At 53.2% G+C, this 57,671-nt stretch carries 53 protein-coding genes, 2 tRNA genes and 1 pseudogene (1 of these 56 running past the window's edge); 33 read left to right on the forward strand and 23 right to left on the reverse strand.

Features of this window, described 5'->3' with window-relative positions; all coding sequences use genetic code 11:
- From HJG40_RS05345 to HJG40_RS05370, 6 genes and pseudogenes are all read left to right on the forward strand, one after another.
- Positions 1-251: pseudogene (locus HJG40_RS05345) on the forward strand (efflux transporter outer membrane subunit); the annotation flags it as partial.
- Positions 248-1,420 carry an HlyD family secretion protein gene (locus tag HJG40_RS05350; protein ID WP_215863229.1) on the forward strand — a complete coding sequence of 391 codons (1,173 nt, stop codon included), beginning with the start codon at positions 248-250 and terminating at the stop codon, positions 1,418-1,420. The pseudogene HJG40_RS05345 and the gene HJG40_RS05350, both read left to right, overlap by 4 nt.
- A 120-nt stretch (positions 1,421-1,540) precedes the next feature.
- Positions 1,541-2,002 (forward strand): globin domain-containing protein, encoded by a 462-nt coding sequence (locus HJG40_RS05355; protein ID WP_010642122.1) that lies wholly within the window; start codon positions 1,541-1,543, stop codon positions 2,000-2,002.
- Positions 2,003-2,061: 59 nt separating this feature from the next.
- Positions 2,062-3,045: an FAD-binding oxidoreductase gene (locus HJG40_RS05360; RefSeq protein WP_215863230.1), complete on the forward strand. Its 984-nt coding sequence runs from the start codon at positions 2,062-2,064 to the stop codon at positions 3,043-3,045.
- Positions 3,046-3,111: 66 nt separating this feature from the next.
- Positions 3,112-4,038 carry a DNA-3-methyladenine glycosylase family protein gene (locus HJG40_RS05365; protein WP_215863231.1) on the forward strand — a complete coding sequence of 309 codons (927 nt, stop codon included), beginning with the start codon at positions 3,112-3,114 and terminating at the stop codon, positions 4,036-4,038.
- Positions 4,035-4,418 (forward strand): DUF488 domain-containing protein, encoded by a 384-nt coding sequence (locus tag HJG40_RS05370; protein WP_215863232.1) that lies wholly within the window; start codon positions 4,035-4,037, stop codon positions 4,416-4,418. The genes HJG40_RS05365 and HJG40_RS05370 overlap by 4 nt, the downstream gene beginning before the upstream one ends.
- A gap of 33 nt (positions 4,419-4,451) precedes the next feature.
- On the opposite strand, the gene HJG40_RS05375 is transcribed toward HJG40_RS05370, so the two are convergent.
- Positions 4,452-5,147, reverse strand: a complete 696-nt coding sequence (locus HJG40_RS05375) for a Crp/Fnr family transcriptional regulator (protein WP_215863233.1) — start codon at positions 5,145-5,147, stop codon at positions 4,452-4,454.
- 215 nt (positions 5,148-5,362) lie between these two features.
- Between HJG40_RS05375 and HJG40_RS05380 the strand changes: the two genes are divergently transcribed.
- From HJG40_RS05380 to HJG40_RS05440, 13 genes are all read left to right on the forward strand, one after another.
- Positions 5,363-6,523, forward strand: a complete 1,161-nt coding sequence (locus HJG40_RS05380; protein ID WP_215863234.1) for a CmpA/NrtA family ABC transporter substrate-binding protein — start codon at positions 5,363-5,365, stop codon at positions 6,521-6,523.
- A 264-nt stretch (positions 6,524-6,787) separates the two neighbouring features.
- Positions 6,788-8,194: an MFS transporter gene (locus HJG40_RS05385; protein WP_215863235.1), complete on the forward strand. Its 1,407-nt coding sequence runs from the start codon at positions 6,788-6,790 to the stop codon at positions 8,192-8,194.
- A gap of 120 nt (positions 8,195-8,314) precedes the next feature.
- A complete protein-coding gene (locus tag HJG40_RS05390; protein WP_215863236.1) occupies positions 8,315-9,559 on the forward strand; it encodes an alginate export family protein in 1,245 nt (414 codons plus the stop codon).
- A 240-nt stretch (positions 9,560-9,799) separates the two neighbouring features.
- Entirely contained in the window at positions 9,800-12,244 is a 2,445-nt protein-coding gene (nirB, locus tag HJG40_RS05395) for a nitrite reductase large subunit NirB (RefSeq protein WP_215863237.1), read from the forward strand.
- Positions 12,245-12,254: 10 nt separating this feature from the next.
- Positions 12,255-12,575 (forward strand): nitrite reductase small subunit NirD, encoded by a 321-nt coding sequence (gene nirD, locus HJG40_RS05400; protein WP_215851654.1) that lies wholly within the window; start codon positions 12,255-12,257, stop codon positions 12,573-12,575.
- Complete coding sequence (locus HJG40_RS05405) at positions 12,572-15,358, forward strand: nitrate reductase (protein ID WP_215863238.1); 2,787 nt, start codon at positions 12,572-12,574, stop codon at positions 15,356-15,358. The genes nirD and HJG40_RS05405 overlap by 4 nt, the downstream gene beginning before the upstream one ends.
- Positions 15,355-16,383 carry a DNA-binding protein YbiB gene (ybiB, locus tag HJG40_RS05410; RefSeq protein WP_215863239.1) on the forward strand — a complete coding sequence of 343 codons (1,029 nt, stop codon included), beginning with the start codon at positions 15,355-15,357 and terminating at the stop codon, positions 16,381-16,383. Before HJG40_RS05405 ends, ybiB begins: the two co-directional genes overlap by 4 nt.
- Positions 16,384-16,397: 14 nt before the next feature.
- Complete coding sequence (gene cobA / locus HJG40_RS05415; protein ID WP_215863240.1) at positions 16,398-17,186, forward strand: uroporphyrinogen-III C-methyltransferase; 789 nt, start codon at positions 16,398-16,400, stop codon at positions 17,184-17,186.
- 10 nt (positions 17,187-17,196) lie between these two features.
- Positions 17,197-17,553: a sirohydrochlorin chelatase gene (locus HJG40_RS05420; RefSeq protein WP_215863241.1), complete on the forward strand. Its 357-nt coding sequence runs from the start codon at positions 17,197-17,199 to the stop codon at positions 17,551-17,553.
- A 4-nt stretch (positions 17,554-17,557) separates the two neighbouring features.
- A complete protein-coding gene (locus HJG40_RS05425) occupies positions 17,558-18,136 on the forward strand; it encodes an ANTAR domain-containing response regulator (RefSeq protein WP_215863242.1) in 579 nt (192 codons plus the stop codon).
- A gap of 142 nt (positions 18,137-18,278) precedes the next feature.
- Complete coding sequence (locus HJG40_RS05430; protein WP_215863243.1) at positions 18,279-19,343, forward strand: DMT family transporter; 1,065 nt, start codon at positions 18,279-18,281, stop codon at positions 19,341-19,343.
- A gap of 195 nt (positions 19,344-19,538) precedes the next feature.
- Entirely contained in the window at positions 19,539-20,042 is a 504-nt protein-coding gene (locus tag HJG40_RS05435; RefSeq protein WP_368355877.1) for a Crp/Fnr family transcriptional regulator, read from the forward strand.
- 157 nt (positions 20,043-20,199) lie between these two features.
- Positions 20,200-20,406, forward strand: a complete 207-nt coding sequence (locus HJG40_RS05440) for a YgaP family membrane protein (RefSeq protein WP_215863244.1) — start codon at positions 20,200-20,202, stop codon at positions 20,404-20,406.
- Positions 20,407-20,422: 16 nt separating this feature from the next.
- Here the strand turns inward: HJG40_RS05440 and HJG40_RS05445 are convergent, their stop codons facing one another.
- From HJG40_RS05445 to HJG40_RS05480, 8 genes are all read right to left on the reverse strand, one after another.
- Positions 20,423-23,467, reverse strand: a complete 3,045-nt coding sequence (locus HJG40_RS05445) for an efflux RND transporter permease subunit (RefSeq protein ID WP_215863245.1) — start codon at positions 23,465-23,467, stop codon at positions 20,423-20,425.
- Complete coding sequence (locus HJG40_RS05450) at positions 23,467-24,504, reverse strand: efflux RND transporter periplasmic adaptor subunit (protein WP_215863246.1); 1,038 nt, start codon at positions 24,502-24,504, stop codon at positions 23,467-23,469. The genes HJG40_RS05445 and HJG40_RS05450 overlap by 1 nt, the downstream gene beginning before the upstream one ends.
- A complete protein-coding gene (locus HJG40_RS05455) occupies positions 24,501-25,850 on the reverse strand; it encodes a TolC family protein (protein WP_215863247.1) in 1,350 nt (449 codons plus the stop codon). Before HJG40_RS05455 ends, HJG40_RS05450 begins: the two co-directional genes overlap by 4 nt.
- 92 nt (positions 25,851-25,942) lie before the next feature.
- On the reverse strand, positions 25,943-27,250 hold the full coding sequence (locus tag HJG40_RS05460; RefSeq protein ID WP_215863248.1) for a sensor histidine kinase: 1,308 nt from the start codon (positions 27,248-27,250) through the stop codon (positions 25,943-25,945).
- A complete protein-coding gene (locus HJG40_RS05465; RefSeq protein WP_215863249.1) occupies positions 27,247-27,909 on the reverse strand; it encodes a response regulator transcription factor in 663 nt (220 codons plus the stop codon). Before HJG40_RS05465 ends, HJG40_RS05460 begins: the two co-directional genes overlap by 4 nt.
- Positions 27,910-27,987: 78 nt before the next feature.
- Positions 27,988-28,299, reverse strand: coding sequence for a PepSY domain-containing protein (locus HJG40_RS05470; RefSeq protein ID WP_215863250.1), 312 nt, complete (start codon positions 28,297-28,299; stop codon positions 27,988-27,990).
- Positions 28,300-28,390: 91 nt separating this feature from the next.
- On the reverse strand, positions 28,391-28,972 hold the full coding sequence (locus HJG40_RS05475; protein ID WP_215863251.1) for a cytochrome b/b6 domain-containing protein: 582 nt from the start codon (positions 28,970-28,972) through the stop codon (positions 28,391-28,393).
- Positions 28,973-29,226: 254 nt separating this feature from the next.
- A complete protein-coding gene (locus HJG40_RS05480) occupies positions 29,227-31,569 on the reverse strand; it encodes a TonB-dependent receptor (protein ID WP_215863252.1) in 2,343 nt (780 codons plus the stop codon).
- A gap of 308 nt (positions 31,570-31,877) precedes the next feature.
- Here HJG40_RS05480 and HJG40_RS05485 point away from each other — a divergent pair, with 308 nt between their 5' ends.
- Entirely contained in the window at positions 31,878-32,702 is an 825-nt protein-coding gene (locus tag HJG40_RS05485) for a winged helix-turn-helix domain-containing protein (protein WP_215863253.1), read from the forward strand.
- A 65-nt stretch (positions 32,703-32,767) separates the two neighbouring features.
- Here the strand turns inward: HJG40_RS05485 and HJG40_RS05490 are convergent, their stop codons facing one another.
- Positions 32,768-33,709 (reverse strand): hypothetical protein, encoded by a 942-nt coding sequence (locus HJG40_RS05490; RefSeq protein WP_226857218.1) that lies wholly within the window; start codon positions 33,707-33,709, stop codon positions 32,768-32,770.
- Between the two features lie 191 nt (positions 33,710-33,900).
- Here HJG40_RS05490 and HJG40_RS05495 point away from each other — a divergent pair, with 191 nt between their 5' ends.
- The 5 genes from HJG40_RS05495 to HJG40_RS05515 all read left to right on the forward strand — a co-directional run bounded on the left by HJG40_RS05495 (position 33,901) and on the right by HJG40_RS05515 (position 41,525).
- On the forward strand, positions 33,901-34,575 hold the full coding sequence (locus HJG40_RS05495; protein ID WP_215863255.1) for a heavy metal response regulator transcription factor: 675 nt from the start codon (positions 33,901-33,903) through the stop codon (positions 34,573-34,575).
- Positions 34,553-35,995 carry a heavy metal sensor histidine kinase gene (locus HJG40_RS05500; RefSeq protein WP_215863256.1) on the forward strand — a complete coding sequence of 481 codons (1,443 nt, stop codon included), beginning with the start codon at positions 34,553-34,555 and terminating at the stop codon, positions 35,993-35,995. Before HJG40_RS05495 ends, HJG40_RS05500 begins: the two co-directional genes overlap by 23 nt.
- Positions 35,996-36,094: 99 nt before the next feature.
- A complete protein-coding gene (locus HJG40_RS05505; RefSeq protein ID WP_215863257.1) occupies positions 36,095-37,414 on the forward strand; it encodes a TolC family protein in 1,320 nt (439 codons plus the stop codon).
- 23 nt (positions 37,415-37,437) lie between these two features.
- Positions 37,438-38,454: an efflux RND transporter periplasmic adaptor subunit gene (locus HJG40_RS05510; protein ID WP_215863258.1), complete on the forward strand. Its 1,017-nt coding sequence runs from the start codon at positions 37,438-37,440 to the stop codon at positions 38,452-38,454.
- On the forward strand, positions 38,451-41,525 hold the full coding sequence (locus HJG40_RS05515; protein ID WP_215863259.1) for an efflux RND transporter permease subunit: 3,075 nt from the start codon (positions 38,451-38,453) through the stop codon (positions 41,523-41,525). The genes HJG40_RS05510 and HJG40_RS05515 overlap by 4 nt, the downstream gene beginning before the upstream one ends.
- Here HJG40_RS05515 and HJG40_RS05520 read toward each other — a convergent pair.
- Both HJG40_RS05520 and HJG40_RS05525 read right to left on the reverse strand, forming a co-directional pair.
- Complete coding sequence (locus HJG40_RS05520; RefSeq protein ID WP_215863260.1) at positions 41,509-42,162, reverse strand: YidH family protein; 654 nt, start codon at positions 42,160-42,162, stop codon at positions 41,509-41,511. The two genes, HJG40_RS05515 and HJG40_RS05520, sit on opposite strands and share 17 nt — an antisense overlap.
- A gap of 45 nt (positions 42,163-42,207) precedes the next feature.
- A complete protein-coding gene (locus HJG40_RS05525) occupies positions 42,208-43,836 on the reverse strand; it encodes an APC family permease (RefSeq protein WP_215863261.1) in 1,629 nt (542 codons plus the stop codon).
- 465 nt (positions 43,837-44,301) lie between these two features.
- On the opposite strand from HJG40_RS05525, the gene HJG40_RS05530 reads away from it, so the two are divergent.
- The 5 genes from HJG40_RS05530 to HJG40_RS05550 are packed head-to-tail and all read left to right on the forward strand — an operon-like array spanning position 44,302 to position 49,386.
- Positions 44,302-45,555 (forward strand): type II secretion system F family protein, encoded by a 1,254-nt coding sequence (locus HJG40_RS05530; protein WP_215863262.1) that lies wholly within the window; start codon positions 44,302-44,304, stop codon positions 45,553-45,555.
- Positions 45,545-46,027: a type IV pilin protein gene (locus tag HJG40_RS05535; protein WP_215863263.1), complete on the forward strand. Its 483-nt coding sequence runs from the start codon at positions 45,545-45,547 to the stop codon at positions 46,025-46,027. Before HJG40_RS05530 ends, HJG40_RS05535 begins: the two co-directional genes overlap by 11 nt.
- A complete protein-coding gene (locus HJG40_RS05540) occupies positions 46,020-46,490 on the forward strand; it encodes a prepilin-type N-terminal cleavage/methylation domain-containing protein (protein ID WP_215863264.1) in 471 nt (156 codons plus the stop codon). The genes HJG40_RS05535 and HJG40_RS05540 overlap by 8 nt, the downstream gene beginning before the upstream one ends.
- Positions 46,487-47,266 carry a prepilin-type N-terminal cleavage/methylation domain-containing protein gene (locus HJG40_RS05545; protein WP_215863265.1) on the forward strand — a complete coding sequence of 260 codons (780 nt, stop codon included), beginning with the start codon at positions 46,487-46,489 and terminating at the stop codon, positions 47,264-47,266. The genes HJG40_RS05540 and HJG40_RS05545 overlap by 4 nt, the downstream gene beginning before the upstream one ends.
- Positions 47,263-49,386, forward strand: coding sequence for a beta strand repeat-containing protein (locus HJG40_RS05550; protein WP_215863266.1), 2,124 nt, complete (start codon positions 47,263-47,265; stop codon positions 49,384-49,386). The genes HJG40_RS05545 and HJG40_RS05550 overlap by 4 nt, the downstream gene beginning before the upstream one ends.
- 120 nt (positions 49,387-49,506) lie before the next feature.
- Here HJG40_RS05550 and HJG40_RS05555 read toward each other — a convergent pair whose 3' ends face one another.
- Together HJG40_RS05555 and HJG40_RS05560 are read right to left on the reverse strand one after the other, a co-directional pair.
- The gene (locus HJG40_RS05555) at positions 49,507-49,899 is read right to left on the reverse strand and encodes a hypothetical protein (RefSeq protein ID WP_226857220.1); all 393 of its coding nucleotides are present in this window, start codon (positions 49,897-49,899) and stop codon (positions 49,507-49,509) included.
- Between the two features lie 194 nt (positions 49,900-50,093).
- Positions 50,094-50,306: a hypothetical protein gene (locus HJG40_RS05560; RefSeq protein ID WP_215863267.1), complete on the reverse strand. Its 213-nt coding sequence runs from the start codon at positions 50,304-50,306 to the stop codon at positions 50,094-50,096.
- A 226-nt stretch (positions 50,307-50,532) separates the two neighbouring features.
- On the opposite strand from HJG40_RS05560, the gene HJG40_RS05565 reads away from it, so the two are divergent.
- Together HJG40_RS05565 and HJG40_RS05570 are read left to right on the forward strand one after the other, a co-directional pair.
- Complete coding sequence (locus HJG40_RS05565) at positions 50,533-50,820, forward strand: type II toxin-antitoxin system TacA family antitoxin (RefSeq protein WP_215863268.1); 288 nt, start codon at positions 50,533-50,535, stop codon at positions 50,818-50,820.
- Positions 50,817-51,326 carry a GNAT family N-acetyltransferase gene (locus tag HJG40_RS05570; RefSeq protein ID WP_215863269.1) on the forward strand — a complete coding sequence of 170 codons (510 nt, stop codon included), beginning with the start codon at positions 50,817-50,819 and terminating at the stop codon, positions 51,324-51,326. Before HJG40_RS05565 ends, HJG40_RS05570 begins: the two co-directional genes overlap by 4 nt.
- Positions 51,327-51,369: 43 nt before the next feature.
- Here the strand turns inward: HJG40_RS05570 and HJG40_RS05575 are convergent.
- The 5 genes from HJG40_RS05575 to HJG40_RS05595 form a co-directional block, all read right to left on the reverse strand.
- A tRNA-Cys gene (locus tag HJG40_RS05575) sits at positions 51,370-51,443 on the reverse strand.
- Positions 51,444-51,482: 39 nt separating this feature from the next.
- Positions 51,483-51,557 (reverse strand) — tRNA-Gly (locus HJG40_RS05580).
- Positions 51,558-51,578: 21 nt separating this feature from the next.
- Positions 51,579-52,166, reverse strand: coding sequence for a CDP-diacylglycerol--glycerol-3-phosphate 3-phosphatidyltransferase (gene pgsA / locus HJG40_RS05585; protein WP_215863270.1), 588 nt, complete (start codon positions 52,164-52,166; stop codon positions 51,579-51,581).
- A gap of 15 nt (positions 52,167-52,181) precedes the next feature.
- Positions 52,182-54,041 (reverse strand): excinuclease ABC subunit UvrC, encoded by a 1,860-nt coding sequence (gene uvrC, locus HJG40_RS05590; RefSeq protein WP_215863271.1) that lies wholly within the window; start codon positions 54,039-54,041, stop codon positions 52,182-52,184.
- A gap of 15 nt (positions 54,042-54,056) precedes the next feature.
- The gene (locus tag HJG40_RS05595; RefSeq protein WP_215863272.1) at positions 54,057-54,374 is read right to left on the reverse strand and encodes a gamma-butyrobetaine hydroxylase family protein; all 318 of its coding nucleotides are present in this window, start codon (positions 54,372-54,374) and stop codon (positions 54,057-54,059) included.
- 91 nt (positions 54,375-54,465) lie between these two features.
- On the opposite strand from HJG40_RS05595, the gene efp reads away from it, so the two are divergent.
- Positions 54,466-55,026 (forward strand): elongation factor P, encoded by a 561-nt coding sequence (gene efp / locus HJG40_RS05600; protein ID WP_215863273.1) that lies wholly within the window; start codon positions 54,466-54,468, stop codon positions 55,024-55,026.
- Positions 55,027-55,067: 41 nt separating this feature from the next.
- Here efp and HJG40_RS05605 read toward each other — a convergent pair whose 3' ends face one another.
- The 4 genes in view from HJG40_RS05605 to pyrG are tightly spaced (at most 58 nt apart) and all read right to left on the reverse strand, a layout consistent with a single transcriptional unit that may run on beyond the window.
- Entirely contained in the window at positions 55,068-55,403 is a 336-nt protein-coding gene (locus tag HJG40_RS05605) for an FtsB family cell division protein (RefSeq protein ID WP_215863274.1), read from the reverse strand.
- 58 nt (positions 55,404-55,461) lie between these two features.
- Positions 55,462-56,742: a phosphopyruvate hydratase gene (gene eno / locus HJG40_RS05610; RefSeq protein ID WP_215863275.1), complete on the reverse strand. Its 1,281-nt coding sequence runs from the start codon at positions 56,740-56,742 to the stop codon at positions 55,462-55,464.
- The gene (gene kdsA, locus HJG40_RS05615) at positions 56,739-57,584 is read right to left on the reverse strand and encodes a 3-deoxy-8-phosphooctulonate synthase (protein WP_215863276.1); all 846 of its coding nucleotides are present in this window, start codon (positions 57,582-57,584) and stop codon (positions 56,739-56,741) included. Before kdsA ends, eno begins: the two co-directional genes overlap by 4 nt.
- A protein-coding gene (gene pyrG / locus HJG40_RS05620) for a CTP synthase (RefSeq protein ID WP_215863277.1) crosses the window boundary here: on the reverse strand, positions 57,581-57,671 show its 3' end. Its footprint extends 1,541 nt past the window's final position; only the last 91 of its 1,632 coding nucleotides appear in the window; its start codon lies off the right edge, out of view — the gene reads right to left on this strand; its stop codon occupies positions 57,581-57,583. Before pyrG ends, kdsA begins: the two co-directional genes overlap by 4 nt.

The following is a 57,671-nucleotide window of genomic DNA, read 5'->3' on the forward strand; positions in this document are numbered from 1 at the left end:
CCTGGCAAAAAAACCGCCAACAAATACAGGAACAAATACCTATGACCAATGCGGCCGGGCAGGATAGCGCACTAGCTACGGCCGCCTTTCATTCAGGAACCGCCAACCTGACGACCGTTTACCGCAGCCAAATTCAGGAAATCAACATGCAAAACCAGCAGATCACTTTGCAAATACATAATGCACAATCCTGGGTGCTGCTTAATGTTGCTCTGGGTGGCGGATATGCTGCGGAGAAAAATCCGGCATGAGTACAACACCACCCTCCTCAGTGCCTGACAACGTCTCGCGGGAAAAACAGCGGCGCAGACTGTTGGTGCTGGTTGCCAGCATTGTGGTCATTGCCGCTGTGATCGGCACGCTCTGGTGGTTTTTGCGCGGACAGTACTGGATTGAAACCAATGATGCTTACGTCACCGGCAATATCACGCCAGTGGATTGTTTATCGGCAGGTACCATCAAACAGGTGCTGACAGAGAATACGGAATTTGTTCAGGCTGGCGAGGTCTTGGCAATATTACAGGGCACCCATTCTCAACTGGCCATGGAACAGGCCGAAGCCCATTTGGCGGCAACAGTGCGCCAGGTACGCCAGGACTTCACCAGGGTCCAGACACTGCAACAGAGCGTTCAGGCCAAAATGGCTGAACTGCAAAAACTGAAAATGGATTTAAGCCGCTACCAACAATCCCTGCCCAGCGGGGCGGTTTCCAGAATTCGCATTGAAAATACGCAAAATGAACTGACTGCCGCAGCCGCACAAGTTGCAGAGGCCCAGGCAATTCTGCGCGGAGCACAAGCCATCGTTGCGGGCACTACGGTGTATAACAACCCCCTGGTTGAGCAGGCTGCCGCCGCCTTTGAAAAAACCGACATTAACTGGCAAAGGCGTCTGATCCGTGCCCCCATATCGGGTTATATCGCGCAACGCGCTGCTTACCCCGGATTAAAGGTGCACAACGGTCAGCCGTTGTTTTCCGTAGTACCGCTTAACGATTTATGGGTGGTAGCCAACATCAAGGAAACCGCCATGCGCCACATTCACCCCGGGCAGGCCGTTCAGTTGACCAGCTATTACTATGGCCATCAGGTGCACTATCACGGCACCGTTCTGGGTTTACTTCCCGGCGCTGGCAGTGCTTTCAGCATGTTGCCCCCCGAGAATGCGACCGGCAATTATATTCATATTGTGGAACGTGTACCGGTACGTATTGCCATACCTGCCAAAGAACTGGCGAAACATCCTTTGCGTCCGGGGCTTTCCATGGTTGCCGCAGTGCGCTGGAAACCTGGACATCAGCATTCTGTTCTCCAGGCGCTGACCGTCACACCCAAACAAGGCTATGAAACGAACATATACCGTACCGAATTACAGCATGCGCGGCAGCGGGCTGAGGCCATCATTCGCCAAAACCGGTGAACACGGCATCTGAAAACTTGACCGAAATCAAGGACTGCTCATCAGCGAACCCTTATTCTCCATATCACAGGCTGTGTTACGCAGCCTATTTACCGAGCACACATAGAGGAGTCATCCGTAATGAGCATTAATATTCAACTGATCCAATCCAGCGGTGCAGCGGTAAAAGATCTCGGTGTTCAGGTTGCCGAGCACTTTTATAATTATATGTTTACGCACTTTCCGGAGGTCCGGAAAATGTTTCCGGGAGACATGACCGAACAACGTATCCGGCTTTTTAATTCGGTCATTCTGATTGCGACTACTATCGACAATCTGGAAGTATTAGTCCCGTATCTGAAAGAACTGGGCATTTCACACATCAAATATGATACGCGTCCGGAACATTATCCCATCGTCGGTAAAAGCCTGCTCAATACCCTGAAGCATTTTCTGGGAGCCGCCTGGACCCAGGAAATGGCAGAATCCTGGATTGAGGCCTACAACCTCGCTTCCACGGTTTGTATTGAAGCGGCCTATGAAGCGATGGCCCCTTCCCGTTTTGTCCCGGTCACCATCGACGACGTTCCTCCTGCTGTGTGATTTGAGCATACCGGTGGCGTGGAGGTATTTCCGCTGCGCCACGCTGATGAGGTGACTGCATGGAATACGAAATTTGTCTGGAGCCCTCCGGTATCTGCTTCAAGGCGGATGCAAGCCAGAATATTGTCGAAGCAGCAAAAGCGCATAATGTAGCCATTAAACATGGATGTGCCAGCGGTTCCTGCGGAGATTGCAAGGGTACTATTTTATCTGGAGAAAGTGAGCAGGGACCCTTCATGCCTCTGCTTTTATTACCCACAGAGCGCGCGGCGGGCATGGCCATTTTGTGCAAGCTTTATCCCCGCAGCAATATGCGCCTCCAAGCTGAAGTCATTTCCCGGAATATCTGGAAGACCGAAATTGTGGGACTGAGCAAACTGGCCTGGAATGTCCTGGAGTTACGGTTACGTCCAGAAACACCCTATCCATACCGAACCGGACAATATGCACGGATGGCCGTGCCGGGACATAAAGATCAATGGCGCTCTTACTCCATGGCCACCCCCCCGCAGGACCAGGGTGAGTTGGTTTTTCATGTGCGTGAACTGCCAGGCGGTCTATTCAGTCGATGGCTTTTCTACCAGGCTCAATGCGGCGACTCCATCACTCTCGGCCCGGCACAAGGTGAGTTCGCACTCCACCACGAGAATCACCGGCCCATGCTTTGCATTGCCGCAGGAACAGGATTGGCACCTATTGAAGCCATCATTCAGGAAAGTATGCAGTCGGGGCAAACCCGCCCAATCCATCTTTTTTACGGTGCCAAAAAACAGCGTGATTTTTATCATCTGGAAACCTTGCAGCAATGGGCCAGACAATATGCCCATCTCAGGGTCACCCCTACCATTTCCGATGCAGAAGATGCTCAGTGGAAAGGTGCTCGCCGCCTTTTGCCGACAGTAGCAGCCAATGGCCACTGGCAAGATCATGAAGTTTATCTGTGTGGCGGCCCCGGCATGATAGAAGCCGCCATTGATTTACTGCTTTCCCATGGCGTCTCCCATAACCAAATCCATTTTGACGCTTTTGCGCCCAATGGTTAGATTATGTCGCTGGAGGCCTGGATCAAACGGTATGGGGTGCAATGTATGCGTTGCTCGGAATGAGCCATGAACCAGGCCGTAAGCCGTTTTACGCTCAGCCCGCCTGCACCCTTCCGCCTGGATCTGACCATCTGGGCGCTGCGTCGTCAGGCCCACAATCAGATAGATAGCTGGGATGGCAAAATCTACCAACGGGTCTGGCAATATGAAGGAAACCGGCTGGAGGTCCGGCTTTGGCAAAGCCAGACAGGCCCGACGCCGCAGCTGGAAGGAGAAGTCCAGGGAAACTTCGTTGATGAGCAAGCCGTTGCTTGGGTCAGCACGCAACTTTCCTGGATGCTGGGACTGGACCAGGATCTTCGCCCCTTCTACGCGATGGCCGCCAGCGACTTGCGTCTGGCAGCCCTGGCGGATCGATTTCAAGGATTCAGGCCACCGCGTTTTTCCTCACTTTTCGAAGCACTGAGCAATGCCATCGCCTGCCAGCAATTGAGTCTGCACGTCGGCATTCTCCTGCTCACTCGTCTGGCGCGGCTTTGCAGCGATAATCCAGAAGAAACGGACGCGGCTGTTCCCTTCCCGAATCCCTCCGCATTACTGCGGCAAGAAACAACCCGTCTACGCAGCTTGGGGTTCAGCATCCAGAAGGCAACTTTCTTACACGGACTTGCAGAAGTAGCTACGGCGGGTAAATTGGAGCGTGACAACTGGCAAGACCTAAGCAATTCTGAAGCTGCGCAATGTCTGCAACAATTACGCGGTATTGGTCGCTGGTCAACAGAATACGTGTTACTGCGCGGGCTGGGTCGTCTGGACGTGTTCCCCGGCGATGATGTGGGTGCTCGCAAGGCCTTGTATCAGTGGCTGGAAGAACAATCTGCTCCGGACTATATTCAGGTGATCAGGAGATTGCAGCCTTGGCAGCCCTATGCAGGCATGCTGTATTTTCTTCTGCTGTTAAATCGCCTGGAGAAGGAGGGACATATCCAATGAAATCCCATTCGCAGTTGCGATCGAACTCCCCCGAGATCATCACCTGGCGCGTCTATGAGCGCCCTCTACCGGCAGGCTACCACGTGCTCGCTGAACGTCTCTGGCCACGCGGGGTTCGCAAGGCGGATCTTCCCCTGGACGACTGGCCCAAGGAGCTCACGCCCAGTACCGCATTACGCCAGTGGTTTGGGCATGTGGAAGATCGCTGGACCGAGTTTCGTGCGCGTTATCTGAACGAACTGGACGAACACCAGGAAGACGCCTGTCGTTTACTGGGCAATGCGGAAGGTCGGCCGGTCATTCTGCTCTATGCTGCCCACGATAAAATCCATAATGGTGCCGTGGTACTTAGGGAGTTTTTGCTAACACGGTCTTGTTAATTCCGATACCATCACAACCGACCGCTTCAAACGTTATGTCGAATGACCGGCAGCCCAACACTGCAGGGCACGTGGGTCGGGAATATCCAGAACGCGCCGGTTGACGGTAATCAATCCGGCTTTACGCAAGCGCGCCAGCAAGCGGGACAGGGTTTCCGGGGTCAAGCCCAGACGCGCAGCTACCGCTGATTTTTTGGCGGGAAGCTCCACAACGGCTGCAGCATCCAGAGCAGGACACAAATCCAGCAGATAACTCACCAGACGTTGCTCTGCCGACTCGACACTGAGCTGGCGTAGCTCCTTGACCAGAAAATGCAAGCGCATACTCAGTCGCGCCAGCATCTGGCGCATCAACTGGGGCCTTTGCTCCAGAATTTCCAGAAACAAGGCCAGAGGTATTTCCAGAACCGTCGTGGAACCTTCCGCAGCAGCCGTTACCGGATAACGTCCCCCCAGAAAAGCAACGGCTTCGGCAAACAAATCGTTTTTCTGAATAATTTCAACAATTTTTTCCTGACCAGTGGCGGCGGCAGCAATCAGATGAATACGACCGGAGAGGACCAGATAAAAGGCATTTGCGGTTGCCTTTTCGACAAACAGAATATCGCCGGATCCCAAATTGACTTTTTTGCTTTGCTTCAGCAAGGAATCCAGCAATGCTTCGGGCCAAGCCGAAAAAAGCGACGTTTCGCGCAGGAGTGAGGAGACATTATCTGCGATGGCTTCCATCAAAATAGGCTCTCATTGGAGAAAGAGGCAGGATAGTCATCGCCCGACAGTACCGCAAGCACAGAAACACGCTTGCAAGCATGATCCACCCTCACTGGGCCAAAAGTTGGCCCATGAATTGCTTTATGAAATTGCAGTCTGGACAATGAAGTCCTCGCGCAGCCACGACGGAGCGCGAGGTTTTTTTGTAATGGCGTCGGGTAGTGGGAGGAAAAATGAGTGGTGAAAATCTCAACATTGGTTTTGTTGCACTAACGGATAGCGCACCCTTGATTGTGGCGCGTGAGTTGGGTTTTTTTGCGGCTGAGGGGCTCGCTGTCACCCTGCAAAAGGAGCCTTCCTGGGCCAGCTTGCGCGATCACCTGCTCTTTGGGGATCTGGTGGCTGCCCATGCCCTGGCGCCATTACCCATGGCCGCAACGCTGGGGATTGCTTCCCCGAAGATACCGGTGAGCACTGCGCTGACACTTTCCCTGAACGGAAATGCCATTACGGTCAGCCATGCTTTGCACCAACGGCTCCGCGATACCGGATTTACAGGAGCGGAGCCTGCCATCGCCACCGCCCAGGCATTGCGCCGCATTATTGAGATAGAACCTGCCAAAAAATTGCGTTTTGCTGTCGTATCTCCAGTATCCAACCATCATTATCAACTGCGACACTGGCTACGTGCAGCTCGTATTGATCCGGATCAGGATATTCAAATCACCGTGGTTCCACCCCGCCATATGGTTGCCGCGTTGCGTGCAGGAGAAATAGATGGTTATTGCGTAGGAGAGCCCTGGGGTAGTCTGGCGGCTGCAGAAAACGTCGGTATTCCAATTGTCAGTAGTTACGCTCTCTGGAACAACCTGATGGAAAAGGTATTAGCCGTACGGAATGACTGGTCACAGCGCGAGCCTGACCTACACCTGGCGATGATTCGGGCCATCCTGACAGCCAGTCAATGGCTGGATAATCCTCAACACCGCCTGGAAGCCGCGCCCTGGGTTGCCAACGCCATTGGCGTTTCCCGAGAGGTAGTAGCTATGGCTTTAACAGGTAATGTACCAGGCCTGGCTCAACAGGAAGATTTTCATGTATTTGCGCGATACTCAGCCAATTTTCCGTGGCATTCCCACGCGCTGTGGCTGGCTCGCCAAATGCAGGCAGCCAGACAATGGCCTCAAGATGTGGATATTGAGACATTGATTCCCCAGATTTATCGCTGTGACATTTATCGGCAAGCCGCAAAAACGTTGCATCTTTCTGCTCCGAAAATGGATTTTATTGACTGGGGTAACAAGCCCCAATCCTGGCAGGTTCAGAGCGATGATGCTCATCCAATTACCATGGGCGCCAACCTGATTTTTGATGGAAGCACCGTCACCCGCTGAGCGGCGATGCACCATCATTGGGCCCCGTCTCGGGGAATATGCACCAGCTTTGTACATTCAACACCCCCAGAATGCCCACAAAAATCCCGTCCACTGCCTAAAAACAACAATTCAGAGTAACTTCGCAATCATGGCATGGATAATGCTCTAGCCTGATCAGCACTGTTCACCGATGAACAGCGTTTTGGGACGAAGGCGTTCCTGGCTCATACGGGCCGGGAGCGCCTTTTTCTTTGGGTTTTATCTGCGTTCGAGGGGTGCTCCATGAAAGAACTTTTAACCATGCTCCGTAGCGGAAACTGGCGCGCTTTGGTCGCCAGCTTTCTCTATTTCGACACGGGGTTTACCGTCTGGTTGTTATATGGCCCGCTGGCCCCCTACATGATTCACTCCTTGCATCTGACCGATGCGGAACAAGGCTTTTTAGTCGCGATACCCATTCTCTCTGCGGCAATTTTACGAGTGGGCATGGGTAACCTTTATCAAAGTATGAATGGCCGCTGGCTGGCGATGGGTGGTGTCGCACTATCCGCTATTCCGCCGCTTTTCCTGCTGCTCTATCCTGATGTACCCAGCTACTCACTGCTCATCGTGCTCGGTGTACTACTGGGTGTCGGCGGAGCCAGTTTTGCGGTTGCCTTGCCCATGGCCGGGAGTAATTATCCTGCCAAAGTGCAGGGAACCGTATTGGGTATAGCGGCGGCTGGAAACATTGGGGCGGTACTGGATGGTTTTCTCTTTCCGCCCCTGGCCGCGCATTTTGGCTGGGCGCACGCGACCGCTGCCGCACTGCCCTTGCTGGCTCTGGCTGGTGTGAGCCTGTTTTTCTGGGGTAAGGATAGCGCCCCCAAAAGCGGTCGGGTACGGCCCGCATTACTGGGCTTTGTGGTAACTCTGGCAGGTTTGGCAGTTCTGGCTGTAGCAACACCCATGGGCTGGTTGGGGCTGCAGGGCAAATCCGCCCTCCTGATGCTACCCGTATATGGCGTACTGCTGGCAGGTATTTTTCTCCCGCAACGCTACCGTCTTACCCTCCGCGAACGCGATACCTGGGTGATTATTCTGATATACGCCATTACCTTTGGTGGATTTGTCGGTATGTCTGCCTATGTCAGTCTGCTTTTGGTCGCTCTTTACCATTTGCCTAAAATGGATGCTGGCATGCTGATGGCACTGTTTGCTTTTACCGGAGCCATGTTGCGCCCCTTGGGCGGCATAATTGCTGACCGGATCTCGGGTGCCGCCGCATTACGCTGGTTTTTAGGCGGTATCGCGCTGATGGATATTGTGTTTGCAACCTGGACACCTCCTCTCGATCTGGCCATTGGCTTTTTACTGATTTTGTATGCCTGCTTCGGCCTGGGAAACGGTGCCACGTTTCAACTGGTTCCTCTGCGCTGGCCTGAAAAAACCGGCATCATGACCGGTATTATTGGTGCTGCGGGTGGCGTGGGAGGCTTTTATCTGCCCGTTATTCTGGGCATCACCAAGCAGGAAACCGGCACCTATCACCTAGGCTTTGCCTTCTTCGCCGTACTGACCAGCATTGCACTGGGGATGGTATTCGTCCTGCGCCAGCAGTGGTTAAGCTGGTCGCATCATGGAACGATGGCTGTAGCCATGGAGAAAACAACCTCCACTTTATCCAAAGCTGGTGCCGTTACTGACTGAGTTTTCACTAAAGTCCCCCATCACAACTTGCGGTTCTTCCAGATGCGTTTATTGACGCATCGGGGACTCTGCGCTCTTTGCCCATGATTTCATGGCTAAATTTATTCTGGAGACCAGATCATGCCTTCTCTGAAAAAAACTGCTACGCATCTCGCCGTTACGAACGCTCTACTGGTCACTTTGGCGGGAAGTTGGGCCAATGCAGACACCCTGAGCGATGCCATCACCCAAGGACAGGTTCATCTGGATTTTCGTCCTCGTTATGAATTCATGTCGCAAGACGGGAAAAAAGATGCAAATGCCTTTACCGTACAGACGCTGCTGGGGCTCAGCAGCAAACCCATTGCCGGTTTCAGCGCTGATCTGCAATTCATCAACGTAGCGGGCATCATCAACCATTACAACAGCTTACGTAATGACAAAACAGCTTATTCTGTTATTCCCGATCCGGATGAAAGCAACGTCAATCAAGCCTATCTGCAATATGCCGGCATTCCCAGATGGAAACTGCGTGCAGGCCGGCAGGAAATCAATCTGGATGATGAACGTTTTGTTGGCGCTGTCGGTTTCCGACAGACCCCGCAGACTTTTGATTCCGTATCCATCTCCGGAAAACCGCTGAAGGGTTTAACCATTTATGGGGCCTATATATGGCGCATCAAAAACATACTGAATGAAAATGTACCCTCACAAACCATACTCAGCGAAATCAGCTGGTCACCGTCTTCGTTAATGCATGCTCAGGCGTTTGGCTATTGGTATGGCAACCAGGCACATAGTGCCATACCCGGTGCCGCCGCCTGTTTTTTGTCGGGAAACGCCCAAGTCTGCAACAGCCAAACGCTGGGGCTGCGTGTCGGGGGAGTTATCCCCCTCACCCATGCAATAAAACTACCCTACGATCTGAGTTATGCCCGCCAGCTACCTTATGACGGCGGCAGTGCGGCTATCAATGCCGCCTACTATCACCTGAGTGCTGGACTGGCGCTGCCATCCGTTGCGCTCCATGCCAATTACATGGTGATGGGGGCCAACCCTCAGGGAATCTACGGCTTTCAGACTCCATTGGCCACTAAGCATGCCTTCAATGGTTGGGCAGAGGTGTTTCTTACCACCCCCCCAAAGGGGCTGCGTAGCCTTTACTTTACGGCCACGGGAAAAATCATGAAAACCCAACTAATGGCTACCTATTACGATTTTCACGCTGATCATGGTGCTGCCCATTATGGTAATGAGCTGGATTTATCCATAACCCATGGTTTCTCGAGACATTGGAGTGCCGGGGTGCAATATGCGGATTACCGGCGGAGCAGCTATGGGGTCGACACCGAAGGAGCCTGGGTGTTTGTCGATGCAAAATTCTAATCAGGCAATGGATTTAGTTGCACCAATTTGGTGCGGTTGCACCAGGCCTTGCACTGATTTCTGACAATTCGATCGGGGCATAAAATTTAACTTTATGTTTTTATTGCAATCAGCCTCAGGCACATCTATTGCTTAGTATGTTTTGAAGCGGTTCGCGAGGATCGCCTGTATGCAAAACGGCAAAGGCGTCGTCAGCAATTCTGCTGACTGACGCCTTTTTTCTATTTTGGGAGCCCAGCAATGCACACTACAGTTACACCAAAACCCCGTCTGGTAGTTGTCGGCAATGGCATGGCAGGCATCCGTGCGGTCGAAGAACTTTTGAAAATGGCACCAGATCTTTACGAGATCAGCGTGTTCGGTGCTGAACCCCATCCCAACTACAACCGGATACTTCTGACTCCGGTGCTGGCCGGAGAAATGGCTCTGGAAGAAACCATTCTTAATCCTCTGGACTGGTATGCCGAGCATGGAATCCAGTTATTTACCGGTAACCCAGTGACACGCATTGATCGGGTCAAACGCCAGGTTATTAGCGCCGACGGCAAAGCGACCCCCTATGATCGCTTGCTGCTGGCAACCGGCGCAGCCGCTGCTATGGCGCCCGTACCAGGCAATCATTTGCCGGGCGTTCTGAGTTATCGGGATATGGCGGATGTGGAAGCACTGACCAAAAGCAGTGCGCTCGGCGGCCAGGCTGTGGTCATCGGTGGCGGCTTGTTGGGGCTGGAAGTGGCCCATGGTCTGCGGTCCAGGGGAATGGAGGTCACAGTCATTCATCGTCGGGCCTGGCCTTTGGACAAGCAACTGGATCAACGGGGTGGTGTTCTTTTGCAAAAAGCCATGGAAGCCCGGGGTGTCCGGTTTTTGCTGGGTAAGGAAACCGCAGAAATTCTGGGATCGGCGCATGTCACCGGACTACGTTTCAGCGATGGCACGGAGATTCCGGCCGATGTGCTGGTTATGACCATTGGTATCAAACCGCGCATCGAACTGGCTCAGGCTGCAGGCTTGCAATGTGAAACCGGCATTCTGGTCAATGACACCCTGCAAACCTACGATCCACGCATTTATGCCGTCGGAGAGTGTGTCCAGCATCGCGGTCAGACCTATGGTCTGGTAGCCCCTCTGTTTGAACAGGCCAAAGTAGCGGCCAATCACCTGGCGGAATATGGACGGATGCGCTATCAGGGTTCCGTCACCAGCACCAAGCTCAAGGTTACCGGCATCGAACTGTTTTCCGCAGGGAATTTCATGGGCGGAGAAGATTGCGAAGAAGTTACCCTGCTGGACGGCAGCCAGGGCGTCTACAAGAAGGTCATTCTTCAGAAAAACAAGGTGGTGGGTGGCCTACTTTACGGCGATACCAGCATCGGTCCGTGGCTGTTTCAACTCATGCGTGACGGCACTGACGTATCGGCCTTTCGGGATAATATCGTCTTTGGTGAAACCCATCTGGGAGATGCCGGTCATTCCGGAGAAAATCAGGCGGCGCGCCTGCCAGACAACGCCGAAATTTGTGGCTGCAATGGCGTGGCCAAAGGCAGCATTGTCAAGGCCATCCGCGAACAGGGATTGTTTACTCTGGACGATGTACGCAAATGCACCAAGGCCAGCGCTTCCTGCGGTTCCTGTACCGGATTGGTGGAGCAGTTATTGTCCAGCACCCTCGGCGGGTTTTATGAAAGCACCCCGAAGAAAAAAGCCCTGTGTGGCTGTACTGAGCTCAGTCATCAGGAACTGCGCGACGCTATCGTCAAGGAAAAGCTCCTCTCGGTTCACCAGGTCTTTACCTATCTGGAATGGCGCCATCCCGCCGGTTGCCCAACCTGCCGTCCAGCCGTCAATTACTATGTGCGGACCGCCTGGCCCATGGAAGGTCTGGACGATCCGCAATCCCGCTTCATCAATGAACGGGCCCATGCCAACATTCAGAAAGACGGCACCTATTCGGTCATTCCCCGCATTTATGGAGGCGTCACCAGTCCTGCAGAATTGAAACGTATTGCGGAAGTAGCCGAGCGCCATCATGTCCCCATGGTGAAATTTACCGGCGGCCAGCGTCTGGATCTGCTTGGGGTAAAAAAAGAGGATCTGCCCAAAATCTGGGCGGAGCTGGATATGCCCTCGGGTCATGCTTACGGAAAAGCTTTACGTACGGTCAAATCCTGTGTGGGTAGCGAATTTTGCCGTTTTGGTGTGCAGGACAGTACCCGTCTTGCCATTGAGCTGGAAAAAAATCTCGAACGCATGTGGGCACCCCACAAGGTCAAACTCGCCGCATCGGGCTGTCCACGTAACTGCGCCGAGAGCACCATCAAGGACGTGGGAATCATCGGCGTGGATTCGGGCTGGGAAATCTATGTGGGAGGAAATGGCGGCATGAAAGTGCGCGCTGCTGATCTACTCTGCAAGGTAAAAACCCACGCGGAAGTTCTGGAAATGACCAAGACATTTTTGCAGATGTATCGGGAAGATGCCCAATATCTGGAGCGCACCGCGCCCTGGGTAGAACGGATCGGACTGGAAAAGATCAGGGCCACGATAGTCGACGAAGCCCACACCCGAAAAACCCTGGCAGAACGCATGGATTTTGCCCTGGCTCAGGAAAAAGATCCCTGGAAGGAAGCTGTATCGGGCCGACTGGATATTCACGCAGCGCCCATGCGCCGTATCCCGGCCTGAGGAGAACAATATGGAATGGATGGCATTAGGTACTCTTGAAGAAATTCCTGCTCGGGGTGGTCGTTATGTAGAAACTCCGTTGGGAGAAATAGCGGTTCTGCGCAATGAAAATGATGAAGTATTCGCAGTCAGCAACCAATGTCCTCATCGCGGCGGGCCTCTGTCCGAGGGGTTTGTTTCCGGCAAACTCGTTTTTTGCCCCTTACACAACTGGCAAATTGATCTGGAAAAAGGCGAAGCTGTGGCACCGGACTCCGGCTGCGTCAAAAGATTTCCCATCCGTATGGAGGGCGAGCAGATATGGCTGGGCTTGCAGGAAATCACGCCATGAGCCTGCTTCGCACCCAACAATCCGTCCCCTTGCAGCGCCTGGAAAGCAAATCTGTTTGCCCTTACTGTGGAACCGGCTGCGGCGTCATCATCGAACATAATGGCCAGCAGATTACCGGGGTACGCGGCGATCCCGATCATCCAGCCAATTATGGTCAGCTTTGCAGTAAAGGCAGCACTCTGCATCTCAGTTGTCATGGCAGTGATCGGGCCAGCGAACCGCTTCGGCGTGACCGCACCAGTAGCGACTGGACAGCGCTTACCTGGAATGAGGCACTCACACAAATGGCGGACAGCTGGGCAGAAATCATCCACCGGCAGGGACCCCAGGCCGTAGCCCTCTATGTTTCCGGGCAACTCCCCACAGAAGACTATTATGTGGCCAACAAACTGGCCAAAGGCTTTATTGGCACCAATCATATTGATACCAATTCCCGGCTGTGTATGGCTTCCGCTGTCACCGGTTACAAACTCAGCCTGGGGATGGATTCCGTCCCTTGTGCCTATGAAGATCTGGAAGAAACAGATTGCCTGTTTATTGTCGGTGCTAATGTGGCCTATGCCCACCCCATTCTGTTTCGGCGGATTGAAGCCGCCAAACTGCGTCGCCCGGAACTCAAAATTATCGTCGCGGATCCACGTCGCACCCCCACGGCATCCATCGCTGACATTTTTTTACCCCTGAAACCCGGTACGGATGTCGCGCTGTTCCATGGCATGCTCCATATCCTGATCTGGGATAATCACATTGACCGGGAATATATCGCAGCCCATACCGAAGGCTGGGATGAGCTCAAGGCACGGGTTCAGAATTATACCCCGCAGCGGGCCGCCGAAATCTGCCAGATTTCCGAAGCGGAGCTCCGCGCTGCTGCCCAGGCTTTTGGAGCAGCACCCAGCGTCCTTTCCCTTTGGTGTCAGGGGCTCAACCAGTCCAGTCACGGCACCGACAAAAATAGCAGCCTCATCAATTTGCATCTGGCGACCGGGCAAATTGGTCGTCCCGGGGCTGGCCCCTTCAGCCTCACCGGCCAGCCCAACGCCATGGGTGGCCGGGAAACCGGGGGCATGCCCGCACTGCTTCCCGGTCATCGGGAAGTGGCCAATCCCGAGCACCGTTCCGAAATGACCGCCCTCTGGGGAGTTTCCAACCTTCACCCCCAACCCGGATATACGGCTGTTCCCCTGTTTCAGGCGGTGGATCGGGGCGAAATTGAAAGTATCTGGATCAGCTGTACCAATCCGGTATTATCCATGCCCGATCAACAGCAGGTTCAAAGAGCGCTTAACCGGGCCCGGCTGGTTGTTTTGCAGGATAGCTACCTCGGCACCGAAACCGCCGACTACTGTGATCTGCTCCTGCCCGCAGCCAGCTGGGGAGAACGGGAAGCACTGGTCACCAATTCCGAACGGCGCATCAGTCATCTGCGAAAAGCCGTACCCGCTCCTGGAGAAGCGCGTCCCGACTGGATGATTTATCGGGATTTTGCTTTTGCCCTGGGAGAAGCGTTGGATCAACTCCAGCATCCCCTCCCCGATCATCGGGATAGCAGTTGGCATGACCGGGCACAGCGTCTGTTCGATTTTCCGGACTCTGCCAGTATTTTCCGCGAATATCAGCGCTGTACCCAAGGACGGGATCTGGACATCAGCGGTCTGGACTTTGCGCTTCTGGATAGCCAGGGGCCGCAGCAATGGCCATTCCCTTCTGGAGCCAAGAGCGGGAAAAAACGTCTTTACAGTGATGGTGTTTTTTCTACTCCCAGCGGTCGCGCCCGATTCCATGCTCCAGAATTTCAGGGGGTTGCCGAAGAAATTGATGCCCGTTATCCTCTCCGGCTCACCACGGGCCGCTTGCGCGATCAATGGCATTCCATGAGTCGTACCGGCAAAGTCGCTGCACTGTTTGCCAGCGACGAGGAAGCTTTTCTGGAAATATATCCGGAAGATGCGCAACGGCTGAAACTCCAAAACGAGGATCTGGCCCGGGTTATCAGTCGGCGTGGTCATAATGTGCTCCGGGTGCGCATTCAACACAATCTGCAGCCAGGACTGGTTTTTGCTCCCATGCATTTTGGTCGGCGCTTTGCGCCTGCTGCCCTCTGCAACCAGCTCACATTGCCCGCCATTGATCCCGTTTCCGGAGAGCCCGAGTTCAAACACACTGCGGTTCGCATAGAACCGGCTATTTTCCCCTGGCAGGGCACAATCCTGCGCCTGCACAGTGATGAAGCGCACTTCCAGGCCGCACAACGTATTGCCCGAACTTTTCCCTATGCCAGCCTCAGCCGTATACGTCAGGACCAACGCGAAGGTTTCATTTTGCGTCTAGCCGGAGAAAAAGCTCCGGCCATACGGGATATTCATGCCTGGGACCAGGCGCTCGGCATGGATGGTCTGGAAGTGCTGGATTATGATGATGCCCGTCGCCATGTACGCAAACGCCTGTGTATGCAGGGCAAGCAACTGCTGGCTGTGCGCCTGTTTGGTGAAGACGGAACCCGCGACTGGCTCCGTGAACTGATGCTGAGTGGCACCGATGTCGATGCTTACCGTCATGCCCTTTTTGCGCCCAAAGTGCCTGCTGATATGGCTGCGTGGACGCGCTCACGGGGCATTTGTGCCTGCACGGGCGTCAATGAAGAACAACTGCGACAAAGTATTGCGGCGGGCAACATCTCCTTGAGCCAAATCGTCCAGGATTGCGGTGCCGGAGGTGAATGTGGTTCCTGTAAACCGGAAATCATGACGATGATTCGCCTGATCCATCAGGAGGCATCATGACTGCGAAGATGAATATGACCAGCCTCATCGGCCGCGTCGCCCGAGGACGTGAACATGCAGAAGACCTGGACTATGCAGAAGCCAAAAAACTGTTTACGGACTGGCTGCACGGCGATTTACCGGAACTGGCCATGGGTGCCCTATGGACGGCCTACCGCATCAAGGGCGAAAGCGTCGAGGAATTACGCGCTTTTGCCCATGCTCTGGAAGAAAATATCGAACCCCTCGCTTTCCAGCACAGCTGCCGGCCGATCATTTTCCCCAGTTACAACGGTACCCGGCGTGGAGCCAATCTCTTGCCGCTGCTGGCTATGACCCTTACGCGTTGTGGCGTGCCGGTGCTGATGCACGGATTCGCTGCGCAGCACGACGCCCATGATCTCCTCTGGGCCGATCATGATCCATCCGGGCGGCTACACAGTGCCGACATTCTCCGTGAATTTGGGCTGGCCAGCGCGGAAAACAGTCACCAGGCGAACACCCTTCTGCATCTTCAGGGTCTCAGTTACCTGCCGGTGGATGCCTTTCATCCCGGTCTGGGCAAAATGCTGGCCTTGCGACAACAGCTCGGGGTGCGCTCCAGCGTACATACTATCGTCAAGCTTTTTAATCCTTTCCAGAACCCCGCCGTACATTGTGCCGGCGTCACCCATCCGCCCTATTTGCTGCGCCTGCAGGAATATTTCCAGCGGGAACAAAGTACGGCACTCATTTTGCGAGGAAGCGAAGGAGAATGTTTTGCCAATCCCAAACGCCGTCCGGATTTGCACGTTTGTCAGCAGGGTGAATCGGTTCTCTGGATGGAAAAAGACACGCAGCCCTTGCAGCAAATGCCTGCACTGCCTGAAAATCCAGGCATTTCAGCGACCTGTCGCTATATGGAAGCCGTACTGAATGGACGATTGCCGCTGCCTTCGCCTCTGGTCGATCAAGCCTTGTGCCTGCTTTGCCTGAGTGGGCGCTGCGCGGACATGGACAGCGCACGTCATCATCTTGCCCATCACTTTTCCCGTTACGCCGCCTGAACTGGAGTCTTCCCATGCAAACCTGCACAACCTCATTTCCTGTTGCCATTGTCGGTGCCGGTCCCGGCGACCCGGAACTCCTCACCCTCAAAGCCGCACGGCGCATTGCGGCTGCTGATATCATTTTTTATGATGCCCTCGCCAATCCCGGTTTACTCGATATGGCAGCGGCTGGGTGTAAAAAAGTGGAAGTGGGCAAACGCGGCGGGCAGGACTCCACCCCGCAAATACGCATTCATGAACACCTGATCCGTTCGGCCCAACAAGGTTTGCAGGTGGTCCGTCTGAAAGGAGGAGATCCATTTCTCTTTGGGCGCGGAGGCGAAGAATGTCTGGCCCTGCGTGCCGCCCATATCGATTACGAAATCATCCCCGGCATCAGCAGCGGAATGGCGGCAGCGGCTTATGCCGGCGTACCGCTCACCCATCGTCATCGCAGTCAGTCGGTCATTTTCCTGACGGGGCACGAAGCCAGAGGTAGCCACCCTCAAGACTGGTCACGCTATGCCAAGGCGGCAGACACTCTGGTCATTTACATGGGCATCGAACGCATATCCGATATTTGTCAGGGTCTGATGGCGGGCGGTCTGGCTGCTGAAACCCCCTGTCTTGCCGTACAATGGGCGACCATCACGCAAAAACAGGTACAGGCGCCCTTGCAGCAATTCAGTACAGCCATTCGGGCAGCAGAACTAGGCAGCCCGGCGATTCTCATTATTGGTTCCGTCGTGGAATTGGCCGATATTTGTGCGTGGTTTCCCGGCGAAGCCGTTTTACCTACACAACGCCTGCAACAACCATAAGGAAAAGCGCATGACCGAAGTGCAATTTCTGCTGGCACATGGTTCCCGCAACCCCCAGTGGCGAAAACCTTTTGAGCGAATCGCCGAAAAATTACAGATCGCCCAACCAGAACGGCAGATCGTGTTGTGCTATTTGGAAATGTGGGAGCCATCTCTGGATCAGGCCCTGCACTCAGCCTATGCATCGGGTTATCGCCACTTTCGCATATCTCCATTATTTTGGAGCAGCGGTCGTCATTTACAGGAGGATCTGCCTGCACTCCTTGAGCAGGTGCAAGTAACCTTACCTGATTGCTTCATCCAGGTAGAAGGACCCATCGGCGAATCGGAAATCGTCATCCAGGCCGCTCTGCAAGCGCTACAATGAGCCCATGCATCGCATCGTCCTAATCGACAATAATGTGGAGCGTGCAGAAATCCTCCGCGAAGCCCTCGCCAGCGAAGGGCAGATTGTTGTGGATATTTTTGGCTGGTCAGATCTTTCCTGGCAACGTCTGGAAAAGCTGCAACCCGATGTCATCATCGCTGAAGCGGGCAGTCCTGAACGGGACGTGCTCGAACACATCGTCTTCCTCAGCGAAACCCTGGAACTACCAGTCGTGGTGCTGGGCGCCCCTGAAGATGAAGACACCATGCGTCGGGCTATTCGAGCCGGGGTAGCCGCCTATGTTGCCCACGGCATTTCCGCCCAGGATATTGCCCCCATTCTCAAGGTAGCAGCGCTCCGCTATGCCGAATATCGGCAATTGCGCAAAGAACTCAAAGACACCCAAAATGCCCTCTCCGAGCGCAAGCAAATTGAAAAAGCCAAGGGCATCCTCATGCGCGACTTGCAAATTGACGAAGCCGAAGCCTACCGGCGCATGCGGCGGCTCGCCATGGACAAAGGAAAAAAACTGGGAGAAATTGCCGAAATGATCATTACGGTGGGCGAAGCAGGCAGTTCCTGATCTCCTGGCCGGCTTCCACCGGATCACACTTCACTCCAACCCGCCATTAATCACGGCAATCATCCATCTTGCCTGCACTAACGATGCTCTTTATGATTCCTGATTCCTTCTCGGGTTACGCCATGACTTTGCAGATAATTCCATGAATATTATCCAGAAGCTGATTCGCCCCGGAATCCCGGCAGCAATTTTCTCCGCCCTGCTTTTTGGTGCCAGCACCCCTCTGGCCAAAATTCTCCTGGCGTCGGTCAGCCCCTGGATGCTCGCGGCCCTGCTTTATCTGGGTTCCGGCCTGGGGCTCAGCGTGTATCGGCTGCTGCGCCGCAGTCCGCGCGTCCATTTATCGCGTGCAGACACCTTCTGGTTTGGAGCCTCCGTACTGGCAGGAGGTATCATCGCACCAGTGCTGTTCATGTTCGGACTGCGGGGTGCGGCAGCATCCAATGCCTCCTTACTGCTCAATGCCGAATCCGTATTCACCACGCTGCTGGCCTGGTGGGTGTTCAAGGAAAACTTTGATCGTCGGATTGCCTGGGGCATGTTCGCCATTGTGCTCGGCATGGTGCTGCTCAGCTGGCCCGGTGCCGGAACACTGCAATTTCATATCCAACAGTTGTGGCCAGCAGCGGCCATCATTGCCGCCTGCTTTGCCTGGGGCGTAGACAATAATCTGACCCGGAAAATCTCCCTGACGGATTCCAGCTGGATTGCCGCCAACAAAGGTTGGGTTGCGGGTAGCGTCAATCTGCTACTCGCCTTATGGCTGGGCAGCACAATACCGGCTCTACCGGATGCCATTGCTGCCATGATTCTGGGATTTTTTGCTTACGGGGTCAGCCTCGCCCTGTTTGTGCTTGGCTTACGCCATCTGGGCAGCGCCCGCACGGGGGCCTATTTTTCAAGCGCTCCCTTCTTTGGGGCCATTCTCAGCGTCATCATCCTGGGCACTCCGATCACACCGCTCCTACTGATCGCGGCAGCACTGATGGCCTGGGGGATCTGGATGCATCTGGATGAACGCCACGATCATGTCCATTCCCATGAAGCTATGGATCATGCCCACATGCATACCCACGATGCCCATCACCAACACACCCACGCCTTCCCGGTTGCTCCAGGAACCCGTCATGAGCATCCGCATCATCATGAGCCCCTCACCCACAGCCACCCGCACGTGCCGGACATGCATCATTTACATAAACACTAAGCCTCGCCAACAAAGGCTTTTTCAGGGGGCTATAAAGGGGCCACCCGAAACGTTTCAAAGAGAATATCTACTGTAGTAGCATCATGACTCTCTTTCACACGGACGGGCATTCTCCTGAACGACTGGATCAGCTATTTTCCTGCACTTTCCACCGTGCCAACCCATGAAAAAACGTTGTTCAACAAGGCGCGTCCAGTGCAATGGGGGTCGGATCAAATCATTTTTCACGCCGGTACTCCCTGCAACCAATATTTGTTAGTGCTGGAAGGCCAGATCCGGGTGCAACAGATTTCTGCAGGCGGGCGCGAAATCGTCTTGTACCGCATTGGCCCCGGAGAATCCTGCATTCTCACTACCGCTTGCCTGTTCAGTCATCGCCCCTATCCCGCCATGGGTATTACCGAAACAGCCGTGAAGGCGATCAGCCTGCCAAAATCGTTTTTTGATCAACTCATTGGCCAATCCAGCCTTTTTCGGGAGTTCGTATTCAATGCCTACGGAAATCGCTTGACCGACTTGCTTACTCTGGTCGAAGAAGTCGTCTTTACCCGTCTGGATATTCGCCTCGCCAGAAAACTTCTGGACCTGGGAAAGCATGCCCAGCTTATCCAGATTACCCATCAGACATTGGCTACCGAGCTGGGGTCGGCCCGGGAAGTCATCAGCCGTGCCCTCAAAGAATTTGCATTGCGGGGATAGATCCGGCGCGGGTCAGGTCAAATTGAAATTATCCAGATGCAGGGATTGCAACAATTAGCAAACTCGGAATTTGTTTCGCCTCGGTGAGAAAGTCACAGACATCTCCCTGCGAGTTGCCTACGATGAAAATCTCTGCTGACTTAACAAGGAATCCAAAATGTCTGTCTCTACCCTGTTTAACGAAGGAATGGCCGACCGATTAATTCGGATCATTGTCGGAATTATTGTCATTGCACTGGTTTTTGTCGGACCGAAAACCCCCTGGGGATGGTTGGGGCTCGTACCCTTAATCACCGGTTTGGTCGGTTGGTGTCCAGCCTACTCGCTCTTCGGCATCAGGACCTGCCCGCTCCGCAAATCCTGAGAGGCCAATATCCGGATCAGTGCACGACGCGCACTGATCCCTTTTTAGAGAGCCTTTCCAGCCACGCGTAAATTCCAGGCATCACCAGCAGTACCAGGGGAATTTCAGCCAGCAATCCTGAAATAATGGCGATGGCCAAAGGTGCCTGCATTTGTGCCCCGGCGCCCATCCCCAAGGCCAGCGGCATGAGGGCCAAAATGGCGATAATGGCCGTCATCAGCACCGGCCGTAGCCGCGCCTTACCAGCCCGAACCAGTTCGTGGGACTCCGCAGACTGCGCTTCCGCAAAAAAGAAAATTGCCGTTTCCGTGACAATACCAACAATCATGGTCATCCCGATCATGGCGGTAATATTGCGCTCGGTGCCGGTCAGCCACAGGCCGATAAACACGCTACCCAGTGCCAGGAGCGCTGTCGCGAGAATACTCAGGACCACGGTAAAACGCTCATAGAGGAACAGGAGCAGCACCGTCACCAGCAGAATAGCCGCCAGCAGCACCAACGCCAGCTCGCGCATGGATTGTTGTTGTTCGCGGTACAACCCCCCGTACTGCAAATAGACACCCTGGGGCAATTGCAGGTGGGCCAGGCGGATCTTCACCTCGCCCATCACCGTACTCATCGCCCGCCCCTCGATACGGGCCGTCACTGCCACCATGGGTTTAAGGTTTTCGGCGTTTAGTTCCGCCTGCCCGGATTGCATTCGAATTTCAGCCACCTGCCCCAGGGTCAGATAATGCCCATCGGGGGCAATTATGGGGAGCTGTCGCAGGCGATGGATTTCACTCCAGAGTGCATGGGGCGCACGGACGCGGATCCCGATCATTTCCTGGCCTTGAGGTATTCGACTGACTACGCGTCCTTCCATCAAGGTTTGCAACTGGCTGCTGACCTGACCCGGAGTCATTCCCGCCAGGGCGGCCTTCACCGGATCCACATGCATATCAACGGCGTCACCGGCAATGGTAATCCCGTCAAAAACCTCTACAACGCCCGGCACCTGCCGGATTTGTCCAGCCACTTGCCGGGCCATTTTTTGCAGCGTTTGGGGATCCGCACCGAAGAGCTTGATTTCAATAGGCTGAGGGACGGCGGTTAAATCTCCGATAAGATCTTCCATCAGTTGCCCCGTTTGCACCCGCAACCCCGGAACCTGATTATGAATCTGCGCACGAACGGCCTGCATCACCTGCCATATGGAATGCTGTCGCTGCCTCTTGAGACGGATGAAAAAGTCTCCGGTGTTGGCTTCTGTGATGCCTCCGCCCAACTGTAGACCCGTGCGCCGTGAATAACTGGCCACATCCCGATTTTGGGCGAGAATCTGCTGTACCTGATCCAGCAGCCGATCTGTTTCCGCCAAAGAAGTGCTGGGGGCCGCAGTATAATCCAGCACGAAGCCTCCCTCGTCCATCGCGGGCATGAAACCACTGCCCACCTGGGTGTAAGACCATCCCCCCAAAAGCAGAAAGACCAGCACAATCAAAGATAAAAACAAAGGTCGCCGCAACAGTCTTTCCAGATAATGCCCATAAATACGGCTGAACCAGGCCAAAAAACGGCCCTGATGTTCGGCCTGCTCGGCATCCTGGGGTCTCAGGAGCAGATCGGCGAGGAGGGGCACCGCCAGATAAGCCACCAGAAAGGACACCAATAGGGCCGCTGCAATGGAGATGGCCAATGCCTGAAAAAAAGCACCGGTCACCCCGGATAAAAAGGCCAGCGGTATAAAAATGATGATGGTTGCTGCCGAAGAGCCCGCCAGCGGTTTACTCATTTCCAGGGCAGAATGCAGCACGGACACCGGCTTACCTTCACTGGGGTTATCAGTAATGCGGCGCATGATGTGTTCCAGCATGACCACGGCATCATCTACCACCAGACCCACGGCTGCTGCCATGCCCCCCAGCGTCATGATGTTAAAGCTCTGGTGCAACACATAAAGGATCAGCACGCTGGCGAGGAGCACACTGGGCAGCACGATGGCCACAATGAAGGTCAGCCGCAAATTTCGTAAAAACACCAGCAGCACCAAAGCCGCCAAAGCTGCGCCGATAAAAATGGCATCCCGCACACTGGATGCAGCAGCGGTAATCAACTGACTCTGGTCATACCAGGTACTCAGGTTTATCCCTGCCGGAATGCTCTTGGCATCCTTGCGCAGCAGGGTCCGGATAGCCTGATCAATGGCCACCGTATTAGCACCCATCTGCTGCTTGATATTGACCAGCACAGCGTTTTTGCCATTGGCTGTCACGGTGGTCCACTGGGGTGCGGTTCCTACCCGGACCTCGGCCACATCGGCCAAGTCCACGACCCCGGCGGTACCGGTCTTCAGCACGATATGACGGATATCCTGCACATTTTTCAGGGGACTTTCACTCAGAATCTGATAGAGGCGGTAGTAACGTTGCAATCGACCCACGGCGGTAATGACATTGCCGTTACTCAGTGCCTGCTCCACATCCGTCAGACGCAGCCCATAACTCTGCAGACGCATGGGATCCACCACCACCTGATATTCCTCACGCGCCCCGCCCTGCACTTCAACCTGCGCCACGCCGTGGATAGCCAGCAGCAGCGGCCGCAGGTCATATTCGGCGTAGCGCCGCAAGGCGACTGCATCCAGACGATCCGAGGTCAGCGACAGACCCAGCACCGGAAACACGGTCGGATCCATGCGTCGCGCCGTAAACCGGGTATCTGGCGGCAAAGCGGGCAATACCTTGTTGACTGCCGATTCTGCCTGCAACAAAGCTTCGGTCATATTGCTGCCCCAGGCGAACTGTACGGATACATCAGCGGCACCACGCGCCGTGGTAGAGCGAATACGCTCGACACCGGGAACCGCTCGCAAGGCCTGCTCCAACGGTCGGGTGACCGCAATTTCCGTCTGCTGAATGGGCATATTTCCGGAATTTACCAAGACTTCGATCCGTGGGAATACCACATTGGGAAACAGGGCCACCGGCATTTTCATGGCAGCCATCAGACCCGCCAGAACTAACACCAGCAACAGGAAAAGCATGGAACGCCGATGCTGCAGTAACCAGGCACCCATCAGGATTTCCCTTCTATCCGCAAGGCCATTCCGTTTTTCAGCTCATAATTGCCGAGACTGACCACCGAATCGCCCGCGCTCAGCCCTTGGTTGACCGCAATCCAGCCATCCTGCTGCCAACCCGTTTTCACCCAGCGTTTTTGGGCCTTTCCTGCCGCATCTACAAAACAATAGGATTTGTCACCCTGCCGGAGCACCGTACTCTCCGGAACCACCACAGCCTTTTGTCTATGCAAAATAATTTCCGCCTGCAGCATGGCCCCCGGCATTAAATCAGGACTTGCAGGCAAAGGAACCACCACCTGGGCCAGTCGGGTTTGTGGATCAATCTGACGATAAATCTGCCCGATTTTCCCGGACACTGCCCGCCCTCCATATACCGGGAGCAGTTGCACGGAATCTCCGACCTGTATGCGCGACAAATCTGCTGGCTCTACCCCCAACAATACACGCAGGGCATTAGCCGTACTCAAACTGAGCAAAGGCTGACCAGCAGGGACAAGATCACCCTGATGGACATGTACGATGGTCACCACCCCGTTGATAGGCGCAGACACCTGTCCTTTTTGCAGTTGTTGCAACCGCAACTGGATATCCTGCAAGGCTGCCCGCGCCCGGGCCAGAGATTGATCGGCCGCTTGCAGTTGGCTATTGGTCGCCAGTTGACGCTGGCGCAGGCTTGCCACCCGTTGCTGGTCGGCAATGGCGAATTTCAGGGCAATTTCCGCCTGTTTCCGTTGCAGTTGATCGCTGACCGAAGCTTGAATCTGCAGCAAAGGTTGTCCTTGCTTGACCCGCTGCCCGGCAGCCACCAACACCTGATTGACCAGGGATTCGGCCGGCAGCACGATGGTTCTGCCATCTTCCGGTGCAAACTCTACGGTACCGTAGACCCGCAGCTGATCGGCCATGGACATCATGCGCGCCGGCGTGACTTTTACCAGAGCGGAAACCTCTGCCCCGGCAGATCCCGCCAACAGCAAGCACAGGCAGCATCCCCATGCCAGGAATTTTCCGCCCGAAAACCCTGTTCTCATTTCTGACTCTCCCAATCGGCATAAGGGACGCCAACTGCCATTTCCAGAGCGGCCTGTTGGGCGGCATAGGATTCCTGCAGCGCCAGTAATTGCAGGCGCTTCGCCAGGGACTGGCTACGTATGGTTTCATAATCCAGCAAGGTCACATCATGTTCGGCAGCCGCCTTGCGTAAGTGGTTTTCGGCTTTCTCCAGTTCAGGAACCTGTTGTTGCAGAGGCAGGATTTCCTGGGCCAAACGGTGAAGATCCGTCACCAGACGGTAAATGTCGGCGCGGGCCTGAAACAAACGGGCGGTATAGGCTGCCCGCAGTTGAGTACGGGTAGCCTCGCTTTCGGCAATGACCCCACGATTCCGGTTCCAGAGGGGAATATCCAGGGTCAAACTCGGGCTGTAGCTTTGTATATTGGAAGTATCCGCAGCCTTTCCGAAACCGATGGTGAAACCCGGATATTGACCCAGAATGGCCCGCCGTACCCGAGCTTCCTGCGCCTGATAACCGGCCCGCAGGGCCACCAGGTCCAAGCGGTGCTGGTCGGCCAATTTCACTAATGACGCCGCATCGGGCAACTTGGCCCAGAGTTGCGGAGACTGAATATGGAACCGCATTTGAGGCGGAAGGCCAATGGATTGGTTGAGCTTCTGGCGCGTATCCGTGACTTGTCGACGTAAGGCCAAAGCCCGATCCTGACTATCCAGCCAGGCAATTTGCCGCAGTGAAGCGGTAGTGATGGTGGTATCCCCCAGACGTAAATTTTCAACGGCGGCTTGATACAATCTCCCGGTGGTCCTGGCTGCTGCTGCCGCGACCGCTTCCTGCGCCTGCAAATAATAAAGCTGACGGGCAAGAACGCGCGTATTACCGGCTTGCATCCACTCCTGCCAGGCGACCTGATATTGCACGGATTTCTGCTGGGCGCGGGCAATATCCAGATTGGCAGTGCGGGTAAACAGACTGGCGAGGCTCCAACTCAAACCCATGCTATAGGCATTGTAATAACCGGCTGCAACATTACTGGGCAAGTCCGCACTCACTGACAATTGGGGATCGGGAAGCAAACCGGCCGCGAAAACCTGGGCCTGAGCGACCCCCAGATTCGCCCGCATGGCTCGCAACTGTGGGTTGAGCAACACCGCAATGCTTCCAATATCCTTCCCGGAAAATGGTCCCTGCAAATCCATTGACTGGACATGGGGGTGCATTCGTCCCAACGCCGCTGCCATTTCCCGATGCACCGTCTGCATCGAGGACAGATGGTCAGGCAAAGGCAATGCCTGATAATGCGCACATCCCGTCAGCAGTAACAACAGGCTCGCCGTGCAGGCGAACCATAATCGTAATGCCATAAATCCAATGCTCCCTGAAGGTTGAGAACGCGTCATCGAGGTGCCTATCAACCACCTGTCAATCAGTATGTCATGACGGAATTAGGCGAAACTTAGCTGGCTTTTTGACGGTAGATGAAATGCAATCCGGCGTGATCTGTCCTTGCTTGCAGGATAATTTTCCCGCCCATTTGTTCGGCGATACTGCGCACGATACTCAGGCCCAAACCACTGCCGTCTCCTGCTGAACCGGGAAGTCGGTAAAAAGGATCAAATACGCGCTCCAACGCATCGGACGGAATCCCTGGACCACTGTCTATCACTTCCAGCAGTACATCATTTCCTTCGCTGCGCACCAGCACGGTCACTTCGGAATGGTCCGGGCTGTAGCGCAGGGCATTATCCACGGCGTTGCGTAATAGGCTGTAAAAGGCAGCGGAACTACCCTGCACGCGCAAAGGTTGTTCGGCATCCATGCCAAAATCTATTTTTTTCAGCTCCGCCAGCGGATAAAGATCTTCCACAACCTGACGGGCTACGGCGGTCAGATCAACCGGTTCTATAGTGGAAACAACACTCTGCTGCCTGGCAAAACCCAGCAACTGATCCAACAAATGACGGGTCCGTTTCAAACCATCTTGTAGCGGCAGCAAACGTTTTCGACTTTCCTCAAGGGAATCCGCCCGCTCCAGATTTTGTACCTGGAGCGACAAGGCCGTTAAAGGTGTGCGTAATTCATGAGCGGCATCGGCAATAAAACGACGCTCCTTATCCAGCAACAGTCGAATCCTTTCCAGCAGGCGATTCAGGGATTGTACAAACGGGACAATCTCCTCGGGTACTTTTTCCACAGAAAGCGGCGTGGGTCGGTCGGCATTCTGCTGATCAACGGCCTCGGCCAAAGCATGGATCGGAGCCAGACTGCGGCGGACAATAATCCGCGCAAAAATCACCAACAACGGAATCAAAACCAACAAGGGCAACAGGGTCAAACGCGCGCTGGCAAAAGCCGCATCACTGCGCAGATCAGTAGATTGTGCCACGGCCAGTGCCTTATCTGGTCCCAGTCGCCGCACAAAAACCCGCCAATCCTGATCTTTGACAGCAACCGTATGAAATCCCTGTGACAATTGCGGGGGTAGCTGCAAGGGAGTATCCACTTTCCCACAATTTGATAAACACAACGGTTCAACGACGATACGCGCGTCCGGATCAATATCCACGTGACGTTGATCATAGCGGTAAGCATTCTGCCAGAGCTGAGGAGGGACCAGTGCAGCAATCTGTTGCAAGGAAGCATCCTGATATTCCTGGGCTTCATTCAGGGATAAAAAGAAAGCGGCCAAACCGGCCAGCAAGCCTGTACAGATAATGGCAATGCTCAGGCCAATGGACAATTGCCGCTGCAAGGATTTTTTCATAATGGACGCGAAACCATCCAGCCCGCACCACGCACGTTTTTGATGACCGCCGCACCGAGCTTCTTGCGCAAAGCATGTATCAGGAAATCAATGCTGTTACTTTCTATTTCTTCGCCCCAACCATATAGCCGTTCTTCCAGTTGTGCCCTGCTCAGTATCGCACCGGGGCGTAATAATAAAGCCTGCAGTAATGCGAATTCCCGACGGCTCAGCAGCACACTGACTTCGCCAAGCTGCGCGATATGGGTACTTAAATCAAGCTGCAAGGATCCGCTGCTGAGCACAGGCGACCCCTGTCCACCCTGACGACGGATAATGGCACGCAAACGTGCCAACAATTCATCCATGGCAAAAGGTTTGACCAGATAATCATCCGCCCCCAGGTCCAAACCCTCTATCCGGTCTGATAAGGCATCCCGGGCAGAAATAATAATAATCGGCAGATCACTACCTATTGCCCGGACACGCTGCAGCACCGTACAACCATCCAGTTTGGGCAAGCCCAAATCCAGAAGAATGGCCTGATATTCCTGATTGGCAATGGCTTGCAGGGCCGTTTCACCATCACGCGTCCAATCCACTGCATAAGCTGCATCCCGCAGCGCAACAGAAATGGCTTCACCAATCATTCGGTCGTCTTCAACCAGAAGAATACGCATTATTCAGTGATACCCCCACAAATACACGCAAAACCCGCTCCCAAGAACGGGTCAGATCCGATTAAAGGCTATAACGCATCAATCCGCATGGTCACCTTCAACCGAATTCTCCAAAATGGCGCCAGTCATGGCGTCAACACCTACTTCATGACTGACATGCCCCTTTTTGATCACGAAAGAATATCGTAATCCACTGCCGCCTTTCTCTTTCTCCAGCTCCTGATCGGTGATGCTACCTGGATATGTCCGTAAAGCCGTAGCACGTGCCTGGGCGATACTGATCTTCGCTTTACCAGCCAATTCCTGGCCGGTAAAAGCATAAGCGCCAAAACTAGACAAAAGTAAAACCCCGCCCACGATACCGCCAACCAACCGTATAGATATGCTCATGACTTTGCTCCTGTTACCTGCGTTAAATGACGGATGGATCCAATTGACCCTCTCCGTTTACGCACTATACAGCCCCGGAATTAGCCCAAAATTAGGGAATAAATATCCGCAAAATCCGTGGGGTACGTAACGCGTGTAGCAGAGCCATGGCAATATGACCCCACCAGTAAGCCCATACCAGATTGGCGATCAGAGAATGAATAGCATGAGGAATAGCATAGGCATCGCCGGGCTTAACGCCGCCAGCAGCATAAATCATCACAAACATCACAACCCCCGAAGCCCCCATGGCGGAAATAGCCAGAAGACCCAAACCATGGACCAGGCCCGGTAATCCGCCACGCATACCCGCCGGAGGGAAAATACCGCGTGTCGCACCTTGAATATCTTTGCCAATGCGCTGCAAATAAACCCCATGATAGGGAAACAGATGGGTACGTAATTGAGCGTTCATGGCAACAACCAGCCAGAACAAGATGATCACAATAGTACTGGCTATACCTACCCACATATGCGATACAAACAGAAAGTGCCGAAACGCTGAAATACCTATATGTTTCCAGATGGCTTTCATGTCCAGCTCGCTCATCAACTGAAAGGTGATGAACAGCGCTAAAAATATATGGAGCCACTTGACACTGCGTGGCCAAGGTAAGCTATCTGATCCGTGCATAAATGAAACCCTTTTTATAAAATGTCCAGTTGCTTGCTTAAAAAAAGACGACTTGCTTATGGCAAGTCGTGAATTATATCTATAAGCAGCAACCCGAAGTCTATCCCTCAATCATGTACAGGCTGATACACATAAACCGCATGCGCCTCACCCACAAAAACAAAAACCTTGTGGTTACTGGGATCTACCGCATTGTCCGTAGCAAATCGCTACACGAGGATGGAGAAATTTCCATCCCCGCTGTACAAAGGTTTTTAGAAGTCAGCAGAAATACTTCCATAGACGGTAAATGGTGCTCCGGGGAGAGCCAGCACCTGTCCCTGCGAATTTCCACCCAGCAAACCACCAGAAGTGACATACTCAAACGGATTATAATGATTGTTGGTCACATTCAGCATATCCAGGTTGAGCTTCACGTCTTTCAGCAGAGGTACCGATCCACGCGTAGAAATGACACTTTCCAGCCCGAGGTTCAGTGTGTCATAGGCAGGAATTTTCTGGCTGCTGGGCATAACCGTATTGTTATTCCACATATTCTGGGCACCGGTATAGGTGTACCAGATACTGGGGGACATCAGGATGCCATCCAGGAAGTAGCGATATTTGGCACCGATATTGAACGTACTCTCCGGGACGTTGGATACCGGCAAGCCCTGATAGCTGACGCCTCCCGTCGTATAGTGTGCAAATGTGGCTTTCTCGAAATTCAGGTTGGCAAAAACATGCACATTATAGAGGGGATCATCTTCCAGAGCGATATTTACACCCTGATAAATAGAATCGCCATCGGCGTCACCCAGATAATTTCCATTACCATCATAGGCAGCAACAAACTGATTACTGAAATGCAAATGATAAAAACTGAACATGGCGAAGAAATGATGCAGATAATCCGCATCATTAAAATGCATTTTTATGCCCGCATTATAGTCCGCACTGTGTTCAAGGTTATACACCGGCCGGATACTCTGGTAGAGACCACCACCACCGCCAACCTGCGGTTCTTTATAAGCCTGGGCATAACTTGCAAATACCGCCAACCACTGCAGCGGCTTCCAGTTGAAGTCCACCGAGGGTTCCACCTTGGTAAAGCTGCGATTGGAAGCAGGCAGTTTACCCTGATTGGTGCCTGTCGCTCCGGGAATATCTGCCCCCTGCGTATATTGGGTCTGGTAATTAATAAAGCGCACCCCCGGAGTAATATGCAGATTATGCATGGGACTGATGCGATCCTGCACAAATGCCGCCAGGTCCGTCTGGCTAAAAATATCATTCCGGTAGGAATGATTGGGGAGCGCAAGAGAACCACCATCCGCCGGATTATAAAAGGCGTTTTTGGTATTATATTGGCTATTCAGAAAGAATCCACCGAAGCTGACATCATTATAGGGGAGCTTGGCGGAAATCCATAGCTTGTCTCCATACACACTGTCATGAGGATTGTTGTATTCATAGAGATTGCTGGGATTACTCAAGCCGTAATTATTATAATGCTGATGCAAGCGATGGCCGTAGCGATACCAGATCATATTGTGCAAAGAAAAGGTTTTATCCAGCTTCTGATTCAGCTTGCTGTAAATCAACCAGGTCGTGTTGCTGTCATCCTTGTTCCAGATATCAAAAGGAATGGACGAATAAAATCCGGTCGTCTTCTGGCTATATAATGGCCCCGTTGCGGCACCGGTATAAGTAACGCCGGCAATAGGGTTGACCGGAACCGGAACCGGACGGTATCCAGACCCCTTGGCCAGATAGGCCCCCAATGAAAAATTTCCATCCGTATAGGTTTTTTTGGTTTTCAAAAACCAGGCATAATTGTAACTGGGATTCGTGAATCCATCGGGGCTCTGCCGATAACTGTTACTGGATCCTGCGCCACCCGCCATAATGGTTGACCAGCCGTCTATACTGCCAGTGCGGACATTGAACACAATATTCTTGGAATTATAGCTTCCGTAGGTCATTTTGATACTGGCGCCCGGCTGTGCCGTTGGCTGCAAAGGGACAAAGGCGATTTGGCCGCCAATGTTGTTATACCAGCGATTCACCGGATTACCCGGCCCGTAGGTGATACCAATTCCCTGTAAAATTCCCGTTTGTGGTACTTGCGGGCTTTCCCAAAGACCGGTGGACGGATTGACCATGGGAACGCCATCAAAAGTCACCGAGAGATTACCGGCATCTATGACACTCCCGCCAAAACCACCCCAGCCCTGACTGATTCCATTGACACTAATGGATGTTTTGGTGGAACCGGTATTCCCGTATCCCGTCACGTTCACGCCCGGTGCGTAGGCCAGTGCCTGGGCACTGCCGCCCACGGGTCCTGCGGCTGCAATTTGTTGCTTGTTCAGCACCTTTATGGACTGACCGGAGTTAAATCGGTGTTTTTGGGTTAATGAATGAACCCCCCTGCTACCCAGAAATGATTCAGAGGCAGCGGCCGCATTGACCTCTCCCACATTCACCGCTGTGTTGTTCTGACTGCTCAAGGTGGCAGCGGTGATGGTATCCGCCATGGCATCAGTAACCGTCAACAACATACCACCAGTTACAAGGGCCAGCACCAAAGGACGTAACAATACGGATTTACTCATTATTTTGTTTCTCCCTGTTTTATGTAAGCGTTAAGGACTGAGCCAGCCCTTGGTTTTGCAGCCGCACAATGTATCAGGGAAAAATGACAAGCAGATGACAATATGATGACGATATTATGACTATTTTCACCATGAAGCAGAGCATATTGAAACAACAGCGCGCAACATGACATGCCACTCCTGACTTCTTCCAGAAACGACCCAAGAACAGCAGATTGTCATAATAATGTCATATAAAGCAGCTACCATATAAGGATTAACGGGTTCTTACCCACAAACCAGTTTATCCAAAATGCAGGACCATACACATGTTTTCACCCTCTATACTCCCCTTCATCTCCGCTCATCTGCACTGGATCATGATGGATGGCCTCGCCTGGTTACATTTGCCCACAGCAAAAGGCGTGTTCAAAAGTGATCCGGATATCGTGGTGTTGTCACTGGAACGAGATGCCCATGAAACCAACCTGTTGCAAACTATAAACTTTAATACCGCTTATATAGTACAGACTGCGAAATCTGCTCTGGACTTCGAGAAAATAGTAAACCACTCAAATAAGCTGGTCGTCATCACCAATGGCTGGAATGATGAAATCAGGGAAATGCTCTTGGTTTTACAAAAAAATTATGGGTCAAATCTATCATTTTTGGTAATGGTTGAGGCTCAAAATGCCTTATTGGGCCATCTTGCCGAGGATGCCATAAAATCTGGAGCCCAAACCTTCATTCCCTGGAGCCTGGGTACTGCGCCTCTATTAGCCTATCTGCACAGGTTACTTGAAAAGGTTCCCTCGACAGACTTCAGCGAAGCAGATCGGACCGCATCTATTCACATTTCGATTAATCATAAGGCTCGGATAGTCAACGTCGATGATCAAAAAATCTATCTCCCCAGCAATCTGTACACCCTTTTCTGCTGCATGGTTCAGAATCCTGGCGAGGCATTGTCTTACCAGCAACTTACGCAAGCGCTGAAAAATGGCAGAAAAGTGTTTATTGCCCCCAACACGCTGGTCGTAAAGGTATATCGGCTAAGACGCCTGTTTGAACATACCGGTTTACATCACTGGATGGAAACGGTTCCAGGGTTCGGATATCGCTATAGTGGCCCCCAAATACACATACTGGATTAGCGGCATCGGCAGAGCCTTGACCCTCAAGCCAACTCAAATGTTTACCGTGAGCTGATCAGGCGGCTTCAGGCATCGCCGTCTCCCCTGCGCTGGGCACGGGGAGTGAAGTACACCCAGGCTGCCAGAAACAGAAAGGCAATGATATAAATATTGGTGGTGCCCAGTACATCGCCTTTATTGGCCGTACTGCCGGGCAGATAAGGCGCACCCCAACCCTCGGCCGTCGTCCATACCCCGAAACTGTAGGCAATACCCACAGGAATAATCCAGCGCATACCGCGTCCGATGAGCAGGAAAAAAGCGATGATACTTTCCATGATGGCGGCGACATAACCGAAGAGCACTGGCCCTACCAGGTTGATCACGGCTATCACCAACGATATGTAGGCGGCAATCCAGGCGGGCTCTCCCGGAAGCGCCTGCTGCAAATAAGTCACGGCATTGTGCAGAAAATACGGTTGCCACTTCCAGAATGCATCAAAAGCCCAAAGCAGCCCGAAAAGAATACGGGCAGTGTGCATGGCCGGCGCATATAAAGGCTTATGCGGCACATTGCTCAAACTCAGACCTTCCCAGCTTCGGGACCAGATCACATAAACAAAACACAGCGCATAAATGATCGCCGTGCCCGGATCTGTAGCCCCTTGGGTATAGGGTCCGCCAAAACCACCCACCGTACTCCACAGCCAGAGGTTATACAGCACCCCCACCCCGGCCAGAAAGGGCAAGCCCAGCCCGGTGATCAGGGAAACCGCCAGAATGGCATCCAGCCCTACGGTTCCATAAGCCACAGCCTGTGGCCCTATGTGCTGCACAAGATTCGCCATCCAATGTCCATATTGGATAATCCAGTCAGGTTGTCCACTCACCCAGTCCGCGTTGAAACTCCCCAGAAAGTGGGCTGTATAAGCTGGATTAAATTGTAACCAGGTGTTGATCAGCCAGATCAGGCCAAAAACGATACGAACAACGCCAAAAGCCAATCGGCGTTTATGTTCCATGGTCATTGAGGTTTTCATAGCATCTCGGAATAGGCGCATCAAAAGGGGATTCATTGTATGCATATTCTCAAAAAGGTCAAAATAAGGCTTATTCTGATCACGCCTAAATCTTCCTCATATCAGCCAGCAAGTTGTTATGATGACTAAACCAGAGTATTTTCCCCATATTCTGGTTTACTGAATTTCGACCTCCTCCCATGAAAATTCTGGTTATTGAAGACGAAGCTAAAACCGCTGCCTTTCTCAAAAAAGGATTCAACGAGCTAGGCTATGTGGTGGATGTTGCCGACAATGGTGTGGACGGTCAGCACCTCGCCGAAATCGGCGAATATGCAGTGATTGTGCTCGATCTGATGTTGCCGCAGAGGGATGGCTGGTGGGTTCTTCAGGAAATCCGTAAACGGCATCCCGATCAGCCGGTCATTCTGCTGACCGCCCTGGATGCCGTAGCCCAGCGCGTGGAAGGTTTGCGCCAGGGCGCGGACGACTATCTGGTGAAACCCTTTGCTTTTTCAGAATTACTAGCCAGAATTCACAGTATTTTGAGGCGGAGTCATGTGCGTACGGACGAGATTATTTATTACGCCGATCTGGAAATGGACCTGCTCCGCCACAAAATCTGGCGGGCCGCCACACCCATTAACCTGGCCCCTCAGGAATTCCGCCTGCTGGCCTACCTCATGCGCTTTCCCGGCGAAGTGCTAACCCGCACCCGCATTGCCGAACAGGTCTGGGACATGCATTTTGAAAGTGATAGCAATGTTGTGGACGTCGCCATCCGCCGCCTGCGCCGAAAAGTCGATGATGCCTTTGCGGACAAATTGATCCATACCTTGCGGGGAGTTGGCTATGTTCTTGAGCTACGCCAATAAAACCTTACTCAGTCTGGGGCGCTCCATGGCGCTCCGACTCACGCTGTGGTACGCCCTGTTAAGCACCCTCCTGATTGCGGTGGCAGGTGCCGCCCTGTACTGGATTCTGGCGGAACAATTACGTGCGGCCGACAGCCAGATCCTCACCAGTAAAATCCATGCAGTACACACGGCCATCCGCAACAGCACGGACAACTTTTCCGAACTCCGTCACGAGACGCAGCTGGAGGCCAGCACTATCCGTGGGGTGTACATCTGGGTGACGCGATCTCAGGAAGGGATCATTGCCCGGGGTCGCACTTATAACCCCCTCCTCGACAGCAACAAGCCCTTTGATCGCCAACCACAGGCTTTTCAACCCGAACAATGGCACTGGAAAGTTAAAAAACACGAACATTTTCAGGTGATGGCACAGCGCTTTGCAGGCAAGCCAGCCAGTATCATTTACGTGGCTATCCGCATCAGTGAAAGGGAGCACTTTCTGGCTTTTTATCGTTACGCACTAGCTTTGTCGATTGTTTTTGCACTGCTTATTGCCATAGTGGCGGGATATTTGATTGCCCGACGGGGATTGCGCCCTGTCCACCAATTAGCAAGCATGGTGGACGAACTCAGTGCCAGCCAGTTACATCGCCGCATTGCCGGAAAAAACTGGCCCAGCGAACTCGCCACACTCGCTGAAAATTTTGACCAGCTACTGGAAAGGCTGGAAGACTCCTTTGCCAGGATTTCCCGCTTCTCGGCAGACATTGCCCATGAGTTGCGCACGCCCATCCATATTTTACGCGGTGAGGGCGAACTGGCGCTTTCCAAGACCCGTAGTGTTCTCGAATATCAAGCCTGTATCGCCTCCGCCATGGATGAATATGAACGCTTGTCGCGCATGGTCGATGCCCTTTTGTTTCTGGCCCGAGCAGAACAGGAGCATAACGTGCTGGATAAGCAACAGCTGGACATTCATCAGGAAATGGCTTCTCTTTGCAGTTTTTATCAGGCTATGGCAGATGAACAGGATGTTACCCTGCACAATGATACTCAGGGATCCATCACAGCAAACTCTGATCTCCTGCGTCGCGCCGTCAGTAATCTGCTGAGTAATGCCCTGCGTCATACGCCAGCGGGTGGCAGCATCCGGATTCACAATGAATGGTCCCGCGAGCAGATCCAATTGATCATCAGCGACACCGGTTCAGGCATTGCCGATGCAGATATTGACCGGGTGTTTGACCGCTTTTACAGCGCAGATGCAGCACGCATGCGCCGTGGACAAGGAACAGGGCTGGGACTGGCCATCGTCCAATCCATTATGCATCTGCATGGGGGTAAGATCCGCTTAAAAAGCGTTCCCGGTAAAGGTACGACGGCCATTTTGTTTTTTCCGATAATTTCCATGGATAATAATGGTGGCAACATAAGATGACGATTTGGTCATCTTGCGGTCATCTTCTGGACATACAGCAATGTCATAATAAAAAAACCACTCTACTCATAACCACATTTTGCAGATAGTCGAGAAAAAATGCTTTTTCAATTTACCCCGGATAATCGTCGCTCTGCTGCCAAAAATTGGCTACTGGCTTTAAGCTTGGGCTGCATATCTATTGGCGCCCATGCGGCCCCCCTGACGCTCAACCAGGCTATTAACAGCGCCCTGCATAATCAGGCGACCGTTCAGGCAAGCCGGCATCAACTGGAAGCGCAGCAAGATCTCCGTCGCAGTGCCGAAGCCCGACTGCTACCCGCTCTTTCCCTGAATGCGGCCACTATCTGGACCCAATCCCGCGCCGGTCAGCCTGTTTTTGTCAGTGCCAATGGCGCACGGGAAATGCTCGGGCAAATTCGTTTGAATGTTCCCATTTATGCGCCGCAAACCCGGGCACTCAGCAAACTGAGCAAAGATCAGGTCACTATTGAACACTTTCATCTGCTGCAAACCCGCCTGGCAGTGGCCGCACAAGTGAGTATGACCTATTACCGGCTGGCTCTGAGTAATAATATGATTGCAATCTGGCGACGCGCCCGCGTTGCTGCCAGGCAAGTATTTCAAGCCACCCAGGATGGTTATGCTGCGGGTACCCGTTCCCGCCTGGCGCTGAAGCAGGCGCAACTGAATGTGCTGCGCCTCCAGAGCAAACTGAAACAAACCCTGGCCCAAAGTGTGGCCATACGTCAGGTTCTGGCCTTACAAACAGGGCTCAGAAGCCATTTACCAGCACTGGCAAAAGTCAGCAGCCCACTCAAGCCGTTACCCGATTTATCCAAAATCCAGAGTCGAGCCATGCAGGCGCAACCCTTACTCCGAGCAGCAGATGCGCAAATTCAGGCGGCACACGCCCAATTGCAATTCCATCAAAGTGCCCGCTTACCGGTATTGAGTGCCAACGCCGCTTACGGAGTCGATACGGCGACCATACCTCATAGTGCGCAGTTAGGTTGGCAGGCCAGCCTCAGCCTGCAGATGCCCATTTTTGGCTTTGGTCGTAACCGCGATCAGATTGCGGCAGCCCAAGAACAGGTTGCGGCATTGCAGGCCGCTAAATCTGCTCTGCAAATGCAGATCCGCAGCCGTCTGGCACAGGACGCCGGGGCCGCCCGGGCGGCTCGCATTGCCCTGAAAGATGCCGGGAAAATCGAACACAGTGCTCAGGCGGTGTACGCCATGACCCGCAAGGGCTATCTGGCCGGTGCCGAGAGCGCATTAGCCTTGCAACAAGCTGAAGATGCCTGGGTCCAGGCTCAACTGCAGGCTAGCAACGCGATGATTCGCGCCCGTTTAAGTCGCACACAACTGGTTCTGGACAGCGGCGTCCTGCCGGAACAGCTTGCATCCTCAAGATAATTCAATCATGGAAGCTTAACTGCATGATATTAGCAACACGTTTTTATCGGGTAACACTACCTTACTGCTTCCGCATTTTTTCAGGTGTTCTGCTCCTCTTGAGTGTTCAGAGCGCCTGGGGAGCGGCCATACCCGTGCGGACGGCTCCGGTCAGGGTAAGTGCTGCCATTCAGCAAAGCGCCCTGCTGGCCCGGGTTGAAAGTCATGGTGCCGCCACTTTGACCGCACCGGTTACCGGACGCGTCCTCGGTCCGCTGCTCCCCGATGGACCCGTAGCAGCCGCAACGATCATCGCCAGGATCGCGGCACCCGGGCTGCAGAGCAGCATCCAGACCGCCCAAAAACAGATCGCCTTTTCACAAGGTCAGTATTTGCGCGATCAGAAATTGTATCAGGATGGCGTCATTGCCCAACAAAATGTCGCGGCCAGTCGGTTGACGCTGGCAGAGGCGCAATCGCATCTGCGCATTTTACAGGCGCAGGCCGCCCAACAAACCCTCAGCGCGCCCTTTGCGGGCAGCTTACATTACCTGGTTCCGGCAGGGGCCGTAGTCAATTCCGGAACAGCCATTGCGACTCTGGATGGTCGCGGAAAACCCTGGGCACAGGCCTATGTCACCCCCTCCCTCGCCCGCAACTTACGCCCCGGAAGCACCGTCGTACTGCACGGTGCCGACTGGCACGGCCTGGGACACGTCCGTTCCATAGGACAAAGCGCCCGCCATCTGGGACTGGTGTCCGTCTATATTGATCTGCCCGCACAAAGCCAGGCGTTGCCCGGCGAATGGCTGCAGGCAAAAGTACAGCAAGTTCAAGGCCACGCCTTCCAGATTCCTACCGCCGCTGTGGTGATGCATGCCGCACAGATCGAGGTGTTTGTTATCCGCAAAGGCAAAGCCATGGCTGTTCCTGTACATATTGTTGCCAGTCAGGCTGGACAAAGTTGGGTACAGGGCGCTCTGCAAACAGGCGAGCAGGTCATCATCAGCGCCAATGATCGCTTGATCAGCGGCACCCCGGTACAAGAGCGACAACCATGAGGGCATATCTGCATTTTCTCTGGAGCAATCGCTTCAGCCTGTTGCTCAGCGCATTATTATTGCTGGGTGCAGGCTGGTTTGCCCTGCAGAATCTCCCGGAAAGTGTCTTTCCGAACGTCAATTTTCCAAGAGTGGCCGTCCTCGTCAATGACGGCAGCCTGCCCGTCAAGTTCATGGAAGTGGAGGTAACCAAGCCCCTGGAAGCGCTGGCAAAAGGTCAACCAGGGGTGCGCCTGGTCCGCTCTCAAACCGGTAACGGCCTGAGCAAGCTCAATATTTATTTTGAACCAGGAACCAACCCGCAAACCGCATACCTGATGCTGCAAGCACGCCTGGCTCAATACCGCCTGCCCGCCGGTGCGCAACTGCGGGTGATCCGCATGGCGCCCTATACCTATCCATTTGCTGAATATGCCCTGGTGTCCAATCAGCAGAGCAGTTCGGCAATGATGCCCACTTTTGCCTTTAAGATAAGACCGGCTCTACTGTCCATTCCCGGGGTATATCAGGTGCAGGGCACCGGTCGCGGCTGGCCGCAGGTGCATGTGGACCTCGATCCGGCACGGTTAGCGCAGCATCACCTCAGTGCCCAGCAGGTCATCAACACCTTGCAATCCGCCCAAGGTCCATTTTTTTCAGGGATTCTGCACGCCTATCATCAGCAGTTGATTCTGGCGACGACAGCACGGCCTGAAAACGATCAGACGTTGGCCGCCTTGACCCTGCCACTGGGGCCACCCGATGCTTCCGGTGCCCGCACTCCGCTGGCCTTGGGCGCCCTGGGTCGGGTGCATACCGGGCCGCCCCCGCTGCTGAGTGAAGCAGCCGTGCCCGGTTATCAACACGCCCTGATCATTGACGTACTTTCACAGTCCGGCGCCAATGACGTCAGCGTCGCCCACGCCGTGCAAACACGTCTGAACTCCCTGCGGAAACATCTCCCCCCGGGCGTCCATCTGGTACCCATTTATGATCTCAGCCACCTGATCAGTCACAGCCTGCGCGATGTCTGGATTGCCCTGGGGCTCGGCAGCCTGATTGCCTGGCTGGTCGTCTTGGCCTTTCTGGGACGTTTAGACGGAGCTCTGGCGACTTTGGCCGTAGTACCTCTGGCACTGGCTGCCACTTTCCTGGTCCTGCACATGCTCGGATATGGCCTGAATATCATGACTCTGGGGGGAATAACCGCAGCTATTGGTGCTTTGGTAGACCATGCCATCGTCGTGGTCGAACGCGGTCTCCATGGCCTGCAAGGGAAAACTTCGCAGCGTCGCCAACTGGCGTTGCGCCGCAGCGCCAGTATTTTACCATTGATGAGTCTCGCCACCCTCACCTCCTGTCTGGTATTTCTGCCTCTGCTCTTCTTATCCGGCACCCTGGGGCTACTGTTCCGTCATATGGCCTTGGCCATCGTCATTGCCCTGCTGGCATCACAACTGGTGGCCTTGCTGGTCACACCGATTCTGACCGCGTGGCTCGCCGGTCGTGTGACCTCACCTTCCCGACGTTTACACCATGCGGAGCGCTGGGTGCGCCGGCACTACAGTCAATGGCTCATCGCCGGGATGCGCCGCCCTTATTGGGCCATTTTTCCCGTCGCCATACTGGCAGGGGCCGCCGGATTGGCACTCATGGTCCTACCGACCGCGTTTCTCCCACACTGGGATGAAGGCATTATTTCTGTACCCTATCGCACCCAGGTGGGCAGCAGCGTTGCCGAAACCACCCGGATCGGCCGCGCTTTCATGCAGGTAGCACTGCACAATCCCAATGTGCAGCGTGCGTCCCTTATGGTCGGCCGTGGTTTCGAGTTCCGGCATGCACCTGCCAACAAAGGTGCCATCACCATCGTCCTCAAACCGGATCATCCCGACAGCACCGAAACCGTAATGGCAGAACTGCGCAAACAATACCGCAGCATGGCCCCCAATCTGATCGGACTGTCTTTGCATCAGACCATGATTGTCCGTCTGGGAAACCTCTCGGGCGCACACGCCCCGTTGGTTATTTATCTGTTCGGCTCCGCTTCCAGCGTTTTGCGTGGTGAAGGCGTACGGCTGGCTGCCGCCCTGAAAAACAGCCATGATTTTGCATCAGTCAACTTCAAGTCTCCATCGGCAGGGCCTGAGTTGGAAATCACCCCCACGCCCATGGCCGCACTTTATGGCATTACCCCGCCGGATATTGCCGATCAGCTCAAGACCCGTTTCTGGGGAAGACAAGCGGGATTTTTGCTGCATGGCGAACAAATACTGCCTATTCGCGTTAAACTGGCGGGGCAGCCGCAGACCCCGCAGACCTTGTCCGCGCTGCCTATCCAACTGCCCAATGGGGCCATGACCTCTCTTTCCAGCATTGCTTCCCTGCACATTCAAGGTGCCATTCCCTTTGTGACCCATCAGAATCTGGTGCCTGATGCCTATATGTGGTTACAACCAAAGCCGGGAGAAGGTCTGGCCCAGGCTGCCCTTCAGGCCAAAAAAATCATCACCCAAATGCACTTGCCCGGCAACATCACCCCGGTACTGGGGGGTTACTATCGCCAACAGCGTCAAAGCTTTCAGCAGATGGCGCTGATTCTGGCCGGCGCGCTGGGTTTACTGCTGATCCTGCTGGGATTTCAGTTCAGTAGTCAACGCGCCGCCGTAGCGGCGCTTCTTTCCATCGCCCTGGCAGCACCTGGCTCCCTGCTTTTGTTGTGGATTTGTGGATTAGAGCTCGACAGCACGGCTTTTCTGGGCGTATTGCTGGTTTTTGCGATTGCCGTCAACAATGTCATTCTGATTTTTGCACGTGCCCGCCAACTCGGGGGTGCCCATCCCCGCCCGGCTTTGGTGGCCTTTGCGGCACGACAGCGCCTGCGCCCCATTCTCATGACCATGCTCGCGGATGTTTTCGGGTTTTTACCTCTGGCTATCGGCATTGGTCATGGCACTGATTTACTGAAGCCTTTGGCCATTGCGGTCATGGGTGGGTTGCTACTCTCGATATTCATGTCCTTGTGGCTGGCTCCCGTACTGTATAGCGCCTTCATGACGCAGCAGTCAGATTCGTTCAAATCGAAATCTTGATCAGCAAATAACTCAACAATGATAAACAGACCAACAAAGACAAGCCATAAAATCCATATAATTTATGGTGGGGATGATAGGCACCATGCTCCACCTGATAAACGGTGAGCATAAATCCACCGAGTCCAACAGCAATATTAATAATCCCTAATATCAGGAAAATAATGCTCATTCCTGAAAAACTCGCGTGCAACGTAATCACCCGGTGCATCATCAGCGCCAGCTTGGTCAGAAAAAAATCAAACTTTTCCATCACAAAACCGAAAATCACGATACTGATCCCGGTTCTGATCCAGGAAAGAAAAGTGCGCTCCGCCGAAAAATAAATACGTGGATCCTGAATTTCTTTTGCAGTGACCGGGGCTCCCCGATTGATATAACGCAGATCATGCACAAAAAAATAAAATACCATAAACAATAAGATCAGCACCGGCCAGGTCAAAAGCTTATACAAATCCTGGAAAAATGGAATCAGCCCATAAAAATGCAAAGCAGCCAGTAACAAGATCATTTTTTTGGAAAGAATACCGGTACCAAAGGCTATAAACAGAAATTTCAAGTAAGACAGGTAGGTTCTTTCCATGCTCAGATAAAGCCTGGGCTCGCGCACACTGGGCAGGTGTTTTAGCAGCAGCATATTATCTGGCGAGCCTTTGGGCCATGGTCATGATTCCATCATTATCTAAGGAGCAACTGGAGGAACTTTATTACCAAATTGACGCATATATACACGCATGGTTTTATCTGCTACAGACTCACGAATAGCCAGATAAAATACGCTGAGAGCCAAAACCGCCAAGGCCCCCATGCTGGGGAAAAATGCCAAATAACCCAGACCGCCAAGATCTTTGGGTCCAATCCAACTGATGGCCCACATCCCTATAAAGTAGGGAAATATCCACCACATATATTGCCAGCCCATTTCTGCCCAGCGACCTTTTCGAAAAATTCCAGTAAGCGCATAAATCGCTAATAACACAAATAACGTAATAAAAATAAAGTTCAGCGTGCGCAAACCTGACCAGTAAACAATCCAGGTAGATACCACAAAGGCGATAGGGGCCAGCACCGGTGCCCCCCACAAACGAAATGAACGCTCCAGATTCGGCATGGCCTTGCGAATCTGAATCAGGGCAATGGGCCCGATAGAGTACGAAAGCACCGTCATGGAGGCAATATATCCGACCATTTTCTGCCAGGATGGGAAAGGCAGAAAGAATATAATGCCGACGAAGAATAAGAGAATAAGTGTCACCCAGGGAACGCCATGCCGATTGATTTTATTCAGCCACCTGGGGGCTGCGCCGGTTTCAGCCGTAGCCAAAGTGACCCGTGCCGCAGTAGTCGTGTAAATCAGCCCGGTACCTGCGGGCGAAATAAAAGCATCCACATACAGTAATGTCGCCAACCAACCAATCCCCACCGCCGCTGCCAAGGCCGCAAAGGGACCATTCACCCCCTCGAAATGCAAATGCACCCATCCATCTTTAGCAATATCCGCAGGATTCACCGCACCGAGAAAGGCCACCTGAACGGCGATGTAAACTGCCGAAGCAATCAGCACCGAACCGACAACCGCAATAGGCACATCCCGCTTGGGATTTTTACTTTCCCCGGCCAAATCTATGGCATGACGAAAACCCAGCAAACTGAATATGACCCCACCGCTGGCAATCGCGATAAACATGCCATGCACATCCGTCAAGGTATTGTGGGCGCGCACATGAAAGTTTCCAGGATGCCAGGCCACCACAATCAACATCACCGCCGTTAATAAAGGAATACCAATTTTCCACCAGGTCGCCGCATTATTGACTTTAAGTACCCAGCCAATCACCATGAAATTGGTGACCACAAACAAGCCGAGCATAATCACGGCAATCAAAAATCCAAAACTACTCAGCAAATCCGTATGCGGCTGCAACAGACCCGGATAATAATTGTTGGCATAGGTCAATACGGCCGTCACTTCCAGAGGGGCGATGGAAGCGTAGGAAAGAAATAAAATCCAGCTCCACATATGCCCGACAATAGGTCCATTGCCAACATGAGCCAGATGAACCACCGCCCCGGCACGCGGAATCATGGGTGCCAACTCGGCAAACACCAAGGCCAACAAAAGAATGGCCGCCGCCCCGAGAATCCAGGAACCAATGGCCAATGGCCCTGCCATTTGCGCCGTGAACAAGGGCCCGAATAACCAGCCAGAGCCAATAGATGCACCTACACAAGCTAATATCAGGCCAACAAGTCCGCCTTCACGTTTTAGCGCATTTTTTTGAGAAGTGTCGGATTTCCTGGACACAGGCATGTTCGAACCTCCTGATTAAAAAATATGACAAAAAATTGCAGCTGGACAAATGGTATTTATTTTTATAATAAAAAATGTTGAATATAATTTTTTATATTTATCTCATATTTATATAAAAAAGTCAATTTTTATATAAATTGCAGTACGAAGAAGTATTCTAATTTATCATGCTGATGCGCAAAAAAGTCGAAAACGCAACGGCAAGACGTAAGGGGACCTCTTTGCTCCCCTGTGATGCCCATTTCGAGTCCCAGCCTGACGTATCGCTGTTCTCCAATGAACAAGATCACACGGGTTCTGACTGATTATGGGTTTCCTGTGAAAGCGGGAATTTCTGCACTGGTTGCGCGCCGATCCACTGGCGGCGGAAGACAACCTGGCACAGGAGGACACAACGCGCTTTACACAGGTTGTTTTTTTTTATATCTAGGCTAGATAACGCTTCGAGTAACGAGGAGAGCTTGTATGGCAACAGCACTAGGAAAAAAGACGGCGGTAAAAGAGGCGAAGACCTACGACTTCGTCTGGGAAGCTACCCTGCCCGGCGCCAAGGACAAAAAGAAAGGCGAAATGAACGCTGCCAGCGCCAATGTGGTGCGGGCTTCCCTGCGCAAGCAGGGGCTTGTACCGGTTACCATCCGCAAAGTTCCGCAGCCCCTGTTTGGCGAAAAAGGCGTCAAGGAAGCCCAACTGGTCGTCATGGTCCGCCAGCTTTCCACCATGATCAACGCCGGAGTACCGTTGGTACAGGCTTTTGAATTACTGATTACCGCCACCCAGGGCGCAGCCATGAAAAAATTGCTCAAGGGTATTCTAAAGCATCTTAAAGAAGGCGAGTCTCTTTCGCAGTCTATGGCGCATTTCCCCAAATATTTTGACCGCCTGTTTGTCTCCTTGATAGCCGCCGGTGAACAAGGCGGTATTCTCGACACCATTTTGCTGCGTCTGGCCGAATACCGCGAAAAAACCCTGGCCCTCAACAAAAAGGTCAAATCCGCCATGTTTTATCCGGCAGCCATCATTACCGTCATGCTGGTAGTGGTGGTAATTTTGATGATTTTCGTGATTCCGGTATTTTCGCAACTGTTCAGCAGCTTTGGGGCCACCCTGCCCCTGCTCACCCAGATTGTCATCAACATTTCCAACTGGATGAAAAGTCACTGGTATATTGTGGTGCTACTGCCCATTGCCGCCGTCTGGCTGTTTATTTTCACCTACAAGCGCAGCCTGCCCTTCAAAACCGTCATTGACCGGATTTCCCTGAAAATTCCGGTGCTCGGTGACATTTTATTGAAAGGCGCTGTCGCCCGCTTCATGCGTACCCTGTCCACCATGCAGGCGGCAGGGGTGCCTATTCTGGAAGCCTTGGAAACTCTCTCGAAAGTTTCCGGCAATGTGGTCATTGAAAAAAGCGTCTTAAGGTCCCGTAATGACGTCGCCGCCGGTGGTCGTATCAGCACCCGCCTCAAAACCGATGGCGTCTTTCCCATCATGGCCACGCAAATGCTGTCTATTGGCGAAGAAACCGGCGCCATCGAAACCATGTCCGCCAAAGTCGCCGACTTTTACGAAAACGATGTGGAAGAATCCGTGAATCGCCTCTCCACCCTCATGGAGCCCATGATCATGGTGGTGCTGGGTGTGATTGTCGGCACCCTAGTCATTGCCATGTACATGCCGATCTTCAAGATGGGCGCAGTGGTGACGCATGGGGGGTAAACATTGGGTTCAGCCTCCCCATCAACGGGGTATGACCTTAGTGGAATTAGTCGTGCTCCTCGCCATCATCGGCATTTTGGCCAGTATTGCGATCCCCTTTTATGGTTATCAGGTTTCTCAAGCCAAACAAGGTACGGCACTTGCCAATAGCAAGGCGGCTATTGCCCAATTATACGTAACAGCACTGACCGACGAAGGTGCCAATCTAACCGTGACGCCTTCTGCTGGCAAGAGCGCGACAACACTGACGATCAGTGCTTTGGGCAGCGATCGATATTATCAGACTTATCACTTGCCGTCGGGAAATACACTGTATCTGAACAACCAGGTGCTGAGCTGCTTATCACTCAATCCCAAAGGGATTCCCGTTACGACTCCGGCGTGCTCCATCCTGCCGCAGACAGTCAACACGGTCCCTCCTTTGAACTGGAGCATACGCAATGCCACTGGCGAGACGGTTTCCTTTGAATAATAGTCAAGAACAGGGCTTCAGCCTCACGGAGGTCATGATTGCTGCTGCCATATTTGTCATTGCAGCGGTGGGTATTGCCGCCATTCTGGTACGCTCCAACCAGCAAATCATCACAGCAGAACAGGTACTCAATACCCAGCAATATGGAATGACGAACAGTTCTAATGCCAATATCAGTGCGGCGACTATTTCCTCCCAGATTCAGGGCGTCACAACAACCTCTGTATCAGTCAGTATTACCGTTCCTCCGCCGGGGCAATCATCCAGTTGTAGCGGCGGGTTGATAGGTATCGTGGGGACTGTGGTGACCAATCTGGCCCAATTTCTTCTGGGAGCCAGTTATACGCCCGCATCGGGGGCAACGCCGGTCTCCTCAACAGTTTCGGTGCAACTGCAGTCTATTCAACAGCCCTCTTCATCACAAAATTCGTCACAAAACAATCTCGCCTGGTGGTTGCCGTGAATAAACCCACTCACGCCAGCACATTTCATCTGGAAGCGGGCCTGTCTTTGATTGAAATCCTCATTGCCATGGCTATTGCGGCCATTCTCAGCGTGGGCGTCTTCACCACCATGTCTGCCGCCTACCAGAATCAGATCACGGCCCACTATCTGACCCAGCGCGTTATTCAGACCGAGATCATGAAAGCCGCCCTGAACACGACTTTGGCCAACGCCGGCAATGCGGACGCCATCACTTTTTCAGCGGCAACAATATCTTCTTCAACCCCGGTACAACCTTTCAATCTGTTCGGCCTCATCGGCAATCTGTTGTTCGGAACCTGCAATACCGGTTTGATTAGCGGTATTTATAGCGATGTTACGAACTTTCTGGATACCCTCCTTTTGGGCCAGCCCAGCAGCACTAACGGCAATACCACCACTACCAGCAGTACCATAGCTTCCATTACCGGACTAAACATCAGTCCGGACTCTGCAACTTTTGGCTGGTATACGAATAATAGCGGGGTCCCTGTCGCCTGTACCGGAACGCTGACAATTACCGGGGGCATCATGCTCTACGCAGTGACGGGTGGTACTGCCTGTACCGGCAACGAATCTGCCTCAGCCATTACGGATTACCCGGTGGGTAATGGCTGGTCTTTTTCTGGTCCCGTCAGTAACACCGCCTGTATGGGTCTTGGGTTTCCTGATAATGGTGCTAATGCCCTGATTGCCGTAAAAGCAGCGGCCCGTGGACTTTCCCAGACAATGGTGAGTGTATGTGTACCTCAATGAATCATAAAGTCAGATCGCAAGAAAACATGCCTGTCAGCAACGGAGAGTCTGGAGCAGTTTTATTGCTCAGTGTGATTGTTCTGGCAATTTTATTGGGTTTTATTGCCTGGAGTACCTTATCCACCACTAAAACAGCCCTGACCAGCGCATACCAGATGAGTAATGATAATCAGGCTCGTGTCGCCGCACTGGTGGGGGTTTCTGCATTGACACAATATGCTAACGATATTTATCAACACCCTGACGATGCCAGCAATGGCTCATCGAATTGTACCCAGGGTGGGGGTTTACTGGGGGGGCTTTTAGGTGGACTCTGCAATCTTACAACAGGAGTTGTTTCCGGGTTGCTGGGCAGTGCCGGAACCAGCACGCCGATACCCAACGGTGGCAATGGTGGCGTGGCAGTTTACATGCACGCCGGGACAATGGCACAAGCCACACTAAGTAATACGGCGCCTTTTCTTGGAGCCACTGTCAGCGCATACGTGCTCAGCAATTCCTTTATGCCAGCAGACTCCCTTAGCAATCCCCATACGGCATCAGCTCCAGGCTTGATTACCATCGTATCCCAGGGTGCCAGTGGGCACGCGCGTGCGACTGCAGTTGCGGTGCTTGGGTTGGGACCTTCCGGTAGTTCTACGGGGAGTATTCAGGGGAATGTTCCTGTAAACCTGAGCGGGAATACCACATTCAGCGGAAGTATAAACCTTATTGGCGGGTCAAATAGCAGCCTTTCAACCAAAGGGACCTTAGGGAGTTCCGGTAGTTTTTCTGGATTCAACACGATCATATCCACGCAATCAATGACTTTGAGCGGCAGCAGTGGTTCTGGTAATCTATTTTCCGATCAAAGCATAACCATCACTGGTTCTGGCAATTATGGCTCTCTCAAATCGCTTGAGAACGTGACCATCGGTGGCAGTGTGAATGCCCAGATCATTCAGACAAACGGTACCACGACGCTCAACTCCAGTTCAAAAGTGAGTACGATAACGTCTATTGGTGATGTAACGTTGCAATCTGGAACATCGGTAAGCAATCTATCTACCCAGGCTAACGTATCTGCTACTAATGCCACGGTAGGGACAGCTAATGTTCAAGGTAATTATAGTGAGTCTAGTAATGGTTCAGCCGCGAGCGGCGATGTTGGCGGATCTATTTCATTTCCCAGTTCGAATCTCAACGTAAATCTCACCCACACACCGGGGTTGCAAGTTCCCATAACTCCACTAACCGCCGCAACCCTATCGTCACCAGCAGTGAACGCTGTTGCCATGAAGAGTCTAGCTAATTATGCTTTCACTCCACCGCCAAGCGATTCAGTAAATGGGATATCCGCCACTGTACTCGTGAATAATGTCAATGGCATCCCCAATGGTACTTACTATCTTTATGATAGTGGTGGAACCAACGATTACTTGGTCACCAGCAATACACAACCATCAACATTCATCAATGCCTATAAAATAGGCAACGGTTACAGTGCCTATAATTCCGATATCAATTATAGTAACGGGACGTGGAAGCTGGAAGGAAATACTGGGTCGACATCAGACATTGCCCCCGGTGTATTGTGGTTTTCGGGCAACGTTAACGTCGCGGATGGAACCTATTTTAACAGTATCATTGCAACCGGTAATATAACAACAGCCGGTCAGAGCCGGGTTTATGCTGTCAACTATGCGGGCGGCACTACGCCTCCAGAAAATGTATGCACGAATACCGGGTACAGTACCGGTGGAGTTTTAGGCATTGGGGCAACCACTATCAATCCTTCTAACTTTTGCGGTACGTCTTCCACATCGACCTTCAATCCTGCGTCAGTAGGAAATATTGCTCTACTCGCTGGCGGAGATGTAAGCCTTGGGGCCAGCATTGTCGTATATGGAGATGTCATTGCTGGAGATGTCATCAACACCAGTGGCAGTACAACAATTTATGGATACTTGACGTCAGCGGGTATGGATAGTGGAACAAACTCATTCGGTGCAAGTACTACCGTCAACGTACAGAATCTACCTTCAACATTCACCGCAACGGTTCCACCCACATGGAGCAGTACGGCACCAGCTTCATCCACCGCATCTTCTTTAGTTCTGCGTTCACTGTATTGGGAGTGAGTAAAATCAATTCGCTTGTTGCCTCGTTGTTGGTAACCAAGGTTGTATGGTGGACCCGCAAACCGGGTCAGCAGACTGTGTGGCAGATAGCAGGCTACTTCTGCCTTCCACAGAGACGTCTCATGGGAAAGTCCTGCCGCCACCAGTCCAGCAGCGTCGCAGGGTGCGTCCGGGCACGTTGAGCAGCGCACAAACCGCCTGGGCACCCGGTGTTCTGGCGGTCAGCCGACCAGCCATCAGCAGGATCACCAGGGCCAGATAGACCCGGCGCCCGAAAAACCGTACAGAAGGAGAGGTTCTGCGCTTGCGGCAGTGACTACAGCAGAAACTGAAACGCGAGGCGTACGCTATTCTGATATCCCGTAAACAGCCTCTGGGCTTGCGCGGATAGTCTGCCCGATGCCACTTCCCGCCACAGTCACAGCGGGTGGTCCTGGTTTCTTCGGCAAGGGCTTCATCTACGCGGTACAACCACTGAAATATTTTGGGGTCCTGCAGGAGGTTATGGCACACTATTGAGGTCCTTATTCTTGGTCAAAAAAAGTGACACTCCCCCAATAGGCGCTTTTGTTCAAGTTCTTTGAGGGGGGTTACCCTCAGCCCCTCACGCTACGTGACCGTCAGCGCGTCTAAAACCATCAATGTCTCTGACCGTACTCACAGTACTGCCCTCAATTTAACATTGGATGATGGCAGATTTTCTCGGGTCAAGAGAGTTCGAGACGGCGCTCAATGCGTCCGACGCGCTCAGCCAGCTTGTCCGGCGTGATCTGCTGCCTGGCATCGGTTTCCTCACTCAGATTAATCTCACGCTTCACCAGAGTCATAGATTGCTCCAGGCCAGACATACGGTGTTTCAGCTCGCCCATATCCTCAGCGATTTGATCCACACGCCCCCGTATATGGCGCAGGTGTTCCAAAACTTGGCGTTTCCTGCTCGTACAAAACCGTAGGCAATCGCTGCTGCATGGATGATCGGTGAAACATTTCCCGCCTTCATCCGTTTATGGGAATCGATTAGACCCGACATCAGACCTGGCAGGTCATCCGGCTTTGGACAGATGAAATGTATAATCTTCGACGCCTGGACGATCAGCGTCATTTGTACTAACGTTGAGTACAATGTACACCACGAGGACGGTTACCATGCTGACCACCAATGCTACGACACGCTCTGCCCGCCTCGGACTGCGTGCGACACCGGCTCAGGAAACTGTGCTGCGTCGCGCCGCCGAGGTCGCCCATAAATCGCTGACCGATTTCATTCTCGATGCTGCTTATCAGGCTGCCGAGCAGACCCTGCTCGACCAGCGCCTGTTCATGGTGACCGGCAGACAGTATCAAGCGATTCTGGAAATGCTGGATCGGCCTGAAACTGACAACCCCGGATTAGCCGACCTGTTCTCCCGACCTCCGGTGTGGACCAAGAAATGAGCTTGTCAGCACCGCAGCCACTCGATGTGCAACATCGGCTGGAAGATTTTGACTGCGGAAAATCCGGTCTCAACGACTGGCTGTTGCGCCACGCTCGCCAGGCGCAAGGTGGTGGCTCGGCGAGAACCTTCGTGATCTGTGATGAAACGCGTGTTGCCGGTTACTTCAGCCTGACGGTAGGCCAAATCGACACACTCGATGCACCCGAGCGCATTCGTCGGGGAATGGGTCATTACCCGATCCCACTGGTCATTCTGGCACGCCTTGCTGTGGATCTTGATTATCAAAAACAAGGTGTCGGCTTTAGTTTATTGCAAGATGCTATCCACCGGGCGCTTGCAATTGCCGAGCATGCGGGCATCCGGGCTTTACTGACGCACCCTCTTGATGCCGATGCGTTCTATCGCCGTTTCGGATTCGAACCGACGCCAGACAACGATCAGCAACTCATCCTGCTACTCAAGGATGCGCGACGCTTCGCCCGGAATACCGCATTGCAGCGTTAATCCAATGTGCGTCGGAGATATGCTTGTAAGTTTTTGATTGATTTGGAGGCTGGGCCCGGAATCGAACCGAGGTACGCGGCTTTGCAGGCCGCTGCATGACCACTCTGCCACCCAGCCTTAAAAGAAAAGGGAAAGCGTAAAACTTTCCCTCGATATTGGAGCGGGAAACGAGGCTCGAACTCGCGACCCCAACCTTGGCAAGGTTGTGCTCTACCACTGAGCTATTCCCGCATGGGCGCAAAGATAAAGGTATCACCCATCCTTGTCAAGATCAGCGCCAGAAGCCATCAGACTGGGCCAGGCGGCTTGCAGATAGCCGAGCATACTCCACAAAGTCATGATGGCGGCGATGACTAAAAGCCCGATTCCGACAATGCGGGTGGACACTCCCCAAATGGGTTCGCGATAGACCAGAAACAAAATAGCCAGCATCTGGGTGGTCGCCTTGGCCTTCCCCAGCCAGGACACCGCCACCTTTTTGCGCTCACCAAGTTCCGCCATCCATTCGCGCAGGGCGGACACAGTAATCTCCCGGCCCACGATCACACTGATGAGAATCCCGGCCAGCACTGGCGTCATTTCTTGCGAAGAGGCAATCAGTATCAGGGCGGTCACCACCATGATCTTGTCGGCCACAGGGTCCAGAAAAGTTCCGAATGGCGAAACCCCCTGATAACGTCGCGCCAGATAACCATCTGCCCAGTCGGTAATGGCGGCAATGGCAAAAACAGCCGTTGCTGCATAGGTTCTTGCTTCGCCCCCCCAATAAAACAGGGCGACGAATATAGGCACCAGCAGAATGCGGAGAATGGTCAGATAATTGGGTAAACGCTTTATCACAGTCCGCTAACTTCCTTAATGAAAATGATCATAAATGCGTTGGGCCAATTCCTGATGAATCCCCTCCACTCTTTGCAAGTCGTCCAGACCCGCATCGCGAACGCCCTTCAGCCCGCCAAAAGCGCGCAGCAACGCCATGCGCCGTTTGGCACCAATGCCAGCGATGTTATCCAGATCTGACTCCTGACGGCTTTTGCTGCGCCGCGCGCGATGACCGGTAATCGCAAAACGATGCGCTTCATCCCTGATTTCCTGAATCACCAACAAGGCAGGATCATCAGGCGGCAACTGCCGGGCCATCGGCCAACCGGGTACATGTAGCAGTTCCATTCCGGGTCGGCGGGTTGTCCCCTTCGATACGCCGCAAAGCTGGATTCCATCAATTTCCAGCAAGGCCAGTGCTGCCTCGGCACGTGCCAATTGCCCTGGCCCGCCATCTATCAGAACAATCTCGGGCAACGCCATTCCTTCTTTTTGCAGACGTCCATAGCGCCGATAGACCGCCTGCTCAATGGCCGCGTAATCATCACCACCGGTCACATCACGGATGTTGAAACGGCGATAGGCTTCTTTCATCGCCCCATCTTCACCGAAAACCACACAGGAAGCTACTGCCGCCTCACCACGGGTATGACTGATATCAAAACATTCTACTCTCTGCGGCAATTCAGGAAGCTCAAAAAACTCCTGCAGTAACAACATTCTCCGCCGCCCCGCATGGGCATTTTGGGTACGCTGACGTAATGCCCCCACGGCATTGGTGTGTGCCATAGCCATCCAGCGTTTGCGGGGCCCCCGCTGCGGCGCATCCATAACCACTTTATGCCCGGACTGGGCTATTAAGGCTTCCGTCACGGTAGCGCCGTTGCGGGGCAATATGTTAATCAAAAGATTCCCCGGCACATCCTTGTTATTATAGAACTGCATGAGAAAACCTGCCATGACATCCGGCCCGCGCAGGTCCTCGGTATGCTGAGGAAACAAAGCTCTGCCACCCAGTTGGCGCCCATTACGGATAAAGCTGACGAAAATGACCCATTGTCCGTTTTCCTGGACCAGGGCAATCACATCAAAATCGCCACCACCCGCTTGCGCCACATATTGGCGCTCCTGAATTTTGGACAGGGCGGCAATCTGATCACGACGTCGGGCTGCTTCTTCAAAATTCAACTGTTCCGCCGCCTGTTGCATCCTTTCACCCAGATTGCGAATGGCCTCGTCACTCCTGCCCTCCAGAAAACGGATGGCATCATTCACATCCCGGGCGTAGTCTTCAAGGAGAATATGCCCCACACAGGGGCCACTGCAGCGCTGAATCTGGTATTGCAGGCAGGCGCGACTGCGATTGCGAAACGTAGGTTCTTCACAAGTCCGTAGCCGAAAGGCCTTTTGCAGCAGCACCATACTTTCACGCAAGGCCGTCACCGCCGGGTACGGACCGAAATAATGCCCCTTTTTCTTTTGTGTGCCACGGTGCAGACTCATCTGCGGGAAAGACTCGCCGGTCTCAATCAACAAATACGGATAACTTTTGTCATCGCGCAGCAATATATTGTAGGGAGGATGATGGCGCTTGATGAGATTCGCCTCCAGCACCAGAGCCTCGGTTTCCGTATGGGTGACGAGCACTTCAACATGTTGCACCTGCGCCAGCATAGCGAGGGTTTTGGGGCTATGCCGCTGTTTCTGAAAGTACGAACTCACGCGACGCTTCAAATTGCGCGCTTTGCCAACATAAAGCAGGCGTCGGCCGGCACCGTACATCTGATAAATGCCGGGTTGACTGGTCAGGGTGCGCAAAAACTCCCGGAGATCAAAAGGTGCATCAGATTCCAGCTCCTGATTGGCAGAGTTTTCGGAGGATTGTTGCGTCATCACTTTAACGGGGTTTTATGCTGTCTCGGCCTGCTGCGCATCCAGACGACGCAGATATTCCCAGGTAAAAATCCCGGTGCTGTGGCCATCACTGAAATGAATTTGAATGGCATAATTGCCTACCGGCAGCACATCGACAATACTCACGTCTTCCTTGCCGGTGATCACCCGGGCTTCATCCGGGGTGTGCCCTTTGCATTCCGCACAAGGGCATTCTACGCGCAGATATTCAAAACTGAGATCACTGGTATGTCCATCTGCCCAGTCAATTTCCATCTTCCGACTGATCATCAAGGGACGAATTTCCAGGGGCTGGGTGTGTGAGTCAGACATGAGAAACCTCTTAAAGGAGCGGACTGGTCAGAAATAAGCCTCTAGGGTACAATTCACGCCCTCTAAAGGGAATGCCCACAAGGATGATGGTATGAAGATTTCGGCCTTTGATATTCGCCCCGGCAATATTCTGGAACATGAAAAAGGGCTTTGGCGTGTACTCAAAACGGATTTTGTGAAGCCTGGCAAAGGCGGGGCCTTCGTTCAGGTCGAAATGAAAAACATCGAAACAGGAACCAAATCCAATACCCGTTTCCGCTCGGGTGAAACCATGGAAAAAGCCGTAGTGGAAGCCAGAACCATGCAATATTTATATGCTGACAGCACCGGTTACGTATTCATGGATAACGAAAACTTTGAACAATCCATTCTCAGCGAAGACCTGTTGGAAGGTCAGACCGGGTATTTATTGCCCAACACGGAAATTCAGGTCAATTTGCATAATGATCGCCCCATTGGGGTGGAATTACCTTCGGTGGTCGTTCTTGAAGTGACCGAAGCGGACCCGGCCATCAAAGGTCAGACGGCCACAGGCTCCTACAAGTCGGCGCGTATGGAAACGGGTATTACGGTGATGGTGCCCCAGTTTGTGAATTCTGGAGAGAAAATCCGGGTAAATACTACTGATGGAACCTATATAGACCGGGCCTGAATGACAAAACCGTCTGATCCGAATCGAATCAGACGGTTTATTTAAGAGTTTTCCGTTGCCGGAATCACCCAGACGAATATTTCGCCTTTGCTGACCATTCCCAAATGGCGGCGCGCCAGCTCTTCTACGGCGCGATCTCCGCTTTGCAGGCTGACCACTTTGGCTTCCAGATGATCATTGCGCGCTTCGAGCTTTTTCAAAACCACTTCTTTGCTCTCCAGTTGGTGATGTAATTCACCCACATTTAACCAGCTACCCGTTCCAAACCACAGCGGGAATTGCAAAGCACATAAAGCGGCGAGCAACATGAAATCAACCAGGCGCATTTCTGATTTTGCCGTATTCACTTTGACTTTGAACTGCGCCCAATCAAACATATCGAAATAATCTCCAGGAAACGCAAGCGTCTTTGCAAACGCTCTATAATATTACCTTTTAGTCGAGATTATAAAAAGTTGCAAGTCCTGGATAACGTGCGACCTCACCCAATTCTTCTTCAATACGCAAAAGACGATTATATTTGGCCACCCGATCAGTGCGTGACAAAGAACCGGTTTTAATTTGTCCACAACCCGTAGCCACAGCCACATCCGCCAAGGTCGTGTCCTCAGTTTCACCTGAACGATGCGACACAATGGCGGTATAACAATGGGTTTTTGCCATTTCAATGGCCGCCAGAGTTTCTGATAACGTTCCGATCTGATTGAGTTTAATCAAAATACTATTGCCCACACCACGCTCAATACCTTCACGCAGAATGGCGGTGTTCGTCACAAAAATATCATCACCCACCAGTTGCAGACGGTCGCCCAAACGATCCGTCAGGGTAATCCAGCCTTCCCAGTCATTTTGATCCATACCGTCTTCAATGCTGATCAAGGGATAACGATCAGCCAGCACAGCCAGATAATCCACAAATTCTGCACTGCTTAATTCACGTTTTTCACTGGCCAGATGATAACGACCATCCCGATAAAATTCGCTGGAAGCCACATCCATACCCAGCCAAATGTCCTTACCCGGTTGATAACCGGCTTGGGTAATGGCATCCATCAGCAGTTCCAGGGCTGCTTCATTGGAAGGGAGGTTCGGGGCGAAACCTCCCTCATCACCTACCGTTGTCGCCAATCCTTTTTTGTGCAAGACCCCTTTAAGGCTGTGAAATACTTCCACACCCATCTGCAAGGCTTCCGAAAACGATTCCGCACCTGCAGGAATCAGCATGAATTCCTGCATATCCACATCATTATCGGCATGGGCACCACCGTTAATGACATTCATCATGGGGACCGGCAACTGCACCGGGCCCAGGCCACCAATATAACGATAGAGCGGCTGTCCGGCGGCGTGAGCGGCGGCATGGGCAGCCGCCAGGGAAACGCTCAAAATGGCGTTGGCTCCCAGACGGGACTTGTTTTCAGTACCGTCCAGGGCACACATGGCAGCATCCAGATGCTCCTGGTCTTCCGCTTCCATCCCCAACAGGGCATCCTGAATTTCACCGTTTACATGCTCTACTGCCTTGCGTACGCCCTTGCCACCATAACGTGCGCCACCATCCCGCAATTCCATGGCCTCCCGCTCACCCGTCGATGCCCCACTGGGGACAATGGCGCGTCCCATGGCCCCATTTTCCAGATGAACTTCGGCTTCTACAGTAGGATTACCACGTGAATCCAGTACTTCACGACCTTGAATGCGGACAATGGCGTTCATATTAAATCCTCAGGATGATTTTCAGGAAAATCTTGGGCTTTGACCAACTGGTCGATGTGTTGGAGGGTGCGCAGCAGGCTTTCCAGCCGCCCTAGTGGCCAGGCATTGGGACCATCGGACAGGGCTTCGGCAGGACGCGGGTGGGTTTCCATAAACAGGCCGGAAACCCCCGCAGCCACGGCAGATCTGGCCAGTACCGGCACAAACTCGCGTTGCCCGCCAGAACGATCGCCCTGCCCTCCCGGCAGTTGCACGGAATGCGTGGCATCAAAAACAACCGGACAGTCAGTCTGGCGCATCACTGCCAGGGAGCGCATATCCGAAACCAGATTATTGTATCCGAAAGAAGCGCCCCGCTCGCAGACCATAATCTGGGCGTTACCCGTCGCCTTGGCTTTTGCGGCAACATGCAGCATGTCCCAGGGTGCCAGAAACTGGCCTTTTTTAATATTGACCGGCTTTCCGGCTGCAGCCACGGCCTGAATAAAGTCGGTCTGACGGCATAAAAAAGCAGGAGTCTGGAGGACATCCACGACCTCGGCAACCGCCTGCACATCCTCTTTTTCATGGACATCGGTAATGACGGGCACGCCCAACTCCCGGCGCACTTTTTCGAGAATCCGCAGACCTTCATCCATGCCGGGACCGCGAAAACTGGTGCCCGAAGAACGGTTCGCTTTGTCATAAGAACTTTTGTAAATAAAGGGAATATTCAGGCGATGACAGATGTCCCGGAGCGTTTCTGCCGTCTGCAAGGCCAGCTTTTCACTTTCTATGGCACATGGACCCGCAATCAGAAAGAAAGGACGATCCAGTCCGACTTCAAAACCGCACAGATTCATGCCTGTTTCTCCCGCTGGGTGACAGCCGCCGCCATGAAGGCATCAAAAAGCGGATGGCCCTGACGCGGGTTACTGGTAAATTCTGGG

This window comes from Acidithiobacillus concretivorus (assembly GCF_018853445.1).
Lineage (GTDB): Bacteria > Pseudomonadota > Gammaproteobacteria > Acidithiobacillales > Acidithiobacillaceae > Acidithiobacillus > Acidithiobacillus concretivorus.

Bases quoted from the DNA above. Each gene is read 5' to 3' on its own strand.
- HJG40_RS05470 (WP_215863250.1), bottom strand. From the start codon at position 28,299: ATGAGCATATCTATACGGTTGGTTGGCGGTATCGTGGGCGGGGTTTTA.
- eno (WP_215863275.1), bottom strand. From the start codon at position 56,742: ATGAACGCCATTGTCCGCATTCAAGGTCGTGAAGTACTGGATTCACGT.
- HJG40_RS05570 (WP_215863269.1), top strand. From the start codon at position 50,817: ATGAGCTTGTCAGCACCGCAGCCACTCGATGTGCAACATCGGCTGGAA.
- nirB (WP_215863237.1), top strand. From the start codon at position 9,800: ATGCACACTACAGTTACACCAAAACCCCGTCTGGTAGTTGTCGGCAAT.
- HJG40_RS05550 (WP_215863266.1), top strand. From the start codon at position 47,263: ATGAATCATAAAGTCAGATCGCAAGAAAACATGCCTGTCAGCAACGGA.
- HJG40_RS05460 (WP_215863248.1), bottom strand. From the start codon at position 27,250: ATGAAAAAATCCTTGCAGCGGCAATTGTCCATTGGCCTGAGCATTGCC.
- HJG40_RS05595 (WP_215863272.1), bottom strand. From the start codon at position 54,374: ATGTCTGACTCACACACCCAGCCCCTGGAAATTCGTCCCTTGATGATC.
- nirD (WP_215851654.1), top strand. From the start codon at position 12,255: ATGGAATGGATGGCATTAGGTACTCTTGAAGAAATTCCTGCTCGGGGT.
- HJG40_RS05450 (WP_215863246.1), bottom strand. From the start codon at position 24,504: ATGAGAACAGGGTTTTCGGGCGGAAAATTCCTGGCATGGGGATGCTGC.
- HJG40_RS05440 (WP_215863244.1), top strand. From the start codon at position 20,200: ATGTCTGTCTCTACCCTGTTTAACGAAGGAATGGCCGACCGATTAATT.
- HJG40_RS05490 (WP_226857218.1), bottom strand. From the start codon at position 33,709: ATGACCATGGAACATAAACGCCGATTGGCTTTTGGCGTTGTTCGTATC.
- uvrC (WP_215863271.1), bottom strand. From the start codon at position 54,041: ATGACGCAACAATCCTCCGAAAACTCTGCCAATCAGGAGCTGGAATCT.
- HJG40_RS05500 (WP_215863256.1), top strand. From the start codon at position 34,553: ATGTTCTTGAGCTACGCCAATAAAACCTTACTCAGTCTGGGGCGCTCC.
- HJG40_RS05390 (WP_215863236.1), top strand. From the start codon at position 8,315: ATGCCTTCTCTGAAAAAAACTGCTACGCATCTCGCCGTTACGAACGCT.
- HJG40_RS05510 (WP_215863258.1), top strand. From the start codon at position 37,438: ATGATATTAGCAACACGTTTTTATCGGGTAACACTACCTTACTGCTTC.
- HJG40_RS05425 (WP_215863242.1), top strand. From the start codon at position 17,558: ATGCATCGCATCGTCCTAATCGACAATAATGTGGAGCGTGCAGAAATC.
- HJG40_RS05485 (WP_215863253.1), top strand. From the start codon at position 31,878: ATGTTTTCACCCTCTATACTCCCCTTCATCTCCGCTCATCTGCACTGG.
- HJG40_RS05370 (WP_215863232.1), top strand. From the start codon at position 4,035: ATGAAATCCCATTCGCAGTTGCGATCGAACTCCCCCGAGATCATCACC.
- HJG40_RS05445 (WP_215863245.1), bottom strand. From the start codon at position 23,467: ATGGGTGCCTGGTTACTGCAGCATCGGCGTTCCATGCTTTTCCTGTTG.
- HJG40_RS05605 (WP_215863274.1), bottom strand. From the start codon at position 55,403: ATGTTTGATTGGGCGCAGTTCAAAGTCAAAGTGAATACGGCAAAATCA.
- HJG40_RS05405 (WP_215863238.1), top strand. From the start codon at position 12,572: ATGAGCCTGCTTCGCACCCAACAATCCGTCCCCTTGCAGCGCCTGGAA.
- HJG40_RS05480 (WP_215863252.1), bottom strand. From the start codon at position 31,569: ATGAGTAAATCCGTATTGTTACGTCCTTTGGTGCTGGCCCTTGTAACT.
- HJG40_RS05385 (WP_215863235.1), top strand. From the start codon at position 6,788: ATGAAAGAACTTTTAACCATGCTCCGTAGCGGAAACTGGCGCGCTTTG.
- HJG40_RS05465 (WP_215863249.1), bottom strand. From the start codon at position 27,909: ATGCGTATTCTTCTGGTTGAAGACGACCGAATGATTGGTGAAGCCATT.
- ybiB (WP_215863239.1), top strand. From the start codon at position 15,355: ATGACTGCGAAGATGAATATGACCAGCCTCATCGGCCGCGTCGCCCGA.
- HJG40_RS05565 (WP_215863268.1), top strand. From the start codon at position 50,533: ATGCTGACCACCAATGCTACGACACGCTCTGCCCGCCTCGGACTGCGT.
- HJG40_RS05505 (WP_215863257.1), top strand. From the start codon at position 36,095: ATGCTTTTTCAATTTACCCCGGATAATCGTCGCTCTGCTGCCAAAAAT.
- HJG40_RS05475 (WP_215863251.1), bottom strand. From the start codon at position 28,972: ATGCACGGATCAGATAGCTTACCTTGGCCACGCAGTGTCAAGTGGCTC.
- HJG40_RS05360 (WP_215863230.1), top strand. From the start codon at position 2,062: ATGGAATACGAAATTTGTCTGGAGCCCTCCGGTATCTGCTTCAAGGCG.
- HJG40_RS05380 (WP_215863234.1), top strand. From the start codon at position 5,363: ATGAGTGGTGAAAATCTCAACATTGGTTTTGTTGCACTAACGGATAGC.
- HJG40_RS05515 (WP_215863259.1), top strand. From the start codon at position 38,451: ATGAGGGCATATCTGCATTTTCTCTGGAGCAATCGCTTCAGCCTGTTG.
- HJG40_RS05355 (WP_010642122.1), top strand. From the start codon at position 1,541: ATGAGCATTAATATTCAACTGATCCAATCCAGCGGTGCAGCGGTAAAA.
- HJG40_RS05430 (WP_215863243.1), top strand. From the start codon at position 18,279: ATGAATATTATCCAGAAGCTGATTCGCCCCGGAATCCCGGCAGCAATT.
- HJG40_RS05375 (WP_215863233.1), bottom strand. From the start codon at position 5,147: ATGGAAGCCATCGCAGATAATGTCTCCTCACTCCTGCGCGAAACGTCG.
- efp (WP_215863273.1), top strand. From the start codon at position 54,466: ATGAAGATTTCGGCCTTTGATATTCGCCCCGGCAATATTCTGGAACAT.
- HJG40_RS05535 (WP_215863263.1), top strand. From the start codon at position 45,545: ATGGGGGGTAAACATTGGGTTCAGCCTCCCCATCAACGGGGTATGACC.
- cobA (WP_215863240.1), top strand. From the start codon at position 16,398: ATGCAAACCTGCACAACCTCATTTCCTGTTGCCATTGTCGGTGCCGGT.
- HJG40_RS05420 (WP_215863241.1), top strand. From the start codon at position 17,197: ATGACCGAAGTGCAATTTCTGCTGGCACATGGTTCCCGCAACCCCCAG.
- HJG40_RS05350 (WP_215863229.1), top strand. From the start codon at position 248: ATGAGTACAACACCACCCTCCTCAGTGCCTGACAACGTCTCGCGGGAA.
- HJG40_RS05525 (WP_215863261.1), bottom strand. From the start codon at position 43,836: ATGCCTGTGTCCAGGAAATCCGACACTTCTCAAAAAAATGCGCTAAAA.
- HJG40_RS05495 (WP_215863255.1), top strand. From the start codon at position 33,901: ATGAAAATTCTGGTTATTGAAGACGAAGCTAAAACCGCTGCCTTTCTC.
- HJG40_RS05520 (WP_215863260.1), bottom strand. From the start codon at position 42,162: ATGCTGCTGCTAAAACACCTGCCCAGTGTGCGCGAGCCCAGGCTTTAT.
- HJG40_RS05455 (WP_215863247.1), bottom strand. From the start codon at position 25,850: ATGGCATTACGATTATGGTTCGCCTGCACGGCGAGCCTGTTGTTACTG.
- kdsA (WP_215863276.1), bottom strand. From the start codon at position 57,584: ATGAATCTGTGCGGTTTTGAAGTCGGACTGGATCGTCCTTTCTTTCTG.
- HJG40_RS05365 (WP_215863231.1), top strand. From the start codon at position 3,112: ATGAACCAGGCCGTAAGCCGTTTTACGCTCAGCCCGCCTGCACCCTTC.
- HJG40_RS05530 (WP_215863262.1), top strand. From the start codon at position 44,302: ATGGCAACAGCACTAGGAAAAAAGACGGCGGTAAAAGAGGCGAAGACC.